The sequence below is a fragment of the Natrialba chahannaoensis JCM 10990 genome (assembly GCF_000337135.1).
GTDB classification, from domain to species: Archaea; Halobacteriota; Halobacteria; order Halobacteriales; family Natrialbaceae; genus Natrialba; species Natrialba chahannaoensis.
This window is the reverse complement of the sequence record NZ_AOIN01000034.1, coordinates 55,845-109,377: the sequence shown is the minus strand read 5'-3', so window position 1 is coordinate 109,377 and position 53,533 is coordinate 55,845. Positions and strand designations below refer to the sequence as shown.

Below are 53,533 nucleotides of genomic sequence, written 5' to 3'. Positions count from 1 at the left end.
TAACGGACACCGCTGACGCGGTGTCCTTGCTCTCTTCGATTCCACAGCGACAACTGACCAGTATCAACAATCTCCTACAGAAGAGCGTAAACAAAAAAATCCGATATCGTTCGGTCAGGCCAGACACCCAATATTAATACCAGCGATTCGAGCGGATGCCACGAGTAGCGATTCAATTAGGGTCTCAGTTGGATCCAAGAACATGGAGGTTGCTGAAGGGGAGACTAATAAACTCAATCTCAGCACTCAATCAATTACTGCTGCGGCGACTGGCGAATTAAATCGACCAGTAGAGATGAAAGCGACTCCGGTAGTTGAGTTGGTGAACCACGGTGTCGTTACCGTTAAAGCGGCAAAAGTACTTGATGAATAACATGACACAGTCATTGAATATTTTCCTTTGGCACCACGGTGGTCACACCAGTGAATCGGAACTTGGTACCGCAAGTGAGGCGATTGAGCAGTTAGACAACCAATTAGATTTCTATGATATCCACATTATAAATTCAGATTGGTTTCGCACGCCTTATTCAGGTGTAAGCGATGCCGATAATCCGAGCGAGCTCCTAGATGACTTTGCGGAGCATGTGAAAGATAATTATCCAGAAGACATTCATTCACATCACATTCACCTGCTTGTATTCAAGCACACCGGTATCTCTTCAGGTTTTAACATCGGTGCTGGAGTAGGCCGTCAAGCAGTTGGGGATAATTTGGGAACGGATGAGTTTGAGAATCAAGGGACAGTTGCAGCCGCAAACGCCTACACTGAAATATATGGTAGTATAGTATATGGAGAAGGTGAACAAACGTTCAAGAACACAGTTATTCATGAAATAGTCCATACTTTAACCAAGCATGACCTCGAATACTATTCGGCCCCTGGCGAGGATTGCATGAGTGGTGCTAATACCGACCATTCCTTTGGCCAAATCGATGCTAATGGTTCGGTTTCGCCCATGGTCACCTGGTACACAGGTGAATCAGATCCGGGAGTTAGTGATAAACCATGTGAGCTCTGTTTTGATTTATCAGCTCCTGAAACACTCAGCTCAGAACTGACTTTTTGTGCAGAGTCTACTATAATGGATCATGAAGAAGAGATAGATTTCACTAACGGTGATAATGGTGGGGGAGATCCCTGGGAACCAACATCAGATAGTCACGATTGACTAGTACCTATCCCTTCGCTTTTTTGAATAGTTCGTATTCGTTAGTTCCTTCTTCAGGTGCCATAGCGAGATATTCACTGCCATCTGTTGGTCTACAGTTGCTGGAAGAACTATCTCGTTATCCAGACAATCACAGGAAAAATTCTGAGTTAGTCAGTCATCTCACACTCAGCACAGCCAGCAGTCCCAACTGAGGCAACCGTAATGAACTGAGTAATTTCTACAATTCAGATCTATTGTAGCCAATAGATTGTTGAATCCTTTGTCGTTGTTGGGAACCCGGTGAGGCGCTACCGCAAGTGAGTTGCATGTCAGGATACGACTCAACTGACGAAGCCCAGCACTGAACATGCGCTCTCCTATAATTCCGTCATTGTTGTCCCGGTTCACGGGCTCTGAGGCAGTCACTACTCCAGTAGTGTCAGGCCACCAATTCTAAGTTCAAAAAATCGTCTTGAGCACCGAGTTGAGCACAGCAGGGCGAATTAGTTCAACTGCCCATCAGTAGCACACAGTGGCAGGGGCACTGTTCAGATCAGAGTTTGAAGGAGTGAGACGGTGGAATTCGTGGTTCCTATGCCAAATTCGACCGTCTCAGTGGCACGGGACTGTCTAGATGAGAGTTTGAGGAATGAGCAGATAGTGGCGAGAAGTGTCTATGCAACTCGCCAGCCTGCTCAAAGAGAGCTTAGATGTGAATTGTAATGAGTTTGGGAGAATAAGCGCACCGCGCACACCCTAACGGATGTTGGGGGGTNGTGTCTATGCAACTCGCCAGCCTGCTCAAAGAGAGCTTAGATGTGAATTGTAATGAGTTTGGGAGAATAAGCGCACCGCGCACACCCTAACGGATGTTGGGGGGTGCCTGCGCTCAATGGAATTGTCAGTTCGGGAGGTGAGCTCAGTGTTCGAATCACTCGGTATTGACCTCTCTCACGACGCAATCTTGAACTTGACGCAAAAACTATCAGGTTCCCAGAACGACCCGTCGACGGCAGAGCCGTCGCGGGTCGCGGTCGGCGAGACACAGATTGAAGTTGACGGCGAAGAAAAGTGGCTGTACGCTGCGATCAACATAGAACCGAAGCTGCTGCTCGAAATCGACGTGTACAGCCGCCGCGAAACCGATCCCGCGGCGGCGTTCTTACACCGTCTCACCGAGAAACACGATATCGACGAGATAGAGTTTCTTGTCGACGCTGGTGGCTATCTGACTGCCCCCGTTCGTTACGACTTGATCGGTCACCTCAACTACAGCGACCGAAACTACATCGAAAAGTTGTTTCAGACGATCTCAATGCGAATTGGCCGCTTTCACTCCTTCTGGCGGGCAGTACAGCCAACGCACACCGCTGGCACAGGCGCTTCAGACACCACTATAACCACGATCGGCCGAATCAATCGCCTGATGGGCGTACACCAGCCGAGGAGGTGCTCAACTAGACAGTGCCGCGGCAAAAGACCTATCGCCCCGACGGCCAACCCATCAGACATGGACGACAACGGCGACGTTGCGGTCGACTTCGGCGAGGACGGCCTCGTCCCCGCGGTCGCACAGGACGCCGAGACGGGCGAGGTCCTCATGCTCGCCTACGTCTCTCCGGAGGCCCTAGAGCGCACGCGCGAGACCGGCCGCGCCCACTACTACTCGCGCAGTCGGGACGAACTCTGGGAGAAGGGCGCGACGAGCGGGCACGTTCAGGACGTCCGGGAAGTACGCGTCGACTGCGACGCCGACACGCTGCTCTATCTGGTTGACCAGGAGGGTGGCGCGTGCCACACCGGCCATCGCTCGTGTTTCTATCGGACCATCGATGGTGAGACGGTCGGCGAGGCCGTGTTCGATCCGGACGACGTCTACGCGGACGGCGGGACGGTCGACGAGACGGACCACGTCGACGAGCGTGACGAATCAACCACCGAATCCGAGTAACACAGAGATGAGTGAACGCGTCCACGATACCCACGATCACAACGCCACTGACGACACCGAGGGCGACCCCAGAGGCGGCCGCGATCAGGTACAGGTCGACTCAGCACAACTGTCCGACCTCGAAGCCGCCCGCGACCGATTCGAACGGGCAACTCAGCGCATCGAGGATCACGGCGGGGATGCCGTCCACGAGGCCGCAGCCGCCTACCGCGACGCTGACGACCTCCTCACGGAGTACGTCGACCGCGCAACCGGCACTGGCCGGGAAAATTTCAAGGCCTACGTCGAACTCGAGGGCAAGTTCTCAACGCTCGTCGAGAACCTCCCCGACGACCTGAAGGGCCGCGCGGCGTTCGACGACGCGCTGGATGCCATCGACAAGCGCCGCCTCAGCGAGTCCGACTTCGAGCGCGCCCACGACGCACTCGAGCCCGCCGAACAGTACGCCGAACTGCTCGACGAACGCGAGGCCGCCCGCGAGGCGATCGACGACGCCCGCACCGCCGCCGCCAAGCGCCGGCGCAAACTCGAACGCGAGATCAGCGAGCACGAACGGCTGCTCGAACTCGGCACCGCCGACCTCGACGCGCCGGTCGAGCAACTGCGAGACCCGGTCGAGGCCTACAACGACGCGATCCGCGAGGCGTTCACCGAATACCGACTCGAGACACCCGCCCGTGAGGTGTTCGCCCTCGTCGAGCGCAGCCGGTGGTACCCGTTTGTCGGCTTCAGACAGCCGCCGGCGGATCTCAAAGCGTACATCGAAGAGAGTTCCGACGGCGAATATTCGATCCCGAAGCTACTCGAGTTCGCCGACTACTCACACTCGAAGCTCGAGCACTACGTGGAGGATGCGGACGTGCTCAAGCGCCGTGTCGCGACCCAGCAGACGTATCTGGACGGGATCGATGCCGAGGCGTTGACGATCGACTGGCCACCCGAACCTGCGGGTGCACTCGAGCGCCGTGTGCGAGAGTACCGGCCGTTCGTCGCCCGCGTGGCCGACGAGGAGACGGTCGCACAGCTTCGCGAGATTCGTCTGCGGACGTACGATGACGAGTACGACCGGCTCCAGACGGCCGCGCAGGCGGTCGAACAGCTCACTCCCGAGGAGCGCGAGCAGCTCGCAAACGGTGCGCTCGCGGATGACCTCGACTCACTGCGCGCAGAGAAGGCGGCACTCGAGTCGGCACTGGATGTTGACGATCCGGTGTAGGGTGTGGGATCGTTCTGATTTGGGAGTGGTTTTGGTTTGGTATTGGGATCGGTATCAGCAGTAGCGAAGTGCAGAGACAGTGTATCGGTGGACTGGTGGCAGTTTCTCGGTTGAGCAAGCGAAAAAAGCTGGGACGGGATCTGTTCATCGCTGGGCCAGCGGTGAGAGAGGGCTGTGGTAGGTATACAGATATCCTGATGAAAACTTGATGTACAGTCCGGTAAGTACAGGACATACAGTGACCAATATCAAAAACCTCTTCGAGAACTTAGTTATCCATAGACGATATTATCTCAATCCCGAAACCAAATACTCCAATTATGAACCCGATCAGCATATTGACCTCCTCCACGCCGTGAACGAGGTGGAATCCCACCATAGGATTTCAGGCCGACCGATTCGACCCTAAGGTTTCAAGACGCATACGTTCCAAGCGTCAATTGCTGGGCTTCAGCATCGGCTTGGCTGTCTTGCGGACCGGTCAAACGGCCCCCATCCTCAGCCGAGTCATTGTCACCCGTGTGTTCTCTGTGGTGACTCTCTCCACTGAGGTAGCGGTCTGCGATATTGAGCGCGGCGTTGACATCCGCTTGGTACTTGCGGACCCAACACTCCGAGTTCGTACACTTGAACGTCGCTTGGTCGGGGCGCGTTCCCCGTTCTCCGCAACAGTGACACGACTTCGAGGTGTACGCAGGATTCACCGTTTCGACGCGAATCCCTTTCTCTGTCGCCTTGTAGCGGAGTTGGGCGTGCATCTTCGCAAAGCCCCACCCGTGCAAGCGACGGTTCATGAACGCGCCGTAGTCCATGCTCTCGCGGATGTGCGTCAGGTCTTCGAGGACCAATACAGGATTCTCGAATTGGTCAGCGTAGGCGACGACTTCCGACGTGACCGTGTGAAGTATATCGTCTATCTGCCGCCACAGTGAATCCCCGTAGGACTCAGCGATGCGTTCGCTTCCGCGTTTCTGAAGGCGTCGAGTCGCCGTGAAGTACGTCTCACGGAGCTGCCGAACCTGTTTGCCTTCGTCGTTCCAGAGGGTGGGTGTAGTCGGGGAGCCGCGCTCGTTACGGTGACACACCGTTAACAAAGAGGCTTCCCCGATGTCGACCCCAATCGGCGTTTCGGACGCCGAACTGGGTCGTTCCTTCACGTCCCGCGTTGCGACGACGTGCAAATACCACTCGCCGTCACGGTCGAACAGCCGACACTCGCCCATCTTTGCGGCTCCTCCGTGCAACGCTTCCAACCACTCCCGCTGTTCGGGATTCGGTTGCGCGGGAAGCCACAGATTGTAGTCGTCGTGGTGCGGGATTTTGATGTACCACTCGATGGCGTTCTGTGGCTTGTGGTCGAGTCGGACCCCCTCGTTCGTGAACCGAACAGGGTGGTCGTTATGAAGCTCCTTGGCGTGGTAGCTTCCACCGCACAGTTGCGGGACGTACTTTTTCAGGGCGTTCTTCGCGTAGCCGCTGAGGTCGTAGTTGACCACCACATCGTTCGCCGCTGACTGAGTGGTACAACCCGCATCGAAGGCGGCTTCAAGGGCTTGTTGGTAGGCCGTTTTCGTCTCACAGAGCTTCTGGTGCTTGTGAGCGTTCGGCTCTACCAGCTTCAACTCCAACGTCTCGGTGACTTCCGTCATGCGTCCGCCTCCTGCCGTTGGATGTAGGATTCGACGGTTTCACTCGAAACGTGGCCTGCCGTCCCCGCGTAGTAGCCCCTCGCCCATCCGATTTTCTCGCCGTCGTGGTCGGCGAATCGGTGGTTGTACTTCCGCGAACTGATACCTTTGAACCAGTTGGCGAGAAGTGACGGTGCGTGTTTCGGTGGGCTACTGACGAACAGATGGATGTGGTCGGGTTGAACGGTGAGGTCGATTATCTCCAACCCTTTTTCATCGGCTATTTTGTGGAGGATTCGACGTACACGGTCGGCGACCTCATTGACCAGTACCGATTCATGGTACTTCGGCAACCACACTATGTGGTAGTTGAGGTTGTAAGTCGCGTGCCGTGTGGTCTTCATCCGTATGTACACTATAGTGCGGGCGAACGTTCAAACTACCGAAGGGTGGGAAATTCGGCCGATTGTAGCAGCGTAGACCGGACGTACTATGCCTATCGCTCAACCCCCGCCTGAAGACGGGGGTATGCGCTTGTGGTCTGTATCATCAACGCGGTTGTGGAGGTCACGTAACTTATCGGTTTCAAAGGTTGTTTTGGAGGTCTCAACAGAGGCGGTGCTGTTATAGTAACAACTGCAACTATTTACACACTGATCGCACAGCAGTCGTGCGATCAGGTGTACAGTGACTTGCAGTGGCTACTATAGTTAGTAGAGTATCGTACGCACAATCATCCGTCTGCGAAGGACTGCAACCAGCAAAATCAGTGACTTTACCGTTCAGGAATGACAATACGTAGATATGCTTGCTCTTCTCTGGAATTTCCTCGGGGTCGTGGTGGTCGTACTCGGTATTACCTTCATTCATGAACTCGGCCATTACCTGACTGGACGGTGGGTAGTCGGCATTCCCGCAGCGGAGATCAAACTCGTCATGGCGGAGTTTCCCCCGCACGCTGCATTGTGGGACAACGGCGAGTGGGTTGGGCCAGACGAATTCGAACGGTACAGCGAACGATACGAGGAACACGATCCTGACTATACGCATCTCGAACTGTACATCGGTGCCGGAGAACTTGTCCAGACACTTGGGGTCGTCACAATCGCAGCCATTTTCGCTGGTCTCGGACTGCACAGCATGGCTGTATCAATCGTCCTCATTTCGCTTCTTATGACCGGGTTGTATCTCGCCTGGGATGTTTTGTTGTCACTATACAGTGGGCACCCGGTAGGAGATTACTCCGCACTCTGGCTAGCAACACCGCTTGCTGCTGTTGGAGTAGTACTGGGATTCCTTATCCCACATGTGCTAATCTATCTCTGGCTATAGTTGGGTCAGGCAGGCATGATCGCAGCTGCAATTCCCGAGTCGGCTGCATCAGGTCACACAGCATGTCGAACAACGAAGACCTGCAACGAGTACTACCGAAAAATACGGCGATCAAACGAACAAGGACGGCGGCTCAGTGCACGTACTGGTCAGCCATCTCCGCCGGCGTGATTACCTCCAGATCACCGGCCTCGACGTGGCTATTAAGTGCTGCAAGCGTTTCTTCGAGACCCTCGATAGCCGCCTCTTCTTCGAGTTGGTAGAACGCAATCGACGTGATGCCGCCGTGGGTCGCCGTCCAATCGAGGAGTTCATCCGCTTCGTCGGGGGAAGGGTTCGACACCGTCGAACAGAGGTGTGGGTTGCCGGCATAGCCCTGTGCTTGCGTCTGGCCGGCGAACGCGAGGTCGTAGTGTTCCTGAACAAGTTCGTAGGAATCTTCGGTGTACTGCGATCCAGGGAACGCGAAGAAGCGAGCACCCTCGTCGTATCCTTCGTCTTCGAGCCAGTCGATCGGTTCGGTGATGTTCTCCTCCATTTCGTCCGGACCGATGTTGCTGACGTGCGTTCCGTAGTGTGAGTGACTCCCGATCGTCCAGCCATCGTTGGCGAGATCAGCAACCTGATCTTCTGTGAGCCGGTCGCCTTCCACCGCAACGTCCGACCGAATTCGACTGGTCGGGACGAACGTCGTTGCCGGGAAGCCGTACTCGGAGACGCGCGGCAGCGCTTCCGAGTGGTGGGTCTCGTAGCCCCCGTGGAACTGGAGCATCACTTTGCCGGCGTTTGGCTTCTGGACGAAGTGGAAATCGTCGATCCACATCCGGCTGTCGTCGTCACCGTCGTCGCCACTGCTGCCGAACCAGCGAATAATCTGCAAGACCATGATCTCGCTCAGGTCCGGTTCACCACGGACGCGGGTGAGCCCGAAATTCTTGCGAGCCAGAGGCATGTCCGACATCACCTGTTGACTGTACTCGACGTAGTCACCGTCTTCGTCCTGCAGTTGAATGAGTACGATACCGTCGTCGTCCGCGGTCATCGCAAGGCCGGGGACGACATCCCGAATATCGATTGGATCGTCGAGCGAGCGCCGGGCCCGAACCTGGCCGTCTTCTGAGTCCGGCGCGAGAACCATCGATTGTGAGCCGTTGTAGGACTGCTGACTATCGGCGCCAATCGCCCCGATGTTCTGGAATGCCTCCCACTCATCGATAGATTCGAAGTCGTCGAAGGTGCCGACCAGACCGGGTCGGTCGCCGCCGTTGCCACCGTTCTCACTGTCGGCGTCACCACCGTTTTCGTCGCTCGGATCGTCACCGCTCTCATCACCGCCCATACAACCTGCGAGCGCGAGTCCAACGGCCGTGGCCGATGTCGTCGTGAGATACGTTCGTCGTTTCATCGGTGTAGTTCCGAAGCAATTCAGGATGCCCGATTGTTATGTACGAAATAGTTCGAACCGATCGTCGCTACCGCTAGGGTTACCGATAGTAACGAGAGCGAACGGCGCGACAGTGACATGCTGTTTGCCCGTGGGCCCGCTATGCGTTTCCCAGCCGACAGACGCAGACAGATTCCCAATCCATAATCAGCAGGCTACTTGTCAGGACTCATGGTTACACGCTTGCTCGCGCCGGGACAAGTGACCCAGTCGACAGCGCAAACGTCGGACTAGTCGAACTGGTCATCGTGCCTACTGTCGGTAGGTACGTGTTTCAACTGGTCTCGAGTGATGACTTTCTGATTGGTGGAAATAACCTATATCCGACACGATGAGAAAGCACCAAACCATGGCCCTCGATACCATCGTGGAACGATCCCTGTCGATGCTTGGGTATCCGACCATCACTCATGAGTTGCTCAATCGACGGGTCGATGCGACTACGCTCGATGTCGCGCCCTCGGCACGAATTTCGATGGGGTGTCTCCTTCGAGGGCACGTCACACTTGGCCCGCACGTCCGGTTGAGTCGTGGCTGTATCCTGAACGGGCCGGTCGATGTCGGACGACGAACGAACTTCGAACCAGACTGCGACCTCGTTGGCGACATCGAGATCGGCAACTACTGTGCAATCGCCAGGGAGACGACGTTCCAGCAGACGAATCACGAAACAACGAAACCCGCGATGCAGATCAGACTGTACGACGAAGTCCTCGACAGTGAGCTACCACCCACAGCAGACGGGCCAATCGAAGTCGGTAACGACGTCTGGATCGGAACGGATGCGACGATCCTCTCCGGCGTCACGATTGGGGATGGCGCGATTATCGGTGCCGGTGCCATCGTGACGAGCGACGTCGACCCGTACGCCGTCGTCGCCGGGGTCCCAGCCAAGCGAGTGAGGTGGCGGTTCCCAAAGGAAACGCGGGAACGGCTGCTCGAACTCGAGTGGTGGGAGTGGGACGAAGAGACGATGCGCGAGAATCGCGGCTTCTTCGAGCGGACGCTTTCCGACTCAGGAGCCGTGCAGGATGCACTGTCGCTTGAGACGACGAACTGACGCTGCACGCGAAGGAAGCGACGGTCGAGCAGCCGTCCAATAGTGGTGGAGGTCAGCGGCGTTCGGCGGACACAGCAGCGGACAAATGCAGGGTCAGCGATCGAGCCGAGTGCGGAGGGGGCGGGGATTTTCACAGAGAATCCCGTACGAACACTCATGACCCGTCACGTACTCGTCCCGATGGACGACTCCGAGCCCGCGCGTGCGGCATTCGAGCATGCTCTCACAATCTATCCCGAGAGCGAAATTACGGTCGTTCACGTCGTCGACGACCTCGAAACCGGCTATGCGGGAGAGTCGGCTCCAGCAGACGCTGACGAGGCAGAGCCCGAGTTCTTCACCGAGGTGCGGGAGCTGGCGACAACACGCGATCACTCCGTCAAGACAGTCGTCATCGAAGGCACCTCGGCCGAGGCGATACTCGAGTTCGCCGACGAGGAAGAGGCTGACCAGATCGTGATGGGGAGCGCGGGTCGGTCCGGCGTGTCGCGGATGTTGCTTGGGAGCATCGCGGAGGGTGTTGCACGACGGTCGACGATTCCGGTGACGATCGTCCCGCGTGCGGTAACGGCGCACGGAGACAGCAACAGTACCGAGCGCCAGTAGAGAATAGTAATGTAGACGTGCACGTGCACGTAGACGTAGATCTGAGCGGGTCCAAACCGGGGGTGTTTTTCGCGTCACATTCCAATGAGAGGTATGGACGACCGGACGGGAACGACGCTGCACACCGGCCTCCTCATTCTGACCACTGCTGCAGTGGCGTGGCTGTCTGGATTGCCGATGTTGTTCCCGAGTCTCGGTCCCTCCGCGTTCGTCCTGGCGCTCTTTCAGGACAGTGATGCAACCTCGCCGCGACGGGTGATCGGCGGCCACGCGATCGGTGTCGTGGCCGGACTGCTTGCCTACTACCTCTTCGCCGCAGGCGTGACCATGACGAGTGCGACTGATCCGGGCTCGATCGAAGGACTCCAGCTCGCTGCGAGCGCTGTGCTCGCAACGGTGCTCACGACCGGCGGTATGCTCGCGACCGACACGCGGCACCCGCCAGCGTGTGCGACGACGCTGATCGTTTCGCTCGGACTGCTTTCGACGGTGTTCGAGGGCGTGCTGATCGTCCTCACCGTCGTTGTGCTCGTCGTCGCCCACGAACTGCTGCTGGCGACGGAGCGACTCGGCGCGCAATATGAAAGTCGACTGCGGTCCTGATGGGTGCCGGGTCGGTTTTGTTTTGTTTTGTTTTGTCCCGTTCCGTGCTGTCCCGTTTCGCCTCATTCCGTCACATCCCTCCGGCTTTGTTGAACCCTCATCGGTGATAGATCCCAGCTGCCTTGCTGAATACAGAGCGCGAATGTTGCACGGACTGAGCGCCAATCTGCGAGGGAAGTGATCGAATCAGTACAGGTAGTGCAGATAGCAAAAATAGCCAGTTCACCGGAGATTCGCCAAACCCGCCTGCTGCATAGAGGGGATGAATACAGACCATTGATGTTGTTTTTCTGGATGCCATGATCCTGTTTTTGAGGAGGGTTCTGGCTTTTAGCTCAAAACCTGATTTCACGTTACTCTAATATTCTAACACCTATTATTCGAATATAAGTTAATGAAACGACGGAAGTTCATTGCATGCTCAATTCCGACAATAATTGTAGCGGGCTGTATTGATGAATCTTCAGACCCGTCCGAGGATGAAGAAGATACATCCTCTGACTCGGAAGAGTTGATCGAACTACAGCACTCCCTGGAAGTTCTGCAGTCCGACCTTCGCTCGGATGAAGAGCCGCTGGCTCTCGAGTTGACCTTAGAAAATGTTGGTGAAAACCCACTGGAATATGAAGAGCGGCGAAGTGCCTTGTTCTGGTTTGAAACAACGGATGATGCGGATTTTATCTTGTCACCACGTGACACTCTCTACGATGATGAATCGATATTCGAATATGATACAGATAGTGATCATTGGGTCCTCGATGAATATGGATCTGATATGAATGCTGATTATCAAGTCGGTTCGTTAGAGCCAGGCGACACCCATACGGAGACATTGTGGGTTGTCACGCCCTATAATGCAAACCCACCGGAAGAGACACCTGAAGAGCTACGTTTCACGGGAAAGTTCACTGTTTCCGAGACGGATGAGAATGGCCTAGAAGAAGGAGAGGACGAATCGTGGGAGTTCACTTTGGTGAGAAAAGAGGACGACCAATTCCACATCACGGAGTGACTACTTATCATCTATTGTGGATTTCAACAGAGCCGTTTCTTCACATCCCGCCCCATCCCACGCCATCCCGTTCTGTCATGCTCAGGAACGTCCCTCACTTCAGCGCGTAGCGTCTGTGCTCGTCTCGCTCGAACGACTGGCCGGTATCGACCCACTGGTCGGCTGGTTGACTCCCCGCCGCCTCCCCACCGAGGTGCCCGTCGGCGACGACCGGCCCCGTCACCTCGAGCGTTCCGCTCCCTGCACCCGCGACGACGGTACCGTCCGACCCGACGAGTCGCACTCGACAGTCCAGGATCGGACGCCCGATAGGTGCCCCGGCTGCCGCTTCGCCCGCCCCGCGTTCGTCACCAGTCTCCGCAAAGCCACCGCTCCCAACAGCACTCCCCGCGAGTATCGTCGGACACTCGAGTACCCCGTACACACGCGAGACTGGAATCCCCCGGTCCCGATACGGATCGAGAAGAGCAGCATCGACCGTCGCATCCGGCAGCACACAGCGGACGGACTCAAATGCAGCCGCGAACGCGTTGTCCGCGTCGGCTGCTAGATCCCGGAAGACGCTCGTCCGGCCCGAGAGATGTGTCGCGTTCTCGGCGGCCATCGCGGTCAGCGCATCGCCCGGATCAAACGCTCGATCGAGCAACAGCCGGCCGCCGGCGTACAGCACCGGCAGCGCCAGCCGAACGAGTCCATCCGGTGCCGACAGCCGGGTCGGAATCGGTGCGACGGTGTCCTGCGAGAACCCCCACGTCAGGATCGCCGCGATGCAGTTGGACTCGAGTGTCCGCGCGGAAAATGTAGCGACTGGCCGGCCGTCGTCGCCGTGGAGGGCGAGCAGCGTCCGCGACGCATCCGGATCGGTGCTCCAGCGGTCGGTGGGCTCGACATCCGTGAGGTCGGGCAGCGTCACTGAGCGATCGAACGGAATCGAGCGCACGAGGTCGCGCTGGGCCGGCTCCGCGACGACGAGCTCGGGGTCGAGCGCGTCGAAGGGTCGTTCAACGGTAACCGGCGTGAGCAGGTGCGAAATCGGGGCGAACGTCGCACCGAGACGGCGACAGGCGAACAGCAGTGCGAGCGAGGTCACGCGGTTTCGCGAGACGAGACAGACGGTGTCGCCCGTCTCGATACCGAACCCTGCCAGACGGGCACCGAGCCAGTCTGTGAGCGTCGAGAGCCCATCGTAGGTGATCCGATCCTCGTGGATCGTCTCGGCGGGCGCGTACAGCCGTTCCTCCGAGATGTCGATGACAGCGGTGCGATCTGGGAAGCGCACAGCTCGCCGCGCGAGCGAGAGGGTCACGAGAGTGTCGACGACGCTTGTAGCCGTAATACGAGCGGGGTCATTCGCAAGCCGTGGGGTGGCTACGGTCTGGAGACTGCGACTGCGACTACGGCTATGGCTACAGCTGCAATCAGGACTCGAACTCAGATTCAAAAAATCCGAGCAACTGATCGTTCACATTCCGCGACCGTTCGATGAATCCAAGATGGCCGACGGACTCGAGTACCCCGAACTCACCACGAGGGAGTCCTCTCGCGAGCGCCCGACCAGCGTCGGGGTCGACGAGCGAGTCGTCGGTCCCGTGGAACACCCGCGTCGGCTGGGTGACCTCGACGAGCCAGTCCGTCGCGTCGAAGTCTTCGAGTGCTGCCACCTGTGCCTCCCAGCCCGCGCGGTCGGCGTCGCCCTCGGCACGCCAGTTGACGATTCCCTCGACGGCCTCCGGCTGGGACGCGACGAAGTCAGCAGAGAGCACCGTCTCGAGTGACTCCCGGATTGCGTCGCGGTCGTCCGGCGGGGCAAACAGCAACTCGAGAGAAAAGGCGTCGCCGGTGGCTGCCGTGCCGAACAGCGAGAGTGTCTCGACGCGACTCGTAGAGCGAGCGGCTGCAAGCGCGATCGCGCCGCCGAGGCCGCAGCCGACAAGATGGGCACTGCGAACGTCACAATCTGTGAGGACCGCTTCGAAGTCAGCGACAAAATCAGAGAGGTCGTATGGGCCAGGCGGCGCATCCGAGCGGCCGGTGCCGCGGAGGTCCCAGACGATGGTCTCGAAGGGGCCAGTGAGCGCGGCGTGTTGCCAGCCCCAGAGCCAGCCGCCGAGACCGGCGTCGGGGATGAAGACGACGGGAGCGGTGTCGGCTGCGGCGTCACCGTCGCGGGAATAGTGCAGCGAGACGGAACCGTTCGACGCGGTAGGCATACCAGAAGCGAGTGGCCGAACGAAGACGATGGTTTCGGTTACAGTGGAGTATGGGTGAGTGCGGGGCGGGGCGGGGCATGATCGACAGCGACAATGACAGTGACAAGACCGAACTGACGGCAAGACACAGTACATTGACATCCCCCACAGACAGCGGGCGTCAAAGACGGCTGGCTATTCAACCAGCGAGGGAACACGGTTCTCCTCACCCGAATGGACAGGTTCTCGAACTGTTCCGCGAACGTGATGAGACGGCGGGAGAAATTGTTGTTCAAGTCCTTGATTCGACGCTGTTGTTCAAACTCGGAGAGAACCGAGTTCCCGTTGAGGAATTCCAAAACAGCAGCGACAAGACGGGTTCGGATCAACAGGAAGTTCGAACTACCGACACGAGTTCTGACCAACAGCGTGAGTTCTGAGTACTGACACGTGTTCGAACGAGGAAGGAGAAGTGTGAGAGTTCAACAGCAAGACGAGCGGACTCGTCTCAGGCCGTCTGTCGCTTCACCCACCACTGTTTCACGTACGGTCCGAAGATGAGGAGAACGACCATCACGCTCAACAGCAGCGACAGCCACCGACCGTACTCGAACGGGTTGATGAAGATCATAAACGAGCCGTCCGAGAGCTGTAACGCCGTGTAGAGATTCCCCTCAGCAATGTCCCCGAGAACAACCCCGAGGACGAACGCGATCACCGAGTAGTTGTACCTCACCATGTAGAATCCGATGATCCCGAAGACGATGACCGTCAGCACGTCAATCGGGTTCCCTCGCAGTGCAAACGTCCCGAGGAACGAGAGAACGACGACCATCGGAATAATGTAGTTCGTGTCGATCTTCGTCAGATAGCCAAGACGGGTGACCATCGACAGTCCAACGATGAGAATAACGGCGTTACCGACGAGCAGCGCCAGCAACAGCGTGTACGTTAGCTGCAGTTCGCCCGACGGATCGAACATACTCGGACCGGGCTGGAGTCTGTGCATGAGCAGGCCACCGATGAGCACGGCCGTCGAGGAACTGCCAGGAATCCCGAACGAAATCGCTGGGACGAGCGAACCAGCGACGGTACCGTTATTCGACGACTCCGAGGCGATCACACCGACTTCGTTACCGGAACCGAACGATTCGGGGTCCTTCGATGAGCGAACCGCCTCGGAGTAAGCGACGAAGTTCGACACTGTCGCGCCCGCGCCGGGAATCGCACCAATGATCATTCCGATGTTTGCCGACTTGAAGACCGTAATCGGGTGTTTAAACGTCGACACAATACCGTTCGTGATACCCTCTCGGTTTATCGTCACGTTCCCTTCCGCGATGCCACCCTTCTGCCCGGCGAGTTTCATCATCTCCGCGATCGCGAACAGACCGATCAACACCGCAACAAAGTCGATCCCATCGTAGAGGTACAGCGTTTCAGCGTACCGACGGTCGACAGAGATCGGCTGGGCAGCACCGACAGTCGTGACGAGCAGTCCCGCAACACCCGCAAGCAGTCCTTTCGCGGCCGACCCTCGCGTAACAACGGTGATCATCGCCAAGCCAAGGATTGCAACGAGGAATCGTTCCGGTGTTCCAACCGCGAGGACCATTTCGACCAGCGCCGGCGAGAACAGGATCAACGCCGTAATGGTAAACACGCCAGCGATAGCGGATGCGGTGGCAGAGATTGCCAATGCCGTGGCTGCCCTGCCCTGTTTGGACATCGGGTAGCCGTCGAACATCGTCGCTGCCGACGAGGATACCCCCGGCGTGTTGATCAACACCGCAGCAATCGATCCACCGTACATCGAACCGCTGTAGACGCCGATGAGCAGGATAATGGCACTCGTTGATTCCATCGGCAGCGTCAACGGCAAGATGATCGCCATCCCAAGCGGTGGACCGAGACCGGGCAATCCGCCAACGATGATCCCGATGAGGACACCGATGACCAACCAGAGCATGATCTCGAAGGTCAGCAATGTGTCGATCGCACCGACGAATGACTCGAGTGTCATAGGAGCGGACCACCCCAGACCATCGCGTCAGTGGTGTATCCAAGCACAAGCACGTCCATCGTGTGTGGCGAGTGGGTGAGCAGTTCCGTCGGCGTTGGCGGCTGCCAGCCGGTGAGCCATCCTGTCCCGATTTCGGGCTCGACAAACTCATAGAAGAGGATGGCGATGACAAAACTCAACACGGTGAGCGTAACTGCTCGGACCATCTCCATCTTGATCCAGAGTACCCAGAGTCCGACGAAGATCGGCGTTGCATAGAGCATGCCGATTGTAAACGTCAGCAGCATGTACACCGTACAGAGTGCGCCAGTGACGACCGGCCCTCGCGGGTCGTCAATTTCGTAGACGTACATGGCGGTGGAGTCGCCCTCGTCGTCCTGTTCGTCGGTTTCTCGTTGCTCCGCAGATGTCTCATCGTCGTCCGTCTCCGGGCGCTGGCTTGCATCGTCACCACCCATCATCTGCACCGGTTCGGCGACGAACGACTCGATGGCAGCCCCGACCCGTTCCCGAAAGACGACCGATGCGAAGACGAGAGCGAGACCCGAAAGAAGGTACAGGAGCCCGTCACCCGTCTCGAGGAACGCGGTACCACCGATGTACGTGAAGTACACACCGAGAGCGGCACCGAGTACTGGACCGGCGGTCTGAAGATAGTTCCGAGCGAGCAACAGCAACGAGAAGATGATCGTTGCACCGGACATGAGGCGCGGAAACGTCTGTGCCGGTGCCGAGAACTCAGAGGCACCCCAATACATGTACACACCGACAACGAGGAACAGGGTCAACAGGACGTGTTCCATCGTCGGTCGTTCACCTAGTATCCGTTCACCACCATCCACCAGCCTAGTGAGGATGGGCTCGATGCGATGACGAAGTCCGTCTAAGGGTGTGTGGTCTTGATCCATACTGACTCTCGTCCAACGACAGCGACAGCGGCTTCGGTGTGCTCAGTGCAGACGGTTCGTGTCTGTTGTCTCTCGAGACGGCTCGGCTGTGCACTACGAATAGTACTTCGTTCAATGTATGACATTCCTACTATATAGTCAAACTTCTGCCATATTTTCCTATTAGTTCCAAACGAAACCACGACTCACGGAGCGGCGTGAGTCGATTAGTCCTCTTCTTCAGTCTGGTCGAGGAACACGTCGAAGCCGCCAACTGCTTCCTCAACGTTCTCTTCCATTTCCTCGATTGCTGCCTCGTTGTACCGCTCTGCGGCCTCGTCCATATTACCGAACTCAACGATATTGCCGGTCTCGTCCATCCATTCCTGTGTATCCTCGTGTTCGACTGCGTACTCGATCGCGTCGGCGATTTCCTGGCGTGTGTCCTCGTCGGTTCCCGGCGGAGCAACCTGCACCTGGTAGAACTCTGTGAGCCAGCCTAGGCTGTCTCCGTAGTTGCTAATCCGATCGATACCTGGGAACGTGTCCATCAGATCGACATCCATGAGGTTGACAATGGCAGATGCCTCACCGGAGTCGACGGCCTCGGCAGCAGACGTGTTGGTCGCAATACCGGCACCAACTTCGTCCCCGAGAACCGCTTCCTGCACCGGTCCACCACCGTCGTACGGAACAGCATTGTCGTAATTGAGGCCGTATTCCTCCTCAAGGAGTAACGTCACCAGATGACTGTCGCTGCCGGACCCCTGGTATGCGAAGCCGCTGATGTCACCGTCTTCGTACCCATCACGGAGCTCGTCGAAGTTCTCGATGCCGTAGTCGTTGTTGACGATAATCGTGTATCCGAAGATGCCAGAGTACGCAATCGGCTCGAACTCCGACGGTTCCCAGTCGAGAGACGGGTCCGCACGCCAGGTGAATGTCCAACCGGCAGGGTTCACCGTCCCGAACACGCTCCCGTCAGCGTCCTGGTTGAGAAGCCACTCACTTCCAATCATACTCCCTGCACCCTCGCGGTTGTCAATCTCGATAGAGCCATCGAGTTCTTCCTCGACAAGCGGTTGCATCTGACGGGCGTATTGGTCGGTACCACCGCCTTCACTCCACGGAATCATCCAGGTAACAGACTCGTCACCGAGACAGCCGGCAAGCCCACTCATTCCAACGGCGCTAATGGCACCCACTGATTTGACGAAGGATCGTCGTTCCATGCTACCACCAACCATGGATCAGGGTTTGATAACCTTTTCGCTAGACCTCAATCTGTGGTTTTGAGATGTGTGGAAGCACATACATATTCAAACATAAAAGCACCACAATAATAACTTATTAAACTGATAGTAGGAGTCAGAAACCAGAAACAGGCTGAAATGGCTATCATAGGGGGAGGACACAAATACACATATCAAGGTACTCAGTTACACACAGTATGGATACAACGACTGCAAAAGCGCTCGTCGACGAAAAGATTGCCAGTAGAGAGTCTGATATAGTGGATCTACTTCGGAAGCTCGTCGCCGCGAAGTCCGTGACCGGAAACGAAAACTGTGGACAGCAAGTGATGCTCGACGTGTTCGACCAACTGGATCTCACCGTCGAAACGTGGGAGCCGAGCATCGATGTACTCGAGAACCATCCCGGCTTCTTCCGGACCTCATCGTACGAGGAGCACGGATACGAGGGACGAGAAAACGCAGTGGCGACGGTCCCCGGAACAGGTGATGGCCCGACGCTCGCACTGTCGGGACACATCGATGTTGTGCCCGCAGATCCCGAGTCGGCGTGGGAGTCTGATCCCTGGACACTCCGTCGTGACGGCGACCGCGTCTACGGGCGCGGTACGTCGGACATGAAAGGCGGTCTCGCCGCAATGATCCTTGCCGTAGACGTCCTTGCCGAGGAGGGAATCGAACTCGCGGGCGACCTTTACGTTCAGAGCACGATCGAGGAGGAAGCAGGTGGTGTCGGCGGTCTCCTCTCGGTTCTGGAGCGGGGCTACGTCCCCGACGCAGCGATCGTTCCAGAGCCGTTCGGGCTGCCAAACGTCGGAATCGCCAGCGCCGGTGTAATGTTCTTTGACGTGACGGTCCCGGGAAAGAAAGCACACGCTGCGTGGGGACATCAGGGTGTTAGCGCCTTCGACAAAGCAAGCCACGTCGCAGCAGCGTTGAACGAATTAAACGAACAGCGACAGGCTACCATCGACTTTCCGCCCGCCTACGGAGCCGATCCATCGCTTGAGGGTCACGTAACGAACATCAATATCGGCGTTGTCGAAGGCGGTGACTGGCCCGCCTCGGTTCCCGCCGAAGTCCGCATGAAGGGACGCGTCGGCTGGCCGCCTGGAGAAAGTCGAGCCGAGGTTCGTGAGACCATCGAAGCCACGATCGACGAGGGGGCAGCCGAGGATGAATGGCTAGCTGAACACCCACCAACCGTCGAGTGGACCGGCTGGAACGCAGCGCCACACGAAGTCAATCGGGACGCCGAAATCGTCGACATCGTCACGCAAAACGCCGAGTCGGTCACCGGCGAGACAGGGGCGTTCGTCGGCGGAAACGCTGCGCTCGACGAGCGCTTCTACCAGCGATACTACGATGTCCCCGTCGTCACCGCAGGACCGTACGGGCCGAACCTCCACGGAGTGGACGAATACACGACGGTTACGTCACTACTCGAGACGGCACGGACGCTTGCGGCGTCTGCAATCGACTATTGCGGAATCGCTGCGTAACAACCAACTGTGGCATCACCGGAAACCAGTCGCACTGTGGAAGCGCTGAGTACCGGTCACTTCCACAGACGACCGCAGCCTGCACAGCCCCCCAAATCGAGGGACATTCGCAGTTGACTTCGGGACACGCAGCCGGAACCGGTTCGGGCCCCAATATCGAAACCGAGCCATCCGATAGTTGTCACTAACCGTTACCACCGACAGACACTCACTGGCCACTGACCACACGATTATCGGCGTATACGCAGTGGAGAAATCGTTGCAGGAGAGACTCCAGTAGGACGTGGGGCGTGGGACGTGGGGCGTGGGACGTGGGGCGTGGGGCGTGGAACGATTAGGCGTCGAGTACCTGTCGCAACACATCCGGCGCGTCCTCAAGTGCGTCGTCCAGAGCCGCTGTGTTCGGGCCGCCGCCCTGTGCGAAGTCTGGTGGACCGCCGCCACCGCCGCCGACACGGGCGGCGAGTTCGCCGACCACGTCGCCAGCGTTGACACCGACGCCGTCCGGAACGGCGACGACGAACGTCGCACCGCTCTCGCCGCTGCCGAGAACCGCAATGCTACCTTCGTCGACGATCGCGCTCGCAGTCGCACGGAGTTCGTCCATGTCGGCGTCCAGTCGGTCGACGACTGCCGTCGTCTCACCGATGTCGTACTCCTCGCCGCTGCCACCGCCGCCCGCACGGGCCGCAGCGAGCTCCTCCGTGAGGTCCTCGATCTGCTTGCCACGGTCCTTCCACTCCTCGAAGAACCGTGCTGCGGTCTCGGGGACCTCCCCGGGCGAGACGTCTAAAATCTCGGCCGCCTCGTAGAGGGCATCCTCGTTTTCCTGGGTGGACTCGAGTGCAGCCTCGCCAGCGGCGAATGTGATGCGCTCGACGCCGTCCTGGACGCGCTCGGTGGTGAGGATCTTGATCGAGCCGATATCACCGGTGCGGTCGACGTGGGTGCCACCGCAGGCCTGGACGTCGTCGGCAACGTGGATGAGGCGGATCTGTTCGCCCGGCGGGATGCCACCCTGATAGAGGTCAAAACCGTGTTCGGATTCGGCGTCGTGGCGGTCGGGCCACTCCTGGCTGACCGAGGTGTTGTCCATCACGAGGTCGTTCGCGACGTGTTCGATCGCCTTGATATCCTCGCGGGAGATGCGGTCGTAGTGGCGCAGGTCGATCCGTGAGGAGTCGATGCCCTTCTGGGCACCGGCCTGGCGGACGTGGTCGCCGAGGACCTGCCGTGCGGCGTGGATGATGATGTGGGTCGCCGTGTGGTGGCGCATGAGCTGTCGGCGACGGGTCGCATCGAGTTGCCCGTTGACGAACTCGCCCTTGCCGAGGTTGTCGTCCGTGCGGTGGAGGATAACGCCGTCCTCGCGCTGGACGTCTCGGACCTCGACGGTCGCGTCGTCGGTCGAGAGCGTCCCGGTGTCTGCGGGTTGGCCACCGCCTTCGGGGTAGAACATCGTCTGGTCGAGCACGATGTCGTAGCCCTCCTCGCGTTCGAAGACATCGAGCACGACCGCCTCGAACTGCGTGCGCTGCTGGTCGTCGTAGTACAACGTCTCCGTCTCGGGGAGATCCGCGAAGCGCTCATCGGCCTCGTCGGTCGTCTCCTCAACCGCTTCGGGCGTGTCGTGGCGCTCGGCGACGAGACTGTAGAAGTCGTCCGGGACATCGATGTCCGCACCCGCCTCCGCCGCGATTTCCTCGACCATGTCGGGCTGGATGCCGTGGGAGTCGTAGAGTTCGATCAGTTCGTCGGTCGGGATCGGCTCTCCCTTCTCGGCGTACTCCTCGGCGAGCGACTCGACCCGACGGCCGCCACGTTCGAGCGTCTCGCGGTACTTCTCGACCTCGGTTCGGACGATGTCGCGGATCGTGTCACGGTTCTCGTACTCGAGTCGCTCTGCCTGCATGTCGACGAGTTCATCGAGCGGTGCGTCGACGCCGACGGTGTCACAGAGTCGCTTCGTTCGGCGAAGAACCATCCGTGCGAGATAGCCCGTTCCAACGTTCGAGGGGACGATGCCGTCGCCGAGCATGTACGCGAGGGTCCGGCAGTGGTCTGCGATGGCGTAGATGTCCTCGAGTGGCTCCATCAGAGACTCGAGTTCTTCGGCGTCGACGTCGAGTTCGGTCGCGATTTCGCCGCGGGCGGTTTCCATGTCCTCGGCCTCGTCGATGTCCATGTGGCCCGCGAGTTTTGCGGCGCGGTGGATGAGCGTCTCCTCGTCGTCGGTGTGCTCGAGTCCCGCGTTGTCTTTGAGGAACTCGATCATGTCAGGGTAGACCGCCTCGTAGACGGTCGGGGTTCCCTGGGACACCCAGGTCCACCGTTCGAGGCCGTAGCCGGTGTCGACGATGTAGGTGTCCATCGGGGAGTAACGATTCCCATCTTTCATCTCGTACTCGCCGTCGGGGTCTTGCTCCATCGACATGAAGACCAGCGTGGCGAGTTCGACGCCGCGGTAGATGACCTCGATTGCAGGACCGGCGTTGCCGCCGCCCACCCACGGATCTTCGATATAGATGACTTCCTCGAGGTCGACACCAATCGAGTCGAAGAACTCGTCGCAGAGTTCGACGGTACGGTCCTTCCAGTAGACCTCGCCCTGGTAGGCGTACTGGTCAGGATCGTCGAGGTCCTCGCGCGCGTTGAACGCGTGGTGGGCCATCATCTCGAATGCCATCGTGTGCCGGCCCGTCTTCCCGACGTTGTCGATGTCCTGCATCCGGATACAGGGCTGAGAGACGGTGAGCGGGTTGGCTGGCGGCGGCGTCTCGCCCGAGGTGACCAGCGGCTGGAAGTCGTAGATCGACGCCTGGGTCAATAGGACGTCGTCGCGCCAGCGGTTCGCCGCGACCGGATACGGGTCGATCCGCTCGTGGTCGTGTGTTTCGAAGAACGAGAGGAACTGTTCTCGCATCTCCGAGAGGCTGTACGCCTCGTCGAATCCGGGGTTCTCGATGAAGTCGTACTCCTCACAGGGCGGTTCCCCGCAGGTTTCCCGGTCGTGGTCGCGCGTCCAGAACTGCGCGCCACAGGAGGGACACTCCTTTCGGACGAACCCCTCCGTCTCGAAATACTCGAGACGGTACTCCTCCTCAAGTTGGCTCATTATACACGTGTTGGCCATGCAGGGCGTAAAACAGTTCCGCAACGCTCACTCCGCGAGAATCCCTGCGATCGCCGCCCGTCAGTCTCATAAACTGAATGTTCAGTTATACATAATATCGGATAGGTAGTAGTGATCTCGCGGTGAAGTAGCTGATCACGGCCGGGTTCTGAACGCCGTGTCAGTGATCAGCCGCGAAACATCAGCTGTCCAGATAGTTACAAGATAGGTCCCGGCAGCAGAATCTTTATCGTGGTGATACGGACAGTAGGAATAGACGACGAGTCTGGGATAGGGCTACGATGGGAACTGGGACACCACGACACCGGCCGCAAACGATCCTCTACGTCGCCGCGTCCGAGGACGCGGCCCGCGACGGAGCGGCGGCGCTCCAGCGCGTGCCGTCGGGTCCCGACCGCGCCGTTCGGCCCATGACCTCAGTCGAGCGCGTCGAAAGCTGGGCTGCGAACGTCGACTGCGTCGTGTTCGCTGAGACGCCGACGACACCCGACGGCGCGCATCTCCTCGAAGTCGCGGATGCCTGCGGAGAGACGCCGCTCGTGCTCTTCACCGAGAGCGGCTACGGTGCGACGGCCGCGCGCTCGACCGATGGCATCGACGGCTACGTCCGGCGCGATACCGACGACGCCGTCTCACACCTGGCAGACGAACTTACGTGGCTGTGTTACGGGAACCGTGGTAGGTCGACAGAGACGAGTGTCGAATCAGTTGAGAAGGGTGGCGACAGCGACACTAACGCTGGCATCGATACTGACACTGACACCGCCATCGTCGCCACCGGCAAAACTGACTCGGAGACGGACACGGACACAGACACAGACACAGACACAGACACGAACACAGAACCACCCACCACAGCAACGACGGTGACCACTGACGACAGCACAGACACATTGCTCGCCGGCATCGCCAACCTGCTCGCCTGCCGCGATCGCGACCGTCTACTCGAGTCCCTCGTCTCGCTCACGGCAGACTGGCTCGACGGCACACACTGCTGGATCGCGACAGTCAACTTCGGCGAACTCGTGCCACGAACGACGGCGGACGGGGTCGACGCAGACATGATCGAGTCGATGCCGACGGACGGTCCGGTCGGGACAGCCTTTCGGGCGGGTGACTCCTACGTCGTTCCCGACGTAGCGACGGACGAAGACGTCGAGCCACCGCTGCCAGACGTCCGCTCGCTGTGTAGCGTGCCGATCGACGACCTTGGGGTGCTGGTAGCCGCGAGCGAAACGCCGGAACGGTTCGGTAACGTGAGCGGGAGCGGGAACAGAAACGGAAACGGAAACGAGAACGAGAACGAGAACGAGAACGAGAACGACAGCGGTGAGGACGAGAGCCCAGCCACCGATACCGCTACCGACGAACCCGACACCACCGCACCCCCAACCGCTGTCGACCAACTCGAGTTCCTCTGTGAAATCGCAACCGCAGTTCTCGACCGAAACCGGGCCGAAGCGCGACTGACAGCCGAACGCGATCGACTCGAGACGGCCCGCGACGAGGTCGCGAGCGAGCGGGATCGGCTCGCAGAAGAGCAAACAGTCATCGGCGAAGCCGCCGAGCAACTCGCGGCCGAGCGCGACCGATTCCGGGCAGCGTTCGCCGCCGCGCCACTTCCGGCGTTACGGTACGAACTCGAGTCCGGGTCTGAAACCGGTGGGAACACCGAGGCCGTCATCACCGACGTCAACGCCGCCTTCGAAGCCACGTTTGGCGACGACCGCAAAACCCTCCGCGGCCGCTCCGTCCAGGAGTACACCATCCCCTCCGGCCTGAACGACCGGGCAACCACACTCACTACCGCACTGCACGCCGGCGAACAGCGAGTACTCGAGTGCCGTCGGGAGACGGTTGCGGGTGTGCGGGAGTTCGAGGTGACGGTGGTGCCGCCGGATAGCAATAGCGGAACCAGGCAAGCTACCGACGAAAACACGCCTGCAAGCGCCCAGACCGGGGTCCTTTACTACGTAGACCGCACCGAACAGAGCGAGACGGAACGAGAACTCACGGCGACTCGACGGCGACTCGATGCCATCGCGACCATGCTCGAAGACGAGGTACAGACGCCGCTCAACGTCGCTCGGGGCTACCTCGAACTCGTCGAGAAGACCGGCGATGCCGAGCACTTCGAGGTGATTGACGACGCCCACCTGCAGTTGACGGACCACGTCGAGTCGCTGTACGACCTCGCGGCAAGCGACGACGTGCTCGCCGAGACCGAACCCGTCGCGATTCACGACGTGGCCCGACGCGCCTGGATCACCGTCGACACCGGTACGGCAGCACTCAACACCGAATCGACGCTCGTCCTCGAGGCCGACCGGACGCGACTACAAGAGCTGTTCGAACTCGTGATACGACTCGTACTGGCAGATAGCCGCATGGTCGACCGGGCGGGCAACGGACCGACGCCTTCCGCGAGGGTCACCGTCGGCGCGACGGACGACGGCTTCTACGTTGCTCGTGATGGGCCATCGGCGACGAGTGCTGGCGACGACTCAGTGAGGGAGGGGGACTCGAGTTCCACCGGCGACACAGCGACTGCAGCGAACGCGGATGCGAACGCGAACGCGGAGTCACAACCGACAGCAGAACCAGCATCGGCCTCGACACCGCCGACACCGCCGACATCGTCGACACCGGCATCGGACCCGACAACAGCATCAGAACGTGCGCAACTCGCTGCACCTGGGGAGACGACAGACGAGGCTGAACGCGATCTAGAAGGGGCCCGCGAACGCGTCGAACAGATCGCCGACGCCCACGGCTGGGATGTCGGTATTGCGGCGGATGACGAGCGCTCGGCGTTTGCGTTCCGGGGTGTCGATTCGGTTGATCTCTAACTGTCGGCTGCTGAGCTGAGGCTTGGTGAGATCTGCGTCTTCGGTTTCCTTCTCGACTGAGACAAAACGAGACAAAACGAGCGGAAAACCAGCCGTTACTGATTATCGAGCGCCAACGACGCCAGCATCGCCTCGAGTTGCAGTCGCTCGTTCGCCCCCTCCGTGATCCGGAAGTCAACCTCACCGAGTTGTTCGAGCAGGCGAACCGTTTCCTGCTCCGGAATATCGAACTCCCAGGCCGAGCGGTGGAGCTGGTCGATCACGTCACCACCTGCGAGCCCGCGATCTGTGAGGAGGTCCTCGAGTGACGCCCGTGCAGCAGTGAAGTCGCCGGCAATGGCCTGGTCAACCATCTGTTCGACCTCTTCGGGTCGTGCGGTCGCGGTAATGGCGAAGACAGTTTCTTCGTCGACGGTTTCGCCCATCACGGCCGCGGCCTGCAGGGCGTTGATCGCCTTGCGCATGTCGCCGTCGGCTGCGTAGACCAGCGCGTCGACGCCGTCGTCGGTGACCTCGATATCCTGATCGGCGGCGATTTCGCGAACCTGCGCCTCGATAGCGGTCTCGGTGAGCTGCGTAAAGCGGAATACCGCGCATCGAGACTGGATCGGATCGATGATCTGACTCGAGTAGTTACACGAGAGAATGAAGCGGGTGTTGTTCGAGAACTGCTCCATCGTCCGGCGCAGGGCGGACTGGGCGTCGGAGGTGAGTGCGTCGGCCTCGTCCAAGAAGATGATGCGGTGGTCGTAGCCGCCGAAGGAGGCGCGTGCGAAGTCCTTGATCCGGTCGCGGACGACGTCGATCCCGCGCTGGTCGGAGGCGTTGAGTTCGAGGAAGTTCTCGCGCCAGTCGTCGTCGTAGACCTCGCGGGCGATGGCCTGCGCGGCGGTCGTCTTCCCGGTGCCGGCCGGCCCCGCGAACATGAGGTGGGGAAGGTCGTCCTGTTCGACGTATCGCTGGAGTCGCGGGACGATGTTCTCGTGGCCCTTGATCTCGTCCAAGCGTTCCGGCCGATACTTTTCGATCCAGACCTCGGTCCGGCCGGCAGTCGACTCGGCGACTTCGGTGTCGGTATCCGTCTCGGCCTCAGTCGCGGCGTCGGCGTCGCTCATATCAGGTCAAGGGACGGGCCGAAGATAAATCGACCGAACGATTCCATCGAGAGTTCCACGGGTCACTCGATCCGTGGTTGTTTACGTAGAGATTCGTTATCCCGAACGGCCACGATGAATCCAGACACACCGGTCCGAAAGCGTCCCGGAAACGGACTGGTACAGAAGTTGACTGAATGACAAATTTTTCACCGACTACAGCGAACGCTCAGTATGGAACGTGGAACCAGTGGTCGATCAAGACGGTCGACTGCATTCGTCCTTCTCATCGTCATCCTCCTCACCTGTAGCGCGTTTGCGGCACCAGTCGCCGCGCAGTCAGAGACGCACACCGGTGGGACCATCACCGTTGGTCCCGACGAGACCGTTAGCAGTCTCAACGCCTTCGGTGGCACCGTCGTCGTCGAGGGAACGGTCACCGGAGACGTCAGCGCCGCCGCGGGCGACGTTCGGATCGATGGCGACGTAGGCGGCGACGTCGAGGCCGGTGCTGGAAGTGTCACAATCGCCGGTGATGTCGATGGTGACGTTAACGCCGCGACTGGCGGACTGGAACTCACCGAGGGCGCAACGATCGGTGGCAGCCTCGCGACCGGCGCGGGGAGTGTAGCGATCGACGGAACGATTGAAGGCGACGCCGAGGTTGCTGCCGAAACGACCACACTCGGTGGGGAGGCCGCCATCGGCGGTGACCTACGCTATGGCGGTAACCTCGAAGGAAACACGGACGCCGTCGCCGGCGAAATCGAGCACGACTCGACGCTCGGCAGCGAGTGGGTTCCGACATTCGAGCCGATTGGGTCCCTGCTCGCCTCGGCATACATTCTCGCGTTGAATCTGCTCCTCGGTGCCGCGCTGCTCGCCATCTTCCCGCGGTTCTCCGATAGTGTGGCAAACCAGGTTTCCCAGAAGCCGGTCCGCTCCGGACTGGTCGGGATCGGCGTCCTCATCGGCATCCCACTCTTGCTGGTCGCACTCGCGATCACGATCGTCGGCATCCCGTTCTCGCTCGTCGGCGGGCTTCTGTTTGCCCTGATCATCTGGGTTGGAATTATCTACGGTCGCTTCGCCGTCGCGGCGTGGCTCCTCTCCGCTGGTGGGATCGACAACCGGTGGCTCGCCCTCGTCGTGGGCCTGGTCGGCGGCGCACTCCTCGCGCAGATTCCCTGGATCGGCGGGCTGTTGAACTTCCTGTTCTTCCTGCTCGGGCTGGGTGCACTCACTCTCGCGCTCGTCCAGCATCGGCGAACGACCCGCAAACAGCGTCACGAGCGAGAGCCACGGCCGTACTCTCATCCCGGCCCCCAGCGTGACCAGCAGTCCCGAAGTGACCCGGACGGTCGCAACGGACTCGATCAGGACGACCCGACAACGGACTAACCCGATAGTCATCCACCGACGCTGTTCAGGGAACACGATAGCCACGAACGACGTGCTCAAGTTTCGTCCACCGTAATACCGCCTATGCGCGTCACCGTCGACGTCAAGGGCGAGGAGACACACGAGATTGTGCTCGCAGACCTCCGTGAAGAGAGCGGTGGCGACTCGAGTACAGACACTACTGAAGAGCCGACCTACGCCGACCTCCTTCGGGAGATAAACCTGAGTCCCCACGAGGTGAGTGTGCTGATCGACGGGCGACCAGTGCCGGAGGATCAACCGGTCGAGAGCGAGCAGGTGACGGTGTTGCGGTTGATCAAGGGTGGGAGTCGGTAGCCGGTCGCTGATAGTCGAGAGTCACGAGCCGAGAGCCCATACCACTGCGAGACGACCGAACCTCAGGCGTTGACGTGCGTCACCTCGTAGCCGTGATCACGAATCGAACGGATAATTGCCCGCGCCTGCCCTGCGCCGCTGGTCTCGATCTGGAAGTCGAGATGCGCCTCGCCAACGTCTAGCTCCGGTGCCGAGCGGTCGTGGCGCACCGTCTGGATGTTGGCGTTGTGGTCGGCGATCACGCCCGAAATCTCCTCCATTTTGCCCGACTGGTCGTCAATTCGCACGCGAAGCCGCAGCAGTTGTTCCCGATCAGAGAGCGCATGGACGAGCACCGTCTGGAGCATCGTCATATCGAGGTTCCCACCACAGAGTAGGGCCATCACCGTCTCGCCTTCGACGTCGAGTTCGTCGCTGATGATCGCCGCGGCCGAGGCCGCGCCAGCCCCCTCGACGACCTGCTTTGCACGCTCGAGGAGGAGCAAAATCGCTCGTGCAATTTCGCCGTCGGTCACCGTCACCACGTCGTCGACGTGCTCCTCAATGAGCGAGAGCGTCAACTCCGAGACGCCGCCAGTCGCGATGCCGTCTGCGATCGTGTTCACCGACTCGAGTGAGATCGGTGCACCCTTCTGGAGGCTATCGGGAACGGTGGCCGCGTCGGTCGCCTGAACACCCACGACACGCGTCTCGGGCGAGCGCTCGGCGAACGCGGTCGCAATGCCAGCGATGAGGCCGCCGCCACCGATCGGGACGACGACCGTGTCGACCTCCGGCAGGTCCTCGTACATTTCGAGGCCGAGGGTCCCCTGACCGGCGACGATTGCCGGATCGTCGTAGGCGTGAACGAATTCGGCGTCAGTGCCGGAAACGAGATCTTCCGCGAAGTCCATGGCCTCGCGGAAGTCGGTGCCGACAAGTTCGACATCTGCGCCGTACGATCGCGTCGCGTCGACCTTCGCCTGTGGTGCGGTACGGGGCATGACGATCGTCGAGTCGATACCGAGTTTCGTCGCGGCGAGTGCAACGCCCTGAGCGTGATTGCCTGCGCTCGCGGCGACGACACGGTCGGTGCCGTCTTCGGCGACACACTGGGCGATCTTGTTGTACGCGCCGCGAGTTTTGAACGAGCCCGTCCACTGGAGATGTTCCATCTTGAGGAACACCTCCCCACCAGTCAGTTCGTCGAGTGACGTGCTGCGCTCGACCGGCGTCCGTTTGACGACCGACTCGTCGTCAAACCGGTTGCGAGCGGCCTCGATATCGGAGATGTCGACGGAGTCTGAATGTTGCACCATTGTACAGCGTTAAGTGCCTCATCCCAGCAATCGGGAATAATAGTTCGGGTTGCATCCCGACGTTCGTCAGCCTGACCACGAGCCACAAACCACGAGCGTGGTACGGTACGGTACAGTACAGGACCGGCGACGACAGACTCACCAACCAACGAACTGTTGATGCCCGCCAGTGAACACGACTACATGGCCGGCGACATCCACGTCCGCACCGCCACAGCCGCGGACGAACTCGAGATCCGTCGCATTCTCGACGCCGCGATGCTCACATTTGAGGATCTGGAGGCGCGGCTCGCAGCGGGGGACGTACTCGTTGCCGGCGACCGACAGGGCGGTTCGACTGACTCCAATCACACTCCAGAATCGGAGGACTCCAGCGCGCGAGCCAACGAACGAATTCTCGGCACGCTGGTTCTGGCTCCGGTTCCACCCGAAACGGACGGGTGCAGTACTGGAACAAAGGGGGCTGACGGGACAAGCGAGTCCACAGAACCGGCCCGCGAGAGCGCACACATCGCTGCAATCGCCGTCCGGCGACGCCACCGCGGGCAGGGAATCGGACGTGCGCTCGTCACGGGCGTACTCGAGTCCGAGTCCGAGTCCGAGCGACGAGTGACGGCACACTTCGACGCGGATGTGCGGCCTTTTTACGAGTCACTTGGGTTTTCGATTGAACCGCTCGAGGTAGTTGAAGAAGCCGGGTCGGCCAACTCACACGAGAACGACAACGCAACCAGAACTGATCGGTTCCGCGGCATCGCCGTCGCCACCGACGACGAGTCGGACACCGACAGCGACAGCGAAACCGACCCGACGACTGATCGGTAGTACTTGAGTTTGGCGAGCCCAGACAAAAGTAGACGACCCCATGGTCCCCGCTGTGAGAAACAGTTGGAACTAATACATCTAACCAATGTCATACCAGTATGGCTCCCCGTCGACCCGGTTCGAACTCGCGTTCTCGAGGGTGGCACGCGCTCGTCGAACACTACACACCGGATGGATCGCTCGGCCGGTGGCTTCTCGGTGCACCGGCCGGGACGGTCGGACTCTGGTTGTTGGCGATCGCATTCCTCGAGATTCCACGTGGTGGGCTGTCGCTTGGTATGCTCTTCTGGACGCCGATATTACTCAGCGCATCCATCCTGATGCTGCTGTTCGCCGTGCTGATGCTCTGGCCGCTCTATCTTTCACTCATCGGAAACATTGAGTCGACGGAAGCGTATGCCGAATCGGTAACCGGAGAGTCGAAAGCGACGGGGACCACGCCTGTCAGTGGATCGACTACGGGACGTACGTCGTCGACCGGAACAACAGCGGCGGGGACTCGGTCTCGCTCAACTCGAGACGAGAGCCACTCAGGGACCGCACCAAGTGATCCATTCGAACGACTCAAACGCAAGTACACGGCCGGCGAGATCAGCGAGGAAGAGTTCGAGCGACGGGTCGAGGCACAGCTCGGCGGCAGTGACGGGGCCACAGATCAAACAAGCGACGGCGACACCCAGCTTACCGACCGTCGCTGAGCAGTCGGCCTGAAGACATCGAACTGAGCGTCGCTGATCACGACAGGTTCGACTGGAACCGATCCAGCCCGAACTCGAGCATGTCCGGACTCACAGTCTGAAATTCGTCGTCGTCCGGGAGGAAGGGAACGACGGAGTCCCAGCTATCTCGGGCGTAGCGCTCGTCTAACAGCACACGGACACCGGTATCCTCGGGCGAGCGAATTACCCGACCGATCGCCTGCCGTGCCTTCCGAACTGCGGGAATCGTCAGCGCGTAGGTGAAACCGTCCTCGAACGCGTCGTCGTAGGCTCGCCGCACCGCTTTCGTCCGCGGACTTGAGGTGTTGACGATTGGAACACCACAGACGACCGCAGCGGAGAGGCGGTCGCCGCTGTAGTCGACGCCCTCCGTCAGCGTCCCGCGGAGACTCGTCACGAGCACCTTCCCCTCGCCCGCGAAGAACTCACTCTTGAGCGACTCCGTCGACTCGTCGTCGCTCGAGGCGTCGCGAAGGACGGGTTTCGAGAGGCGGTCCTCGAGTACCCCGGCGATCCACTCGGCCTCGGCGTAGCTCGGCATCCCGACGAGTACGTTTCCGGGGAGTTGGCCAACCTGCGTGATTGCGTCGGCGTAGTGGGTTCGCGTCGGATTCTCGTCACCGGTTCTGCCGCGGTTGTCGTACGTGAACTTCGGTGCAGCGACTGCGAAGCTCTCGCGGTTCTCCTCGGGGAAGTGCAGGCCATAGCGGCGTTCGACGACCGGTCGATCCTCCTCGCGGGCAAGATACTGCAGCCCTGTGACCTCGGTGAAGGCGTCCATCGGCTCCAGCGTCGCGCTCATCAGAATGCCGCCACCGAAGGCTGCGAGGCGGTCGCCGATGGCGTCGCTGGGGACGCAGTTGTGGAGTGCGATGCGAGCGGTGTAGGCCCGTCGCCAGGAGTCCGCCGGCTCCGTATCGTTCCAGGTACGCTCGAGTTCGATCTCACGGAAGTACTCCGTGTGGCCACAGCGGTACCACTCACCCAGCACGCGACCGACGGCGGGTGCGGCCCGCGTCCGGTCCTCGTCTTCAGCCTCGTTCAAAATCCGTGCAGCGACAGCGCCGACCGCCTCGACGCGGACCCAGTCGGCGTCGCCGTAGCCCGCCTCTCTTGCCCACTCCGAGAGTTCGTCTTCGGCCGGCTCCCCGGGGTCTCGGAGTGGAATCTCCTCGTCAGGGAGATCGGTGAGATCCGACCGCCACCCCCTGTGTTTCCGGTCGAGATGGGCGATCACCCGCCGGTCGAGTTCCTCCCTGAGATCTCGGATGAACTCGAGTGTCCGGTTGAGTTCGTCGTAGGTGACGTCGCTGTCTTGGAGTTCAGCGCGGACGAGGTCGGCGTCGGCGGTCTGGGAGCCGCCGGTTGCCTGGCGACCCTCGCGTTCGAACTTGATGGGCTGGATAACGCGCGAGAGTTCGGTTTCGGCGTCTCGCAGCGTGGTGTCGGCGACCCCGTCGCTGACGAGGTCGCGCACGCGCGGTTCGAGCATGTGGGCCTCGTCGCAGACGACGAACGTGGAGTCATCGAGCAGCGCGCCGGTGAACGAGCCGGTCGTTCGCGGGTCGAACGCGTGGTAGTAGTTTCCGATGACGACCTCGGTGTGGGCGAGTGCAGCGCCCATGACCGAGTGCGGACAGGTGCCGTTTCGGACTGAGCGCGCGACGAGGTCTTCGGGTGTAATCATCCCCGCGTCAGTGAAGTCGTAGGGGACCGCTTCGACTGCATCACCATCACTGCCCTCGTCCGGTAGGTCGTCCAGGTACTGCGCGTAGAACGGACAGAATTCGGTTTCGGCGCTCACCGGCCCTCCATCCGAATAGGTCGGCATATCCGGAGGATAAGCGGCCGTCTCGCCAGCGGTTTCGAGGAATCGTCCCAGCGAACCGGATCGGCCGCTGTCGGCGAGCCCCGTCTGTTGCTGGCGCGCGTTAGCGGTCAGCGCGGCGGCAGTCGTCTCGCCGCCCTCACCGGTCAGGTCCCGCGTTCGATCGCGGAGCGTCTCACACCGGTCGTAGACGTTGCTGTCGTCGATGTCGCCCGCGCCGGCCCGGTTGTACGGGCAGACATCGGCCTTCCCGACGAGTGTGAGCCCCGAAACGGGGTCCCAGTCGTCGGGCAAGTTCTCGTTGATCGTCTCGAGATCCGCTTCGAACTGGCGCAGTTGCTGCTTGACGCTGGTGAGGACGAAGACGCGTTCGTAGTCGGTGTCCGGGTCGCGCACGAGGTCGATGCCGGCGGTGAGCGCGATCATCGTCTTGCCCGTCCCGCAGGCACCCTCGATGACCGTGTATCCACCGTCACGTGCCGTGTCGGCGGCGGTTTCGATGCCGTCGACCTGCTCGTCGTAGGGCTCGGCGTGACCGAAGATCGGTCGCCAGTCCGTCATTCTTCCCGTACTCATGGTCGGGTGGTCAAAGCGTTGACGGACCACTCTCGGTGCGGGTTTGGGTATGGATTTACAATCATATAAATAAAATAGAACGTAAAATATAATTATATTATTTTATTTAATTAATGTATTAACTACAGTAATACGTGAGAAAGGATATATGGTGAAGGCATTCAAGTAGTAAAGTATTTATATAGTTATTTAATGTATGTCATATGGGCCCCACATCTAATAAAAGGCTTTTTCTAATGTGCCTACTTTCATCCACTATATCATTTATTGTTTATATTATATTACATACATACTATACACCAGATGACGGTGGTCTACTCATTCCCAGTATGGCAATAATTGTCTTTGCTATTCTGATGTTCGTTGATGGGTATACTGAGACAGTATAGAAACAGGTTGATTACTTGTCCCCTACACACCATGATAGTTATGTTTATTTCGAATATATCTCATTATACACCATAACTCCCAACTATAGATTAGCTGAGTGACTTCTATGATAGGTACTATAAAATTAAATTTGTAGAGAATATTGTCAGTCTTTCAGAAGATGAACGAAGTGAACTCAGGATACTTATCTCGAGGGGAGGAGACTACAAAACAAACCCCATCAACTGAGCTAAGATTTTCCTGAAGACTGATGACGGGCTCATAGATAGTCGCATCTGTGAGCACGTCGGTTTTCGATCAGGACACCCCATCGTACCCACAAAGCATACATTATGCAAGGAATTGCGGCGAGGAATCGTCGCAAAACCGACAAAGTCGGCGAAGAGCTAGTAATGTTTCTTAACCGCGAGGCTACTTCTATGCGAGCACATGAATGGGGGCACGAGACCGAACTGTCTCTAGTGCTCTAGCAAACTTCTGGGTGAACTGAGCTGATGATCCGCAGGGAGCTATCTTCTCTCCCCCGAACACGTCGCTCCAAATACCCAGTTCTTCTGTGAACTACTACCAACAGTTCGGTCTCATGCATACGTGGGGACAAGTTCAAAAAGTAATGGTTTCGGTCGAAACCCACAGATTGAACCCTGTTGGTGGGTGTTGGAGTCAATTGCAAGAGTGATTCAAGCATCGACTCATCCAGATATACCGACACTGAAGAACGACATTTCGAAAAGAGTCAACACAATCAACAAACCGAGTATCTGGACGCACCTCACCGGTAAAGATCCGTTTTAATCACTACCAGATATCGCTAGTCATATTCCGTCATCCTCGTTAAGTACGAGTCCTTTCCCGTTTCCGTATCCTCCGAGTTCACTTTCGGGGTAATAATCAAGAGAACCGACCGGGTTTCCTGCGTATTCCATTTTCCTTCTCCTAATTGAGGAAAAGTTTCCACAAACATCTTGGTTACATGAATCTATCTTAGATTTTACATTCCCACCATCAGACCATCCGTAGTATAGATTTTCAGTCCAACCATTGTTTTCCCAATTTTGAACGGTACTGTCAAAATCGTTGTACTCCCAAGTGATTTCGTGGTGGAACTCAAAAGAAGTAACACCCCAACTACCCTCTGCCTTGGTAACATGTTTATAATCTGTACCATCATAATCATCATGATCATCTTCCGGTGAACTTTTTAAAGTTCCTTCCCTTACACTAGTCTTGATTGTTTTGGGTTGTACTGCCTTAGCGACAGCTTCCTTTTGATCATTACCTAGACGTTCCCAGATACGATCCTGTTTGTCATTCTCATCTATTTCTCCGAAAGACACCGTGAAATTTCTCACCTCATTCTTGTCACCAGGTTCAAACGCTGTATTTACTTGCGCCTCATTATTCGTGGTATTATTAGATTCCTCACTAGCTGTTACAGTAGATCCTATAAGGGGAAGTGCAACAGTGCTTGTTCCCGCAATTTTGAGGATTTTCCTTCGTCGGATACTTTCATTCTTATCCATTGTATTAGATTCATATATTGTATAATATATAAATATTTTCTTTATAACAATAATTCATATCATCTATTACATTTCCAGCATCTTCCCTTTCTACACAGATATAGGTGGATTAATAATGTTAACTTACCCTCTAAAAAGTTCCAGCATTATCGACAGCCTTGCAGCTGTTGGGCCGATTAGTGGTGAGGCCTTACTATATATACTCAGTTCTGGAAATGTATCAAGAGGTCAAAATCCAACATTACGTTTCTGTCAAATTCTGTCTTCGGTAATGGTATCGCTTGCAGTTCTAGGCTTGACTTCGTCCCCACCTTCGTTCGTGAGCGCCCATTCGCGTGTGAGCGACGGCGTTCCGCGGACCGCGATACCGACCGCGACGAGTCCGAAAACCGCGATGCCGACCGCGCCGACCGGGTTGACCACGAGCTCGGAGCCGCCCTGTGCGAAGACGATCATCGTCGTGCCGAAGGCGTTGAACGTGCCGTGGAAGATCGCCGGCGCGATGACCGATTTGGCGCGAATCGTGATGTAGGTGTACACCGGCGACATCGCGAGACAGGCCGCGGTCATAACGGCGACGCCGACGAGCGGATCCGTCGTCGGATAGTTGTACCCCTCGAGAATTACCGGCGCGTGCCAGAGTCCCCAGACGACGCCGATGACGGCCGACGCCGGCCAGAACCCGTACGGCGACAGCTCTGTCAGGAAGACGCCGCGCCAGCCGAACTCCTCGCCGAACGCGAGTACGGCGTTAATCGTCGCACCGGCGATGAGCGCGGCGACGATCGTCACGAGCAGGTTAAACGGCCAGTCTGGCAGCGACGGTCCCTCGGGCTGATCCGCGGGGTCGGCCGGTGCGAACTCCGTTCCCTCACCCGTGAACGGGTTCGCGTCGGGGACGAACTCGACGCCAGGCAGCGCGAGCGCGATGGCGATGCCGAGCAGGACAAGCGCGATCGGGACGATTGCGGCGATCGCGAGCCAGCGCAGGCGCTTCCAGGGGAATCGAAGGCCAGCAGCCTCGAACGACGGCGAGCCAACGATACAGGTAGCGATCCCGGCGAGCATCGGTGTGAACATGTACGCGGGCGCGAGCGCGACCATGCTCACGTCGAGCGCCTGCGAGACGAGGACGAACGCTCCCGAGAGCACGACGAGCGACCCGAGGAAGACGGCGATCGGCCGCCGTCCGGGGCCGCTATCGCGCTCGGTCACAGCCATCCCCCCTGTGCCTGCGCCGAATCGTCGGCATGCTGTAACATGGCTGAACTGTACGTCCCGTGCAAATAAGTATTGTACCGTCTGCCCCGCTCGGAAATAGGGCGACGAGAGCCAGATACACTGTTCAGAGCACACTCTCACGGGACAAACAGTACGAACTCTCACCACGGAACCACAAACAGCACACTCCTACCACTACCACTGAACACAACGGCACACACCACACTCACCACAGAGCACAACACACACCCGTCACCACACCGAACACCACCCATGAACGACACGAGCGATTCAACCCACGACTTCGACACCGAGCAGTGGCGCACCGAACTCGAGGAAAAGCGCACAGAGAAAAACGAGTTCTTCGCCGAGCACCCCCAGTCGCCAGTCCCGCCAGAGGAGCGCGAGGCGTTCGAGGCACTCGAGTACTTCGACCCAGACCCGGACTACCGCGTCACCGCAACTGCTGAGGTCCACGAGGACCCCGAGGTTGTGCTCATGGACACGACGACGGGTCGCGAAATGCGTTACCTGCGCGTGGCGACACTCGAGTTCGACCTGGAGCGCGCGGACGAGGAACTCGAAGATGTGACGACGGAGCTCGCGGCATACCAACTCGAGAGTCCGAATCAGGAGCCGTACTTCATTCCGTTCCGGGACAAGACGACGGGCCAGCAGACCTACGAGGGAGGTCGGTATATGGAACTAGCGGCGGATCGTGATCTAGAGACGGGTGACGAGTTGGTCGTCGATTTCAATCTGGCGTATACACCCTTCTGTGCGTTCAGCGAAACGTACGACTGCCCGCTCCCGCCGAAGGAGAACTGGCTCGATGTGACGATTCCGGCGGGCGAACGAGTCGAGTAACCGAAGTGGTGCCGACCAGTGTTGTGCTGCTGAAAGTTGGCTGGACAACACGAACAGGCACGTTTCCACTGGAACGGAAGCACTGTTTCCAGCGTAGTGGTGGGGTGAGACAGACTTCGAGTGGAAATAGGGGGGTTTGAGTATAGTTGGCTGTGGTTGCCGACGGTAGTGATCGCAGTTGTGCAGGTATCGCGAGTATGGCAGTTACGGTGCGACGCCAACAGTGAGCAGCGTCCCGAACTCGCGGTAGCGTTCGACCATCTCCGCGCGGGTGTCCCAGTTCTCCGTCGGGAACTCGGCCTCGGCGGGAATCGTGATCTCGCGGTCCGGAATGTTGTCCTGCTCGGCGACGTGGAGCCCGGCGTTGCGGAAGGCCTCGCGGTACTGGTCGCGGTCCCAACGGGTCATCTCGATCGAGATGTTTTCCTGCCATGCGTGGGAGTGGACGTTCTCCTCGTAGTAGTTGACTGCACAGTAGAACGTTCCACCGGGGCGGAGCACGCGAGCAACTTCGGCGAGCGTTTCGTGGGGATCGGCGGCGTAATAGAACGCCTCCATCGACCAGACGTGGTCGATTGTGTCGTCACCGAAGGGGAGCGAACCGAAGTCCCCGACGACGTACGAAACCTGCGGGTCCTGCGTGTAGCCCGCGGCGTTGTGGGCCATCTCCGGCGAACCGTCGAGCCCATAGATTCGTCCCGCATCCTTGGTGTCCCGGAGTGCACGGCCGGCGTAGCCGCTCCCACAACCGAGGTCGAGGACGGTGTCTCCGGCCGCTACTGGCATCCGTGCGAGCGCGTGCTTTGCGGTGTGCCAGTGGCGTTCTTCCATCCCTCGGTCGCGACCGCTCGTAGCCCAATCGTCGAACTCCTCGCGTACGCTCATATTGAACACGTCGGCCCCCGGGAGCAAAACCGGTTCGACTTATCATGGAACAAGAACGGCGATAGATTCTTTAGGATGGCCTAAAAAGAGTAGCGTGGAGAGGTTTAGGCTGGCCGAAATACCGTGGGCATCGGTGTCGGCCGGAGAGACAGCATCTGCTGTCCCCGCCTCTCGTCCGTTCTACCAAAGATAATCGCAAGGTATATGTGTTTTAGGTCAGCCTAAAGTGAAGTATGCAACAGCGAAACAGTGATCGAATGGGCACATTTGGTCGACGAACGTATCTCGCTGCCGCGGGCGGTGCTGTGGCAGGTCTCACCGGACTTGCGGGATGTCTCGGCGACGACAGTGACAGCACACCAATCGCAGAGGTCGACCCAATGACACAGGGTGTCGATTCGGGGACGCTATCCTGGGACGACCTCGGCGACCTCGAGGGAGAGATTACAGTCTACTCCGGCCGAACCCGTGACCAGATCGATCTCGTGTTCGAAGAACTCGAGAACAAGTACGACGACCTCGAAATCAACCGCAACTACAACGACAACGACGTACAGGTCAGCCAGTTGGTGGAAGAGGGAGACGCGACGCCGGCGGATGTGTTCTATTCACAGGATCCAGGTGCACTCGGTGCGGTTCACGACGAGGGCCTCGTTCAACAGCTTCCAGAAGACATCGTCGGTACCGTTCCCGAGAGCTACCGCGAGCCCGACGGATACTGGACCGGGGTCAGCGGCCGCGTCCGTTCGATCATGTACAACGAAGACCGATTGGACGAAACACCACTCGACAGCTGGGACGAGCTTCCAACGGACATTTTCTCGTACGCGGAAGACGATCGATTCGAGGGCATCATCTCGACGCGGCCGAATTCCGGAACGTTCCGCGGATTCATTCAGGCAATGGTCGACCTCGAAGGCGAAGAGACGACCCGACAGTGGGTCAGCGACTTCATGGATCAGGATCCAGTTCTGTACGAGGGTGGAAGCACTCAGGCCGAGGAGATCAACCGCGGCGGCGACGACGATCCGATCATCGGTCTCGGCAACAGCTACTACGCTGCACGCCTCGTCAACGAAGATTCCAGTTCGCCGATCCGCGTGACGTTCACAGAAGGCGATGCAGGTGCTCTATTCAGCGTCGCGGGCATCGCTGCGATGAACAACGTCGAGGACCCCGAGCTCGTCGCCGAGTTCGCTCGTCACCTCGTCGCCGTTGAAGGACAGGAGTTCATGATGGATGACAACGGTGAGTTCCCTGTCGTCGAAGGCGTCGATTACGTTGGCCCGCTGCCTGGTCCTGACGAACTCGACTCGCCAACGTACAACCTCAGCGAGTTTGACATGGACCTGCAGGCAGCCAGCGAACTTCTGGAAGACGAAGGCATGATGCCACTGTAACCCAGCCGGTACACGAACGTTCGCTACCTACCGACCACCGAATTCAATCAGTGGCCATTCTGGGTCTGTCCCAGATTCGCCGACGGCGGGTCATATTGACACAGCACTCGCTCGCAGTTTTGACGGAGAGTTCTGAGAATAACAACCAGTGAGCGACGAGTGACTACACAGTATTCGACCAGCAGCCGAGGCAATCGAGACTCCACTCGTGATCTCAGTTCTCGGGACCACCCGGTATCCCATTTCGAGGAACTAATCAGGAGGTTCAAGAGAATCGAGGGCCGAACGATGCCTAGAAGCACCGATTCGGTCGACCCACATCTACGATGAAATCACTCAAAAACGCCGTCGACACCACACCGTTCCCCGAAGCGGTCACGGAGCGACTTGAGCGTACCGACCCATGGGTGGTTGCCCTGGGTGGTGCAAGTGCGTTCGTCGCCCTTCTCGTCATTTTGCCGATGTTTTGGTTGCTCTGGCAGGCATCAACAGTCGAACTCTCGCGCACGTACGACCTCCTCCTGTCTCCAGAGACTGCACGGATCACGGTCAACAGCATCGGGTTGATGGGATTCGTGACGCTGTTTTCGATCCTCCTCGGTGTCCCACTGGCCGTGTTGACGACACGAACTGATTTACCGTATCCACGGTTCTGGACGATCGTCGCCGCACTCCCGCTTGTGATACCGAGCTACATCGGCGCAATTGCGTTTACCGGTATGTTCGGTTCGGGCGGCGAAATTGACTCACTATTTGGCATGTCGGTCCCGCGAATCGATGGACTCTCCGGTGCGACGTTCATTATTACACTGTACACCTATCCGTACGTTTTCCTGACCACTCGAGCAGCACTGCTGTCGATGGACAGTTCGCTCGTAGACGCCGCGCGGACGCTCAACGCCGGCCCGTTCGAGGCGTTTCGTCGCGTGACGTTCCCACAGATCAGACCCGGAATCGCAGCGGGAGCGTTGCTCGCCGGCCTCTATGCGATCTCTGATTTCGGAACGCCGGCGTTCATGCGAGCGAGCGTCTTCACGAGCATGATCTACTGGGAGTTTAGCAACTTCGCCGTCGAGTACGCTGCGTTACTCGCGTTGCAACTGATCGCAATCGTCGCCATCGTCCTCGTCATCGAGGCCGGAATCGGCCGCGATGAGGACGCGAGCGGCGGTGTGGGTGCAAAGCCAGGCACCACGATCCGTCTCGGTCGCTGGAAGTGGCCAGCGATGGGATTCATTTCAGCACTCGGTACAATCACGCTCGTCGTCCCGGTCGCGATCTTCACCAACTGGTTGTTCCGAAGCGAGGGTGATCCGATCCCCTCCCTTGAATTCGAGTGGGGATTCGCGTTCAACTCAGTCCGGCTTGCGCTGCTGGCCGCGCTCGTCGCCTGTCTGTTCGCCCTGCCGGTCGCGTACTACTCCGGACGAGCGAACTCCCTCGTCTCGCGAGTTCTCGAACGAGCAACCTATATCGGCTTCGCCGTGCCGGGAATCGTCATCGGTCTGGCGCTGGTGTTTCTGGGGACCCGAACCCTCCCTTCGCTGTACAGACAGGGCGTATGGCTGCTCGTGTTCGCGTACGTCGTCCGGTTCCTTCCACAGGCGGTGGGAACGGTCCGCTCGTCAGTCCTTCAGGTCGACGATAAGACGATCGAGGCCGCCCGCACATTAAACGCCGGCCGCATCGAGACGTTCCGCCGCATTACCCTGCCCGCAATCATGCCAGGTCTGGTCGCCGGCGGCATCCTCGTCTTCCTGACGACAATGAAGGAATTGCCGGTGACGCTCATGCTCCAGCCCATCGGAATGGACACACTCGTTTCGATCATCTGGGACGCACAGGATGCATTGGCCTATCGATACGCCGCCATTCCATCGCTTATCTTGATCCTCATCTCCGGACTCTCGATGCTCGTCCTGCTCCGACAGGAGGGCGGCGAGATCAGCTAGCCCTCTGCCGCCATCCCGAAATCGACCCAGACCACAACACTCTGCCGCCATCCCGAAATCGACCCAGACCACAACACTCTGCCGCCATCCCGAAATCGACCCAGACCACAACACGATAGATCCTCACTATTAAGTCCGTTCCAGCAGTTGTTCACTCCAATATGGATTACACGCTCGAGATTGAGGAGACACCGGACAGCGTACCAGGTGGGACAGGCATTCTCTTGCTCCACCCAAGCACCGGCGAAACGGACCGTATCGACACCGAATTCCTCAAAACCGACACCGATCACTTCCTCGTCGTCTCCACGCGAACCACTGCCCGCGAAGTCAAGCAGAAGCTCGAGTACTACGATGTCGACGAGGAGCGCGCCGAAATTTTAGATACTCTGAGCATCGAACACGGCTACTCCCGGCGCAAAAGCGACACCGTCCATTACGTCGCTTCCCCCGACGACATCGACGGCATTATCGAGCACATCGACGGCTTCCTCGACACTCACGACGGGAAACTGCGGCTCAGTTTCGACTCGATCACCGAACTCGCCTACTACGCTGGCGACGACGAAGCCCTCGAAGCAGTCGACCGAATTCTCGAGCTACTCGAGACGTACGATGCAGTCGGGCTCTTTCACGTCTCAGAAGATCCGCACGATCCAGCATTGGTCGAGGCGTTCCGCGACCGCTTCAACGGTGTGATCGACCTCGACGAGGGCGGTGACGTCGACGCGGAGTTTTAACTCCGGGTTGTTCTAGCCAGGTAGCAGTACTCGTTCTGAGATAAAGAGCGTCTTCGCGTTGTAGTCCGGACGCGAGTGTGCGTTTCACCTCGAAGTGTGTCTCTCCGATTCGAAGTCGCCGTCTCCGGTTCAGAACGTGATTAACCTAATCCATCACTCCGCAAGCATTCAGAACGCGACGAACTGAATCCGTTACTCCGCGAGCGCGTCGAACGTCTTCTCCGCCCATCGGATCGCGTACTCCGGCCCGTGGTCTCGATAGGCGCTCGTATCCAGCGCGGCGAACGGTGCCGGCAACTCGATTGCATGTTTGATCGACGCACAGGCGAGTTCGGTTGCGTCTGCGAAATCCGTCTCGCCGCGGGCGACCGCACGCGGGAGTCCAGCAACTCGATCCTCGAGTCGCGTTCCCGCATTCTGCCAGGCGTCACCAAGTTCCGCTCGATCCGACTGTTCGTGCCACTCGGCGAAGATCTGCCGGGTTTGAAGTCCTATCCAGCCGTCGTACAGCGCCGCTGCGATCTGGTAGGTGCTGTTCGGGTCGAGATCGACTGCCTGATTGAGGGCTGTGTACTCGTCTTCGAAGAACCCGATGAAGTGCTCGGGGACATCGAGCCCGAGTTCGACGAACGCCTCCGCGAGGAGGAAGTCGACAAACGACTCCGGCGAGCCCTCGACTCGCGGCTTGACGAGGACGATCGGTGGCTCGGTCTGGCGCGTCCAGACGACGCTACCATCACCAGGCATCCCGATCGTCAGGTCGGAACTCGCGTATCGCGACAGCAGCGTGGGTGCATCTTCGGGCAGCCACGCCGCCGGATAGCTCGCCGGCTCAAGTGTGTCGACGACGAGACCGAGATCCTCGGCGAGCGCCGGCGGGAGCGTCTCGAAGTCGCGCTCGCAGTCGAAGACGAGGGCGTTGGGTGCGTGCTCGTTCCTGACGGCCTCGACCGGGCGTGAGAGGTCACGGGCCTCGAACATCAGACGAAAACGTTCTGGAAGACCAGCAGGATCGACAGCAGCGCCGATACAGCGACCGTCGTGACGACGACCTTGGTTGCAGTGCTCATGGTCGGGAACTGACGCTCGCGTCGCTTAAATCCATCTGTCCCGGCCGAATAGTGGGCTCACTCTAGCCGACAAAACAGTATGATACAATCACTCCTCTCCGCCGTCTCGCCACGAATCAGGAACGTCGATCACGTACCGACCGTCTTCCTGCAACGAGATAATGTACTCCTCGCGGTTGTAGAGCTCCATCAGATTGAGTTCGTACTGACCGGGACGAACGATCTTGATGCTCTCGAACTGCTTGTTGAGTTCCTCCCGAAGCTCTTCCATCGACGGGTTTTCGCCGCTTGGCTCGCTGACGACGCGACCGTGTTCCGGCGGACTGTCGTCCGCTGGCTGTACCTCATCGGTCCCATCGGGATCAACGGGATCAACGGCATCGGCACTGGCGGGTTCCGCACTCGCAGATGATGGAGCCACAGACTGGCCAGACTGCCCAGATTGGCCTTCTACAGGCTGATGCTGTTCTGCACCACCATCACTCCCCTCACCACTCGCCGGTGTCGACCGCGACGGGGAACTGGTCGCCGTCCCCGTCGGCAACTCGTCCGACGGAACGAACTCGCTTCGCGCATCCGACTGCGCGGTGTTCTCACTGTCTGCCATTGTTGTCGTCGACGTCGACGTACTCGAGTCCGGCCGCTGCTGGCGCGGTGTACCCGAAACGGGTTCTTCGTCCACGGGCCTCTCGTCCGCGTTGGAGGATGAGCGAGCGGACGGGGACGCCTGTTCCCAGGAAGAGGAGGTAGCCTCGCTGTCAGACGACCGATCTTCCGGCCGCCGAGCGCTGTCTGGCCACTCCTTGAAGGAGCCAAACTCATCCGACTGCGGCTCCGATCCTGTCGCTGGCTCCCAACCCGAGTCCGCGCTGGATCCGCGTTCAGAGCCGGTCTCTGAATCAACGGTCTCGGCGGTATCAGCTGACGATGCACTCGAGTCGGTTTCTGACGCTGGTGACGTCGGCCACGCCGTCGAGGGGTCCGGTCCGTCCTCGGTGTCGTCTCGAGTGACCCAGTCGCGGACCGTTTCGGCTGCGCGACTCGTGACGCCACTCGAGTCCGTATCCTGATCTGGGGGTGAGTTGGAGTTGGAATCGGAGCGCTGTGTTCCAGATCCGCTAGGGGAGTCGGCTGAGCCGGACGAATCGGGCGAATTGGGTGAACTAGGAGAACTGGACGAACCAGTATCAGAGACACCAGAAGAACCCGACCCTGCATCCGCGTTCGTCGCCGATGCTGGCGTAAACTGGAACTTGTTCCCGCTGCAGTCGGGACAACCCGAGAGCATCTCCTTGGAGCCATCGGGAAACGTCCGACCGCAGTTCGTGCATTCGTGTGGCATTAGTCTCTCACTCTCCTCACTGACTGTGCGCTAATCACGGGAGACCAGCGCGCTGATGAGTGTTTCGTCCTTGTGGAGTGTCTCGATCTGGTTCGCCGGTCCGATCACGGTCAGCTTTGCTTCGGTCTCGTCCGACCCCATAAGTCGACCGAGTAGCGACGAGTCGCGCGTTTCCGATTTGGGATACGTCTCGATTTCGATCCCGTTGAACTCGTCCGGGCTGATCTCGGACATCGTCACCTCGATGAGCCGGCTCTCCTCGTCCGGAGTAAGTCCCTCCTCGAGGATGACGATGTTTCCGTCGTGGACACCGTCTAAGATCATCCGGATCTTCTCCATCGTCGCCATGCTGTCCATGCGTTCGCCACTAATGAGATCGATCTGGACACCGTCGGAGTCCGGCGGATCGGAGTCGTCCGCGTTAGTTGCTGTTGGCATAGGTGTTCACCCGAAGTACTCCGCGATATTCTCGTAGACTTCGTCCATATTCTCACCCTCCTTTGCGGACAGCGGGATCGTCTTATGCTGTGGGAACGCGTCTTCGATGCGCTTGACACTCGAGTCGTCAAGATCGATCTTGTTCGCGAAGATGAGAACCGGTAGATCCCGGGACTCGATGATGCCGATCAACATCGTATTAACCTGCGTGATCGGGTCCTCCGCGCTGTCGAGGACGTAGATGACGCCGTCGACATCCTCGCGAAGCCAGTGCATGGCCTCGGCGACGCCTTCGGTCGCCTCACGAGAACGGCGGATGGCATCGTCCTCTTCCATTTCGTCGGTGAACTCCTCGTAGTCGACTTTCGTCGTGACACCAGGTGTGTCGACGATGTCGATCGTCACGGTCTTGCCGTTACGTTCGATCTCGACGTTTTCTTTCCTGCGCGCGCGCCGCGTTTCGTGTGGAACGTGGCTCTCAGTACCGATTGCATCGCCGGTCCAGTCCCGGGCAATCCGATTTGCGAGCGTCGTCTTTCCAGCGTTCGGTGGACCATAGATACCGATTCGTTTGGGTTCCTGTTCGGAGAACAGGCGGTCCGTAACCCGAGAGATACTATCTTTGAGTTCTGTGAACAGTCCCATCTGTAGGGCCCTCCAGCACCGCGGGGTGCATCTGCGCGTACTACTGACTGAACTCACTTAAGCCTACGTCAAACGTGTTGATTTTCAGACGAAAAAGCATGGATTCCTGTCAGGTTTGACGGCTCAACGAAGAGAGGTCGCATAGTAGAGGATCGGGTGACGCTTATACAAGGTCAAGTCGTGACTGGAAGGTACGAACTATGCCTGTGAGCCTGAGCTTGTGCCTGGAAACCCGAGCTTTGCTTGCAAAGTTGGTATTGTAGATTCGATAGAGGGACTGTTTATCATAGCCTAGAGACAATATTTATCATGGGTCACTAGATGCAACTAACGAATACTAGAATGCTCTAGACTAGTTCTAGGGAGTCAGATTTCGGAAATGTCGTGGAGACACGGCGTGTTCTGAACACCCCCACCCCTTCGTTTCAACTGGAGCGAGCGGCAAGGGTGGGGTGGACAACTGGGGAGTGGATAGTGTTAGCGGCCATTATTTCATCTCGAACGGGAATACAGAGGGTATCTCGGGAGAAAACACGAGGTTCGAGAGGTCTAGTAACAGATCTCTTTGAGAGGATCAGATCTAGTATCATCTAGCAATAAAACTAACTCCTCTAGTAAAAACATCAATCTGCTAGTGGTACGGTCCGTATTTCTCACCCATCATTATAAATCCAGTCGTTCTAGAAGTCCCCCTCCCCACCCCCTCTCTCGGCCCTCTCCAGTTGAAACGAAGGGGTGGGGGGCATCCCCCTCTATTCATACACCTTTCCTGACTCATTCTTGCCATTACTCATGTTACCAATCCTCTTGTTTGTGTTACTGATCTTCACCCACAGCAGAGAAACCACAGTCAGACGACAATCCAGTCGGTCTATAACTCATTATTCCTCTGTATCGGTGGCTCAACAACTCGTTCAGGAACGAATCTGTGTGCTGGTACCCAAAGTAGACGTTGCTATACTGCACAAAGTGGACAAAGAGCCAACGCTGACAGAGTCAAACTGTCGTGCACAGTATGTCGTGCACACGTATGCACACAGAAACCATACTTATCCAGTCTACACATACAACGTAGTATACAGTCTACGCACTCTAATAACAACTCCTCAGAAGTCAGTCCCAGATTGTCTCCCAATGCATCTGATTTGCCATTACTCGCTACGGAGAGTACTCGCTACAGAGTTCTGTTTGAGTTGCTGATCTATCCTGCAGACGGAAACTGTTCTCTCGTGATCCGTTCCGTGAATCACTCAACCTCCGTGAATGGAAGGGAAGAATTTAATATCACCGTCTTCCTCTGTTTCGTTTGCATCAACTGGATCCGAACCGGGTCGTTAGGAAAGTAGACCGGCCTTGTTGGCTCGTCTATACCGCCATATCCTCGCCGTCGGGTTGGGATCTGCACTCGAAACAAGGGGGTACGTGTACGACGAATGTCAGACGACGAAACGGAACAAACAGGTTCGAACACGGACACAGGGATGAACTCAGAGGAGAATGATTTCACGGACAGCGACCGTTCTTCTCAGCAGACGGACTTATCATCGCCCTCGAAGTCGAACCGTGATTCGGATCCGGCCGCAAGTCCAGATGACGAACCAACCAACTCACCAACCGGGAACACTGCCGCTGAAACAACCGCTGCGGAAGATTCGCAATCCTCTGATCCGACAGCCACTGGTCCGCTATCGGCTGAGCAAACATCTGCTAAGCAAACACCGACTGAGCAAACACCTTCCGGAACCAACCAACCCTCCACCGGAACCGACACAACACCAAGTTCGGCGACTCCCAACTCGAGTTCTACCAATACTGGAACGTCTGCCGACACCGATGGTGGCAGCCCTGATGCCGACGTAGACGCCGGTAGCACACGTTCCAGTACCGACAGCACTCCTTCTAACACCGACAACACACACGGTTTTTCGACTGACTTCGGCGACACCGAACTCGGCGATAGTGGCGAAGAGTCAAACCAGGGGCTGTTTGACGATCTCCTGAGTGGTGAACCGATTTTCGAAAATAAGGAAGTCCTTCGGCCGTCGTACACGCCACACGAACTCCCGCACCGAAGCGACCAGATCAACAAGATGGCAACCATTCTGGTCGCCGCGCTTCGGGGTGAAACACCGTCAAACATCCTTATCTACGGGAAAACCGGGACCGGAAAGACTGCGAGCGCGAAGTTCGTCAGCAAGGAACTCGAGAGCACCTCCCAGAAGTATAGCGTCCCGTGTGATGTCGAGTACATCAATTGTGAGGTGACCGACACGCAGTATCGCGTCCTCGCACAGCTCGCGAACAAATTCATCGAGAAGAACAAGGCGCGAATCGACGACCAAATCGAGTCCTTGCAGACGCTCCGCGAGCAAGTGGAGACGTACAACGAGGCGTCCGAGCAGGAAAATACCACCAGTTCTCCGTCGGTACCTCAGTCCAACTCTGAACATCACAGCGACATTTCGACTGGAAACGACTCCGGTCGGACTAGATCTGAGAAGGCAAATAGTTCGCAACCTCCAGTCGAACAAGAGGGGTACGGAAACGACGCTGTGAATCAGTCAGTTCACCCACTCGAGGACACTGCTTTCGAATCGGTTGCCGACATTGACACACGGATCGAGTCCCTGCGCGAGGACAAGGACTCGTTCGAAGAGGTACCGATGACTGGGTGGCCCACGGATCGTGTTTACAGCGTCTTCTTCGACGCTGTCGACTACGACGAGCGGGTGGTCGTTATCATGCTCGACGAAATCGACAAACTCGTCGAGAAGAGCGGTGACGACACGCTCTACAATCTTTCGCGGATGAATTCTGAACTCAAGAACTCCCGCGTCTCGATCATCGGTATTTCGAACGACCTCAAGTTTACTGACTTCCTCGACCCGCGCGTCAAGTCCAGTCTGGGCGAGGAGGAAATCGTCTTCCCGCCGTACGACGCAAACCAGCTGCGTGACATCCTCCAGCACCGCTCCGAGGTCGCGTTCAAAGAGGGCGCGCTGTCTGCAGACGTCATCCCGCTGTGTGCGGCCTTTGCTGCACAGGAACACGGGGACGCACGTCGCGCACTCGATCTCCTTCGGACGGCGGGCGAACTCGCGGAACGCTCGCAGGCCGAAACCATCGTCGAAGAGCACGTCCGCCAGGCGCAGGACAAGATCGAACTCGACCGCGTCGTTGAGGTCGTCCGCACCCTTCCGACCCAGAGTAAACTGGTCCTGTTCGCGATCATCCTTCTCGAGAAGAACGGCGTCCACAGCATCAACACGGGCGAGGTGTTCAACATCTACAAGCGTCTCTGTGAGGAGATCGACGCCGATGTCCTCACACAGCGCCGTGTGACGGACTTGATCAGCGAACTCGACATGCTCGGAATCGTCAACGCAGTTGTTGTCTCGAAGGGCCGCTACGGCCGAACGAAGGAGATCAGCCTCTCGGTGCCGATCGACGAGACGGAGGCGGTACTGCTCTCTGATTCCAGACTTTCGGATATCGACGATATCCAGCCGTTTGTGCAGGCGCGCTTCGAGAACTGATTGCAAGCGCGTCCCCGTCCCGCCCTGTTCTGTTCTGCCTGTTCTGCCCTGTTCTGTCCTGTTCTGCCCTGTTCGGTTCTGGTTCCCACTCGCTCGGACCGTCCGAAGAACGCATAACTGCAGACTCACTTTGCTCCAGTATGCAGCGACGAACGGTCCTCGCGGGAATTGGTAGCCTTCCCGGACTTCTCGCTCTGAGCGGCTGTCTCTCCGACGACCACGGCGACATCGAGGAGTTCGAACGCGGCGAAATCGAGATCACTATCGACGGCGAGTCAGTCGAGTCGATGGATAAAATTCAGGCCGAATACGCCGACAACGACTCGATAGACTTCCATCTCCACGAGTTCGACGATTACTGGTACATGGAGGGCGAGGAACGAGTGACCGTCGCGGAGGGGTTCACTCTTCTCCCCCATTTCGAGTACGAACGCATCGATGAGTCGAACGTGGTGACGTTCGACGGAACGGTGTACGACGAACGCGATTCGGAGACAACGATTACGGTCGAAGTCGACGGTGAGTCGGTCGATCCAACGACCCACGAACTCGCCGACCGTGAGGCGCTGGTACTCGAGATCGAATCCAGCGAGAGTGACTGACTGCGGTCTTGGTTTGAACGACCGGCTGTGACCTGTTCTGCCGGATTATGCCCTGTACCGGTGCGCTGCTGCCGCAATACCAATACCAGTGCTAGCACCGACGCCGACCCCGGCGTCGCTCATGAGGTCGAGCATTGCACCGTCGATCAGTCCTGTTGCGCCGGGTGCGTTCGGTCCGAGCATGCCGCCGAAGAACTCGTCGAACGCGAGGCGGATATGGCCGAGCCACGGAATCCGGAACATTGCCTTTCCGGTTACCCAGTCGGGATGGACAATCGTCGTCGGGGCTCCGCCCTGGTACTGGTCGTAGCCGTTGTTGTTGTCACCCATCGTGATGAACCCCTCGTGTGGTGCTGGACAGGTTCGAATCTGATCACAGGTTGCGCCGCCGAGGATCTCCTCGTCTGCCTTCGTGTCGACCCAGTTTTCGTCCTCATCAACCCAGAAATGCGCCCGGTGTATCACCGGTGTCTGCCCGGGATCGCCATCAGGCATGAAGACGATCACGTCCCCTGGCTCGCCGAACTTCTCGTGGTCGCCGTTCTGGCCGTTCTCGAGTGTCACTACTCCGGTCCCGCCGACGGGATCATCGCCAACGAAGCGGTCGTCGTCAACGACGAAGATCAGATCGCCGCGTTCCATGTTTGGTTCCATGCTGCCGCTCTCAACGGCGACGAGTGGCGGCCAGATCCCGCTGACGGCGAACAGCAGCAGGCCGATCGCGGCGACGATCGCGACACTACTCAGAATGTCTCTGATGACGACGACGGTCCCGTCATCCGTGCGGAGAAACCAGCGGATGACGCCGTCGTCTTCGATGGTCACGCGGTCGCCGCGGTCACCACGGTCACTGCGTTGGTCAGCTCCGTTTTCGGCCCGGTTCGCCGCAGGCGTACTCGAACTTGGGTCGTGGTCGCGGTCACGATCGCGATCGTACTCGTGATTGTGATCACGCGCTTGCTCACCGTCGCTCTCGTGATCACGCTCACGACGCCGGTCGCCAACATCATCGTCAGTCCCGCCGGGGTCAGAGCCGCTCATCACCCCGCTTTTTGCTGGGGGCTACAATCAACCTTCTGCTCAGTCGAACCACGTGAAGCCGCCCAGATCTGACCCTGAATGCGTTCTGGATTCGCTATCCTTTTCCCCCAGGTCACGAATACGACTCGTGTGCCACTCGAGGGGCCGGCCCGAATCGTTAGCGAACTGACGAGCCGCGGCTACAACGCTGAGCGCGAGGCGGTGACCCATATCGCCGCGGCGGATCATCCCGCGGCCGTCCTCGAACAGGTCGTCGAGGAGATGCCCGACGACGCGCTGGTCGTGCGAACGGACCACGTCGAAGCGGTGCTGGCGGCGGGTGTTCGGCAGCCGACTTCCGCTCAAGATTCAGCTAGCGATCCCGAGCCCGATCCTGATTTCGATACTGATTCCGTCCCTGATACACCCGGTGCAGACCCCTCTGTTTCAACTGGAGAGCGTTCCGCAGATCAGCACGACCCAACAGGGTCAGTTCCAGCTGAAACAGGGGGGTCTGGATCAGCTGCAGACACCGACTCAAAGCCCAGCGCGCGGGTTGAGCGCGACACCGACCCCTCGCTACGTTCGCTCGAGATCGATGGCGACATGACCGGTGACAGTACGGGGACCGGTGAGTACGATGACTTCGTCGCCGTCTTCCGTGACCGACTCGAGCGCCTCGGTGGAAAGCTCCGCGGGCGAGTCAACCACCGACCCGCAACGGCTATCCAGTCGATGCCGGGCGGCAGCGAGGCGGGAATGGTTGGCCTAGTCAACGATATTCGCTCGACGGCGAGCGGCCACTGGCTGATCGAACTCGAGGATGCCACGGGCACGTTCCCGTGGCTGGTGATGAAAGACCGTGAGTTCGCGGATATGGTCGATCAACTGCTCTGTGACGAGGTGCTGGCGATGGAGGGGACGCTTTCGGACGACGCGGGGATCGCCTTCGTCGACTCGATGTACTTCCCGGACGTGCCGCGCACGCACGAGCCGTCGACGGCAGACCGCCACGTGCAGGCGGCGCTGATCAGCGACGTCCACGTCGGCAGCCAGGAGTTCATGGCCGATGCCTGGGACGCCTTCGCAGACTGGCTCTACACGGAGCAGGCCCAGCACGTCGAGTACTTGCTGATCGCTGGCGACATGGTCGAGGGTGTCGGTGTTTACCCGAACCAGGATGAAGAGCTCGACGTGGTCGACATCTACGAGCAGTACGAGGTGTTCAACGATCGCCTCAAGCAGGTGCCCGGCGATCTGGATATCGTCATGATACCGGGCAACCACGACGCGGTTCGGCTCGCAGAACCACAGCCTGGCTTCGACGACCGACTCCGTGATATCATGTCCGCCCACGATCCACAGATCGTGAGCAATCCCTCCACCGTCACCGTCGAGGGCGTTTCTATTCTCATGTACCACGGGGTCTCGCTGGACGAGGTCATTGCCGAACTTCCCGAGGAAAAGGCGAGCTACGACGAGCCACACAAGGCAATGTACCAGCTCTTGAAAAAGCGCCACGTCGCCCCGCAGTTCGGGGGCCACACTCGTCTTGCACCCGAAGAGGAGGACTTCCTCGTCATGGACGAGGTGCCAGACATCTTCCACACGGGCCACGTTCACAAACTCGGTTTCGGGAAGTACCACAACGTGCTCGCGATCAACTCGGGCTGCTGGCAGGCCCAGACGGACTTCCAGAAGAGCGTCAACATCAACCCAGATTCAGGGTTCGCACCGATCGTCGATCTCGACACGCTGGACGTAACGGTACAGAAATTCAGCTAACGGCTCGTTCCAGCGCGCGTGGCGCAGTCGACGGCACGTACACCGCCAGCATCAGCTACGATGGCTCCAGTCGAAACCGAACTGTCTGCGAGCCGTCGAAGCGCGGTCCGCGCCCCTCCCTCGTGAATCCGAGTTCGTCGGCCGCCGCTTCGATCGACTCGTTTTCCGGGGGCGCAAGTACCTCGACCGCCATCGACT

Annotated in this window: 45 protein-coding genes and 1 pseudogene (1 of these 46 running past the window's edge); 24 read left to right on the top strand and 22 right to left on the bottom strand. The window is 58.8% G+C overall.

The features are described from left to right. Positions 1–202: 202 nt before the first annotated feature. The 5 genes and pseudogenes from C482_RS21460 (at position 203) to C482_RS04245 (ending at position 4,321) form a co-directional block, all read left to right on the top strand. Positions 203–373, top strand: a complete 171-nt coding sequence (locus tag C482_RS21460) for a hypothetical protein (protein WP_161605590.1) — start codon at positions 203–205, stop codon at positions 371–373. A gap of 1 nt (position 374) precedes the next feature. Further along, positions 375–1,172 carry a hypothetical protein gene (locus C482_RS21055; protein WP_148221906.1) on the top strand — a complete coding sequence of 266 codons (798 nt, stop codon included), beginning with the start codon at positions 375–377 and terminating at the stop codon, positions 1,170–1,172. Between the two features lie 764 nt (positions 1,173–1,936). After that, a pseudogene (locus C482_RS20275) lies at positions 1,937–2,615 on the top strand (IS6 family transposase). 49 nt (positions 2,616–2,664) lie between these two features. After that, complete coding sequence (hisI, locus tag C482_RS04250; RefSeq protein ID WP_049896476.1) at positions 2,665–3,105, top strand: phosphoribosyl-AMP cyclohydrolase; 441 nt, start codon at positions 2,665–2,667, stop codon at positions 3,103–3,105. A gap of 7 nt (positions 3,106–3,112) precedes the next feature. Then, positions 3,113–4,321, top strand: a complete 1,209-nt coding sequence (locus C482_RS04245) for a DUF7118 family protein (protein ID WP_006166240.1) — start codon at positions 3,113–3,115, stop codon at positions 4,319–4,321. Between the two features lie 413 nt (positions 4,322–4,734). On the opposite strand, the gene C482_RS04240 is transcribed toward C482_RS04245, so the two are convergent. Together C482_RS04240 and tnpA are read right to left on the bottom strand one after the other, a co-directional pair. After that, the gene (locus C482_RS04240) at positions 4,735–5,970 is read right to left on the bottom strand and encodes an RNA-guided endonuclease InsQ/TnpB family protein (RefSeq protein ID WP_006166239.1); all 1,236 of its coding nucleotides are present in this window, start codon (positions 5,968–5,970) and stop codon (positions 4,735–4,737) included. Continuing rightward, on the bottom strand, positions 5,967–6,353 hold the full coding sequence (gene tnpA, locus C482_RS04235; RefSeq protein WP_006166238.1) for an IS200/IS605 family transposase: 387 nt from the start codon (positions 6,351–6,353) through the stop codon (positions 5,967–5,969). The genes C482_RS04240 and tnpA overlap by 4 nt, the downstream gene beginning before the upstream one ends. Positions 6,354–6,753: 400 nt before the next feature. Here tnpA and C482_RS04230 point away from each other — a divergent pair, with 400 nt between their 5' ends. Further along, positions 6,754–7,281: a hypothetical protein gene (locus tag C482_RS04230; RefSeq protein WP_006166237.1), complete on the top strand. Its 528-nt coding sequence runs from the start codon at positions 6,754–6,756 to the stop codon at positions 7,279–7,281. Between the two features lie 133 nt (positions 7,282–7,414). Here the strand turns inward: C482_RS04230 and C482_RS04225 are convergent, their stop codons facing one another. Further along, positions 7,415–8,686 carry a polysaccharide deacetylase family protein gene (locus tag C482_RS04225; protein WP_006166236.1) on the bottom strand — a complete coding sequence of 424 codons (1,272 nt, stop codon included), beginning with the start codon at positions 8,684–8,686 and terminating at the stop codon, positions 7,415–7,417. A gap of 388 nt (positions 8,687–9,074) precedes the next feature. Between C482_RS04225 and C482_RS04220 the strand changes: the two genes are divergently transcribed. The 4 genes from C482_RS04220 to C482_RS04205 all read left to right on the top strand — a co-directional run bounded on the left by C482_RS04220 (position 9,075) and on the right by C482_RS04205 (position 12,006). After that, positions 9,075–9,785 (top strand): CatB-related O-acetyltransferase, encoded by a 711-nt coding sequence (locus C482_RS04220; RefSeq protein ID WP_006166235.1) that lies wholly within the window; start codon positions 9,075–9,077, stop codon positions 9,783–9,785. Between the two features lie 156 nt (positions 9,786–9,941). Continuing rightward, positions 9,942–10,391, top strand: a complete 450-nt coding sequence (locus tag C482_RS04215) for a universal stress protein (protein WP_049896474.1) — start codon at positions 9,942–9,944, stop codon at positions 10,389–10,391. Positions 10,392–10,484: 93 nt separating this feature from the next. Then, entirely contained in the window at positions 10,485–10,994 is a 510-nt protein-coding gene (locus C482_RS04210) for an HPP family protein (RefSeq protein WP_006166233.1), read from the top strand. A 394-nt stretch (positions 10,995–11,388) separates the two neighbouring features. Beyond that, positions 11,389–12,006 carry a hypothetical protein gene (locus C482_RS04205; RefSeq protein WP_006166232.1) on the top strand — a complete coding sequence of 206 codons (618 nt, stop codon included), beginning with the start codon at positions 11,389–11,391 and terminating at the stop codon, positions 12,004–12,006. 94 nt (positions 12,007–12,100) lie between these two features. On the opposite strand, the gene C482_RS04200 is transcribed toward C482_RS04205, so the two are convergent. Then, positions 12,101–13,312 (bottom strand): AMP-binding protein, encoded by a 1,212-nt coding sequence (locus tag C482_RS04200; protein WP_006166231.1) that lies wholly within the window; start codon positions 13,310–13,312, stop codon positions 12,101–12,103. Between the two features lie 112 nt (positions 13,313–13,424). Further along, positions 13,425–14,216: an alpha/beta fold hydrolase gene (locus C482_RS04195; protein ID WP_006166230.1), complete on the bottom strand. Its 792-nt coding sequence runs from the start codon at positions 14,214–14,216 to the stop codon at positions 13,425–13,427. Positions 14,217–14,293: 77 nt separating this feature from the next. Between C482_RS04195 and C482_RS21610 the strand changes: the two genes are divergently transcribed. Beyond that, positions 14,294–14,635, top strand: a complete 342-nt coding sequence (locus C482_RS21610; RefSeq protein ID WP_162530999.1) for a hypothetical protein — start codon at positions 14,294–14,296, stop codon at positions 14,633–14,635. A gap of 68 nt (positions 14,636–14,703) precedes the next feature. Here C482_RS21610 and C482_RS04185 read toward each other — a convergent pair whose 3' ends face one another. The 3 genes from C482_RS04185 to C482_RS04175 form a co-directional block, all read right to left on the bottom strand. Then, positions 14,704–16,218 (bottom strand): tripartite tricarboxylate transporter permease, encoded by a 1,515-nt coding sequence (locus tag C482_RS04185; protein ID WP_006166228.1) that lies wholly within the window; start codon positions 16,216–16,218, stop codon positions 14,704–14,706. Beyond that, positions 16,215–17,126, bottom strand: a complete 912-nt coding sequence (locus C482_RS04180; protein WP_049896469.1) for a hypothetical protein — start codon at positions 17,124–17,126, stop codon at positions 16,215–16,217. The genes C482_RS04185 and C482_RS04180 overlap by 4 nt, the downstream gene beginning before the upstream one ends. A 206-nt stretch (positions 17,127–17,332) precedes the next feature. Beyond that, entirely contained in the window at positions 17,333–18,337 is a 1,005-nt protein-coding gene (locus C482_RS04175) for a Bug family tripartite tricarboxylate transporter substrate binding protein (RefSeq protein ID WP_193787739.1), read from the bottom strand. A gap of 218 nt (positions 18,338–18,555) precedes the next feature. Here C482_RS04175 and C482_RS04170 point away from each other — a divergent pair, with 218 nt between their 5' ends. Beyond that, a complete protein-coding gene (locus tag C482_RS04170) occupies positions 18,556–19,860 on the top strand; it encodes an ArgE/DapE family deacylase (protein ID WP_006166225.1) in 1,305 nt (434 codons plus the stop codon). Between the two features lie 334 nt (positions 19,861–20,194). On the opposite strand, the gene alaS is transcribed toward C482_RS04170, so the two are convergent. Beyond that, complete coding sequence (gene alaS / locus C482_RS04165; protein WP_006166224.1) at positions 20,195–22,975, bottom strand: alanine--tRNA ligase; 2,781 nt, start codon at positions 22,973–22,975, stop codon at positions 20,195–20,197. Positions 22,976–23,274: 299 nt separating this feature from the next. Here alaS and C482_RS04160 point away from each other — a divergent pair, with 299 nt between their 5' ends. Then, entirely contained in the window at positions 23,275–25,842 is a 2,568-nt protein-coding gene (locus tag C482_RS04160; protein WP_006166223.1) for a GAF domain-containing protein, read from the top strand. A 95-nt stretch (positions 25,843–25,937) separates the two neighbouring features. On the opposite strand, the gene C482_RS04155 is transcribed toward C482_RS04160, so the two are convergent. Next, positions 25,938–26,957: a replication factor C small subunit gene (locus tag C482_RS04155; protein ID WP_006166222.1), complete on the bottom strand. Its 1,020-nt coding sequence runs from the start codon at positions 26,955–26,957 to the stop codon at positions 25,938–25,940. A gap of 213 nt (positions 26,958–27,170) precedes the next feature. Between C482_RS04155 and C482_RS04150 the strand changes: the two genes are divergently transcribed. Both C482_RS04150 and samp2 read left to right on the top strand, forming a co-directional pair. Next, positions 27,171–28,337, top strand: coding sequence for a bactofilin family protein (locus C482_RS04150; protein WP_006166221.1), 1,167 nt, complete (start codon positions 27,171–27,173; stop codon positions 28,335–28,337). 84 nt (positions 28,338–28,421) lie between these two features. Beyond that, positions 28,422–28,673, top strand: a complete 252-nt coding sequence (samp2, locus tag C482_RS04145) for a ubiquitin-like small modifier protein SAMP2 (RefSeq protein ID WP_006166220.1) — start codon at positions 28,422–28,424, stop codon at positions 28,671–28,673. 62 nt (positions 28,674–28,735) lie between these two features. Here the strand turns inward: samp2 and ilvA are convergent, their stop codons facing one another. Further along, complete coding sequence (ilvA, locus tag C482_RS04140; RefSeq protein WP_006166219.1) at positions 28,736–29,971, bottom strand: threonine ammonia-lyase; 1,236 nt, start codon at positions 29,969–29,971, stop codon at positions 28,736–28,738. 159 nt (positions 29,972–30,130) lie between these two features. Between ilvA and C482_RS04135 the strand changes: the two genes are divergently transcribed. Both C482_RS04135 and C482_RS04130 read left to right on the top strand, forming a co-directional pair. Beyond that, positions 30,131–30,796 (top strand): GNAT family N-acetyltransferase, encoded by a 666-nt coding sequence (locus C482_RS04135; RefSeq protein ID WP_006166218.1) that lies wholly within the window; start codon positions 30,131–30,133, stop codon positions 30,794–30,796. A 98-nt stretch (positions 30,797–30,894) separates the two neighbouring features. Next, positions 30,895–31,494 carry an SHOCT domain-containing protein gene (locus C482_RS04130; RefSeq protein WP_006166217.1) on the top strand — a complete coding sequence of 200 codons (600 nt, stop codon included), beginning with the start codon at positions 30,895–30,897 and terminating at the stop codon, positions 31,492–31,494. Positions 31,495–31,531: 37 nt separating this feature from the next. On the opposite strand, the gene C482_RS04125 is transcribed toward C482_RS04130, so the two are convergent. The 3 genes from C482_RS04125 to C482_RS04115 all read right to left on the bottom strand — a co-directional run bounded on the left by C482_RS04125 (position 31,532) and on the right by C482_RS04115 (position 37,053). Beyond that, positions 31,532–33,904, bottom strand: coding sequence for an ATP-dependent DNA helicase (locus C482_RS04125; protein ID WP_006166216.1), 2,373 nt, complete (start codon positions 33,902–33,904; stop codon positions 31,532–31,534). 1,220 nt (positions 33,905–35,124) lie between these two features. Continuing rightward, positions 35,125–35,832, bottom strand: coding sequence for a hypothetical protein (locus tag C482_RS21045; RefSeq protein WP_152421963.1), 708 nt, complete (start codon positions 35,830–35,832; stop codon positions 35,125–35,127). A 252-nt stretch (positions 35,833–36,084) separates the two neighbouring features. Next, positions 36,085–37,053 (bottom strand): CPBP family intramembrane glutamic endopeptidase, encoded by a 969-nt coding sequence (locus C482_RS04115; protein WP_006166214.1) that lies wholly within the window; start codon positions 37,051–37,053, stop codon positions 36,085–36,087. A gap of 273 nt (positions 37,054–37,326) precedes the next feature. Here C482_RS04115 and C482_RS04110 point away from each other — a divergent pair, with 273 nt between their 5' ends. Further along, positions 37,327–37,920 (top strand): DUF1684 domain-containing protein, encoded by a 594-nt coding sequence (locus C482_RS04110; RefSeq protein ID WP_006166213.1) that lies wholly within the window; start codon positions 37,327–37,329, stop codon positions 37,918–37,920. 204 nt (positions 37,921–38,124) lie between these two features. Here C482_RS04110 and C482_RS04105 read toward each other — a convergent pair whose 3' ends face one another. Beyond that, positions 38,125–38,805, bottom strand: coding sequence for a class I SAM-dependent methyltransferase (locus C482_RS04105; protein WP_006166212.1), 681 nt, complete (start codon positions 38,803–38,805; stop codon positions 38,125–38,127). A gap of 233 nt (positions 38,806–39,038) precedes the next feature. Here C482_RS04105 and C482_RS04100 point away from each other — a divergent pair, with 233 nt between their 5' ends. The 3 genes from C482_RS04100 (at position 39,039) to C482_RS04090 (ending at position 42,897) form a co-directional block, all read left to right on the top strand. Continuing rightward, positions 39,039–40,205, top strand: a complete 1,167-nt coding sequence (locus C482_RS04100) for an extracellular solute-binding protein (RefSeq protein ID WP_193787738.1) — start codon at positions 39,039–39,041, stop codon at positions 40,203–40,205. Positions 40,206–40,771: 566 nt separating this feature from the next. Then, positions 40,772–42,157, top strand: a complete 1,386-nt coding sequence (locus C482_RS04095) for an ABC transporter permease (RefSeq protein ID WP_394295530.1) — start codon at positions 40,772–40,774, stop codon at positions 42,155–42,157. 161 nt (positions 42,158–42,318) lie between these two features. Beyond that, positions 42,319–42,897 carry a DUF7090 family protein gene (locus C482_RS04090; RefSeq protein WP_006166209.1) on the top strand — a complete coding sequence of 193 codons (579 nt, stop codon included), beginning with the start codon at positions 42,319–42,321 and terminating at the stop codon, positions 42,895–42,897. A 192-nt stretch (positions 42,898–43,089) separates the two neighbouring features. Here C482_RS04090 and C482_RS04085 read toward each other — a convergent pair whose 3' ends face one another. The 5 genes from C482_RS04085 to C482_RS04070 all read right to left on the bottom strand — a co-directional run bounded on the left by C482_RS04085 (position 43,090) and on the right by C482_RS04070 (position 46,392). After that, the gene (locus C482_RS04085; RefSeq protein WP_006166208.1) at positions 43,090–43,878 is read right to left on the bottom strand and encodes a DUF7089 family protein; all 789 of its coding nucleotides are present in this window, start codon (positions 43,876–43,878) and stop codon (positions 43,090–43,092) included. Continuing rightward, positions 43,878–43,967, bottom strand: coding sequence for a hypothetical protein (locus tag C482_RS22950; RefSeq protein ID WP_006166207.1), 90 nt, complete (start codon positions 43,965–43,967; stop codon positions 43,878–43,880). Before C482_RS22950 ends, C482_RS04085 begins: the two co-directional genes overlap by 1 nt. 88 nt (positions 43,968–44,055) lie before the next feature. Next, entirely contained in the window at positions 44,056–45,309 is a 1,254-nt protein-coding gene (locus C482_RS04080) for an OapC/ArvC family zinc-ribbon domain-containing protein (RefSeq protein WP_049896468.1), read from the bottom strand. Between the two features lie 30 nt (positions 45,310–45,339). Next, positions 45,340–45,747, bottom strand: coding sequence for a DUF2073 domain-containing protein (locus C482_RS04075; protein ID WP_004267523.1), 408 nt, complete (start codon positions 45,745–45,747; stop codon positions 45,340–45,342). Between the two features lie 6 nt (positions 45,748–45,753). Beyond that, positions 45,754–46,392 (bottom strand): Era-like GTP-binding protein, encoded by a 639-nt coding sequence (locus C482_RS04070; protein WP_004267522.1) that lies wholly within the window; start codon positions 46,390–46,392, stop codon positions 45,754–45,756. A gap of 1,433 nt (positions 46,393–47,825) precedes the next feature. Between C482_RS04070 and C482_RS04065 the strand changes: the two genes are divergently transcribed. After that, entirely contained in the window at positions 47,826–49,928 is a 2,103-nt protein-coding gene (locus C482_RS04065) for an AAA family ATPase (RefSeq protein WP_006166203.1), read from the top strand. Positions 49,929–50,068: 140 nt separating this feature from the next. Next, positions 50,069–50,530: a hypothetical protein gene (locus C482_RS04060; protein ID WP_006166202.1), complete on the top strand. Its 462-nt coding sequence runs from the start codon at positions 50,069–50,071 to the stop codon at positions 50,528–50,530. Positions 50,531–50,575: 45 nt separating this feature from the next. On the opposite strand, the gene C482_RS04055 is transcribed toward C482_RS04060, so the two are convergent. Beyond that, the gene (locus C482_RS04055) at positions 50,576–51,571 is read right to left on the bottom strand and encodes a S24/S26 family peptidase (RefSeq protein WP_006166201.1); all 996 of its coding nucleotides are present in this window, start codon (positions 51,569–51,571) and stop codon (positions 50,576–50,578) included. A gap of 129 nt (positions 51,572–51,700) precedes the next feature. Between C482_RS04055 and C482_RS04050 the strand changes: the two genes are divergently transcribed. After that, entirely contained in the window at positions 51,701–53,335 is a 1,635-nt protein-coding gene (locus C482_RS04050) for a DNA-directed DNA polymerase II small subunit (protein WP_006166200.1), read from the top strand. A 55-nt stretch (positions 53,336–53,390) separates the two neighbouring features. Here C482_RS04050 and C482_RS04045 read toward each other — a convergent pair whose 3' ends face one another. Further along, positions 53,391–53,533, bottom strand: the 3' end of a protein-coding gene (locus C482_RS04045) for a hypothetical protein (protein WP_006166199.1). The gene runs 304 nt beyond the window's last position; the window shows 143 of its 447 coding nt (coding positions 305–447); the start codon falls outside the window, past its right edge; the stop codon is at positions 53,391–53,393.

Excerpts from the sequence above, each read along its gene's own strand:
- C482_RS04210 (WP_006166233.1), top strand. The coding sequence starts at position 10,485 with ATGGACGACCGGACGGGAACGACGCTGCACACCGGCCTCCTCATTCTG.
- C482_RS04065 (WP_006166203.1), top strand. The coding sequence starts at position 47,826 with ATGTCAGACGACGAAACGGAACAAACAGGTTCGAACACGGACACAGGG.
- C482_RS04090 (WP_006166209.1), top strand. The coding sequence starts at position 42,319 with ATGGATTACACGCTCGAGATTGAGGAGACACCGGACAGCGTACCAGGT.
- C482_RS04175 (WP_193787739.1), bottom strand. The coding sequence starts at position 18,337 with ATGGAACGACGATCCTTCGTCAAATCAGTGGGTGCCATTAGCGCCGTT.
- C482_RS04160 (WP_006166223.1), top strand. The coding sequence starts at position 23,275 with ATGGGAACTGGGACACCACGACACCGGCCGCAAACGATCCTCTACGTC.
- C482_RS04070 (WP_004267522.1), bottom strand. The coding sequence starts at position 46,392 with ATGGGACTGTTCACAGAACTCAAAGATAGTATCTCTCGGGTTACGGAC.
- C482_RS21045 (WP_152421963.1), bottom strand. The coding sequence starts at position 35,832 with ATGGATAAGAATGAAAGTATCCGACGAAGGAAAATCCTCAAAATTGCG.
- C482_RS04150 (WP_006166221.1), top strand. The coding sequence starts at position 27,171 with ATGGAACGTGGAACCAGTGGTCGATCAAGACGGTCGACTGCATTCGTC.
- C482_RS04095 (WP_394295530.1), top strand. The coding sequence starts at position 40,772 with ATGGGATTCGTGACGCTGTTTTCGATCCTCCTCGGTGTCCCACTGGCC.
- C482_RS04075 (WP_004267523.1), bottom strand. The coding sequence starts at position 45,747 with ATGCCAACAGCAACTAACGCGGACGACTCCGATCCGCCGGACTCCGAC.
- C482_RS04125 (WP_006166216.1), bottom strand. The coding sequence starts at position 33,904 with ATGACGGACTGGCGACCGATCTTCGGTCACGCCGAGCCCTACGACGAG.
- C482_RS04185 (WP_006166228.1), bottom strand. The coding sequence starts at position 16,218 with ATGACACTCGAGTCATTCGTCGGTGCGATCGACACATTGCTGACCTTC.
- C482_RS04060 (WP_006166202.1), top strand. The coding sequence starts at position 50,069 with ATGCAGCGACGAACGGTCCTCGCGGGAATTGGTAGCCTTCCCGGACTT.
- C482_RS21610 (WP_162530999.1), top strand. The coding sequence starts at position 14,294 with ATGATCGACAGCGACAATGACAGTGACAAGACCGAACTGACGGCAAGA.
- C482_RS22950 (WP_006166207.1), bottom strand. The coding sequence starts at position 43,967 with ATGAGCACTGCAACCAAGGTCGTCGTCACGACGGTCGCTGTATCGGCG.
- C482_RS04155 (WP_006166222.1), bottom strand. The coding sequence starts at position 26,957 with ATGAGCGACGCCGACGCCGCGACTGAGGCCGAGACGGATACCGACACC.
- C482_RS04240 (WP_006166239.1), bottom strand. The coding sequence starts at position 5,970 with ATGACGGAAGTCACCGAGACGTTGGAGTTGAAGCTGGTAGAGCCGAAC.
- ilvA (WP_006166219.1), bottom strand. The coding sequence starts at position 29,971 with ATGGTGCAACATTCAGACTCCGTCGACATCTCCGATATCGAGGCCGCT.
- C482_RS04215 (WP_049896474.1), top strand. The coding sequence starts at position 9,942 with ATGACCCGTCACGTACTCGTCCCGATGGACGACTCCGAGCCCGCGCGT.
- C482_RS04170 (WP_006166225.1), top strand. The coding sequence starts at position 18,556 with ATGGATACAACGACTGCAAAAGCGCTCGTCGACGAAAAGATTGCCAGT.
- C482_RS04220 (WP_006166235.1), top strand. The coding sequence starts at position 9,075 with ATGGCCCTCGATACCATCGTGGAACGATCCCTGTCGATGCTTGGGTAT.
- C482_RS04085 (WP_006166208.1), bottom strand. The coding sequence starts at position 43,878 with ATGTTCGAGGCCCGTGACCTCTCACGCCCGGTCGAGGCCGTCAGGAAC.
- C482_RS04105 (WP_006166212.1), bottom strand. The coding sequence starts at position 38,805 with ATGAGCGTACGCGAGGAGTTCGACGATTGGGCTACGAGCGGTCGCGAC.
- hisI (WP_049896476.1), top strand. The coding sequence starts at position 2,665 with ATGGACGACAACGGCGACGTTGCGGTCGACTTCGGCGAGGACGGCCTC.
- C482_RS04080 (WP_049896468.1), bottom strand. The coding sequence starts at position 45,309 with ATGCCACACGAATGCACGAACTGCGGTCGGACGTTTCCCGATGGCTCC.
- samp2 (WP_006166220.1), top strand. The coding sequence starts at position 28,422 with ATGCGCGTCACCGTCGACGTCAAGGGCGAGGAGACACACGAGATTGTG.
- C482_RS04180 (WP_049896469.1), bottom strand. The coding sequence starts at position 17,126 with ATGGATCAAGACCACACACCCTTAGACGGACTTCGTCATCGCATCGAG.
- C482_RS04135 (WP_006166218.1), top strand. The coding sequence starts at position 30,131 with ATGCCCGCCAGTGAACACGACTACATGGCCGGCGACATCCACGTCCGC.
- C482_RS04245 (WP_006166240.1), top strand. The coding sequence starts at position 3,113 with ATGAGTGAACGCGTCCACGATACCCACGATCACAACGCCACTGACGAC.
- C482_RS04230 (WP_006166237.1), top strand. The coding sequence starts at position 6,754 with ATGCTTGCTCTTCTCTGGAATTTCCTCGGGGTCGTGGTGGTCGTACTC.
- C482_RS04205 (WP_006166232.1), top strand. The coding sequence starts at position 11,389 with ATGAAACGACGGAAGTTCATTGCATGCTCAATTCCGACAATAATTGTA.
- C482_RS21460 (WP_161605590.1), top strand. The coding sequence starts at position 203 with ATGGAGGTTGCTGAAGGGGAGACTAATAAACTCAATCTCAGCACTCAA.
- C482_RS04195 (WP_006166230.1), bottom strand. The coding sequence starts at position 14,216 with ATGCCTACCGCGTCGAACGGTTCCGTCTCGCTGCACTATTCCCGCGAC.
- C482_RS04115 (WP_006166214.1), bottom strand. The coding sequence starts at position 37,053 with ATGGCTGTGACCGAGCGCGATAGCGGCCCCGGACGGCGGCCGATCGCC.
- alaS (WP_006166224.1), bottom strand. The coding sequence starts at position 22,975 with ATGAGCCAACTTGAGGAGGAGTACCGTCTCGAGTATTTCGAGACGGAG.
- C482_RS04110 (WP_006166213.1), top strand. The coding sequence starts at position 37,327 with ATGAACGACACGAGCGATTCAACCCACGACTTCGACACCGAGCAGTGG.
- C482_RS04225 (WP_006166236.1), bottom strand. The coding sequence starts at position 8,686 with ATGAAACGACGAACGTATCTCACGACGACATCGGCCACGGCCGTTGGA.
- tnpA (WP_006166238.1), bottom strand. The coding sequence starts at position 6,353 with ATGAAGACCACACGGCACGCGACTTACAACCTCAACTACCACATAGTG.
- C482_RS04130 (WP_006166217.1), top strand. The coding sequence starts at position 30,895 with ATGGCTCCCCGTCGACCCGGTTCGAACTCGCGTTCTCGAGGGTGGCAC.
- C482_RS21055 (WP_148221906.1), top strand. The coding sequence starts at position 375 with ATGACACAGTCATTGAATATTTTCCTTTGGCACCACGGTGGTCACACC.
- C482_RS04100 (WP_193787738.1), top strand. The coding sequence starts at position 39,039 with ATGCAACAGCGAAACAGTGATCGAATGGGCACATTTGGTCGACGAACG.
- C482_RS04055 (WP_006166201.1), bottom strand. The coding sequence starts at position 51,571 with ATGAGCGGCTCTGACCCCGGCGGGACTGACGATGATGTTGGCGACCGG.